The following is a 57,671-nucleotide window of genomic DNA, read 5'->3' as shown; positions in this document are numbered from 1 at the left end:
TCCACCGTCGTGGATTGCGCATGCGCTTGCTCCCAGCCCTGCCCACCCTCGACGAAACGCAGGCGCAAGGCATCGTGTTGTACCACCAACGCCTGCAACGCAGCGGTCAGTGCGGCGACCTGTATCGGCTGGCGCGGGGTGAGCAGCAGCGATTGGTTCCAGTGCTGGCGGGCGGGAATGTCCTGGGCAAAGAACCATCGCTGCACCGGGGTCAGCAGCACCGGGCCTTGGGCCGGGCCTTGCTCGATGGCCAGTGTCGACACTTCACGGGCGGCGGCGGCCAGGCTGCGCAGGGTCTGGTGGCGGAACAGGTCGCTGGGCGCCAGTTGCAAGCCGGCCTGGCGGGCGCGGCTGACCACCTGGATCGAGACGATGGAGTCGCCGCCCAGCTCGAAAAAGTTGTCATCCAGGCCAATCTGCGGCTGGCCAAGAATGTCCTGCCAGATCCCGGCCAGCAGCAATTGCCGAGGCTCCTGTGGTGCGCTGAAGACCTGTACCTTGGCCTCGCCGGCCCGTGGCAAGGCCTTGCGGTCCAGCTTGCCGTTGGGGGTCACGGGGAATTGCGCCAAGGCCATGGTTACCGTCGGCAGCATGTATTGCGGCAGGGTTTCGGCCAGGTGCGCGCGCAGGGTCTGCTCAAACGCACCCTGGTCTTCAGGCATCGTCGCCGGTACCACATAGGCCACCAGCAAGCGGCCATCCTGGGCAATCACCAGCGCTTCCTTGACCTGTGGGTGGCTGAGCAGACGGGCCTCGATTTCCCCCAGCTCAATGCGCAGGCCACGGATCTTCACCTGATGGTCGATACGCCCGACGTACTCGATCACCCCATCGGCGCGATAGCGGGTCAGGTCGCCGGTACGGTACAGGCGCTCGCCGGTGGTGGAAAAAGGATTGGGCACGTACTTTTCGGCGGTCAAGGCTGCCTTGCCCAGATAGCCACGGGTGATCCCGGCGCCGGCCAGGTGCAGCTCGGCAGCGGCCCCGGTAGGTACGGGCTGCAGGTCGGCGTCGAGGAGGTAGGCCTGGGTGTTGCTCAACGGTCGGCCAATACTCGGCTGGCCCAAGGCTTCGCGTGGCGTCCAGGTGGAATAGGTGGTGTCTTCGGACGGGCCATACAGGTCATAGACCTGCTTGATCGACGCCTGCTGGTAGAGGCGGTCCACCAGGGATTGCTTGAGCGGCTCGCCGGCCAGGTTAATGATGCGCACGCTCTCGGGGATCTGCCCGGCGCGCTGCAAGGCATTGATCGCCGACGGCACGGTGTTGATCAGGCGCACCTGGTCGCGGGCCGGCAGGTCGGGCAGTTCCAGGGCATTGCGCGCGAGGATCAGCGAGCCGCCGTTGGCCAGGGTGACGAAGATTTCCCACACCGACAGGTCAAAACACACTGAGGTCGAGGCCAGCACGCCCTGGATATCTTCGCGGCTGTACACCTGCTGCGACCAGTGGATCAGCGCCAGTACGTTGCCATGGGCAATCGCCACGCCTTTGGGCTTGCCGGTGGAGCCGGAGGTGTAGATCACGTAGGCCAGATTATTGGGCGCCACGGCGGTGACCGGTGCTGTCAGCGGATAGCCGGCCAGTTGATCCATCAGCAGCACCCGGGCCTGAGTCTGGGGCAAGTCGGCGAGCAACTCGGCCTCGGTCAGCAGCACCTGGGCGCGACTGTCTTCGAGCATGTAGGCCACGCGGTCGGCGGGGTAATCCGGGTCCAGCGGCACATAGGCGCCGCCGGCCTTGAGCACCCCGAGCAAGGCGACGATCAACGCGTCGGAACGCTGCATGGCCACGCCGACCCGCACTTCAGGGCCCACGCCCAGCTCGATCAGCTGGTGCGCCAGTTGATTGGCCTGGCCGTCCAGCTGGCGATAGCTCAGGGTCTTGGCGCCGCAGGTCAGGGCCAGGGCATCCGGTTGACGCTCGACCTGCTCGGCGATCAGTCGATGGATGCTGCGCTCTTGCGGGTACTCAGAAGCTGTGGCGTTCCAGTCATGGATCTGCTGCTGGTAGTGCGCAGCGTCGAGCATCGGCAGTTCGGCCACGCGCTGCTGCACGTTGTCGACCATGCCAGCGAGCAAGTTGCTCCAGTGGCGGGCCATGCGTTCGATGGTGGCGGGCGTGAACAGGTCGGTGGCGAAGGTCAGTGCGGCCCGCAGGGTGCCGCCCTGCTCCCAGGTGTCGAGGCTCAGGTCGAATTGGGTGGTGCGGCTTTGCCACTCCACCAGGCTCAAGGACAGGCCGGATTCCAGCACCAGCGCCTCAAGATCAGCCACCTGCGGCTGATGGTTGTACAGCACCTGGAACAGCGGCGTGTGGCTCAGGCTGCGCTCCGGCTTGAGGGCTTCGACCAGGCGTTCGAACGGCAGGTCCTGATGGGCCTGGGCGCCGCTGACCACGTCCTTGAGCACTTGCAATAAGTCACTGGCCCGCGCCTGCCCATCGACGTGCGCAGCCATCACTTGAGTATTGACGAACAGGCCGATCAAACCCTCGGTTTCACCGCGATGCCGGTTGGCAATCGGCACGCCCACCCGCAGGTCGGTCTGGCCGGTGTAGCGAAACAGCAGGATCTTGAATGCAGCCAGCAGCACGGTGAACAACGACACATTCTGCTGGCGCGCCAGCAAGCGCGCGCCCTCGGCCAGCGGCGCCGGCACCGCGAACTCATAGCGTTGGCCCTGATGACTGGCCACGGCTGGGCGCGCAAAGTCCAGGGGCAACTCCAGTACCGGGTGCTCATCGCCCAGCTGCTCGCGCCAGTAATCCAGTTGCCGCGCCTGCTCCCCGGCTTCCAGCCAGCGGCGCTGCCACAGGGCATAGTCGCTGTACTGGATCGGCAGGGCCGGCAGTTGCGGCGCCTGGTTGCGCTCAAAGGCGTCATAGCAGCGGATGAACTCGTCGATCAGCACGTTCATCGACCAGCCGTCCGAGACGATGTGATGCAGGGTCAACAGCAACACATGCTCCTGCTCGGCAAGCCTGAGCAATTGCACACGCAGCAGTGGGCCCGTGGCCAGGTCAAAGGGCTGCAGCGATTGTGCGGTAGCGGCGGCCATCACGGCCTGTTCGCGCTCGGCCAGTGGCAAGTTGCCAAGGTCCAATGGCTCAATCGCCAGCGCCGGTTTGCAGGGCACTTGCAACAGGCGCTCATCGGCCTGGCGCTGGAACACCGTGCGCAGGGTTTCATGGCGTGCGACCAGGCTGGCAAACGCCTGCTCGATGGCTGACAGGCTCAAACGGCCCTTGAGGCGCACCGCTCCCGGCAGGTTGTAGGCGGCGCTGGCCGGATCCAGTTGCCAGAGAAACCACATGCGCTGCTGGGCGTAGGACAACGCCTGACGGTCCTCGGACTCGACCTGGGCCGGAATCGGAAAACGCGAAAAATCGATCCCTTCCTTTTGCAGCGCCTGGAGGAACATCTGGCGTTTTTCCAGGGGCAACCCGATAAACCGGCGAGCAAGTTTCAAGGAGTCTTCAGCGTTCATTTCTTGGGATCCGGAGCAATAGGCAGGAAGCACAAAGGCACGTCGTCCCTATAAAACGAATCCAGACAGGAAAAATTAGCGCAGGCGAGTGCAGTCATCGGGCGTTACATCAAACCCGACAGAGGCCCGCGAAGGCGTCCTATCATTGACGGATCAACGCATTTGCAACTACATTTAGTTACACGCAGGGAACGCCGTGTCCAAAAATGAAAAGCTGCTCGCCAAACTGCTCAACCTGCAGATGGCATTTACTTGGCCTGAGCTCGTCACGTTGCTGGGCTGGCTGGGTTATCGACAAATCGAAGGGGCTGGGAGCCGCGTCAAGTTCGACATTGGCGACCCGAGTGCAATGATCACCCTGCACAAGCCCCACCCTGGCAATGAGCTGAAGTACTACATTCGGCGCCAGATCATTGAACAGTTGGAATCAGGAGGCTTGATTCAATGAGCAACCAGTTGAGACACAAAGGCTACATCGGCTCCATAGAAGCCAGCGTCGAGGACAATTGCCTGTTCGGCAAGCTGCTGTTTATCCGCCCGCTGGTCAGCTACGAAGGCCAGACCGTGGCCCAGTTGGAAGCGGCCTTTCGCGAGGCCGTGGAGGATTACCTGGCTACTTGCCAGACCCTGGGCCAGACACCGGAAAAGCCCTGCAAAGGCTCGTTCAATGTGCGGGTCGGCCATGATCTGCACCTGGCCGCGGCCCTGGCGGCGACGCAGAAAAAGGTCACGCTCAACGACCTGACGCGCCAGGCGTTGCACGAGTTCCTGCGCCATCACGGTGCGGACAGTCACCCCGCCCTGGGGTGACTCATCCCAGGCGGCGGTAGCCCAACACCGCGGCCACCAACACCACCGCGCCGGCCACCAGCGCCACCCAGAACCCGCTGGGGGCGCCAGATTGGTCGATCATCCAGCCGGAACTGGCAGCACCGATGGCCACGCCGATGCTCAGGCCCGTGATCAGCCAGGTCATGCCTTCGGTCAGGCGGCTGGGTGGCACGACCCGTTCCACCAGGGCCATGGACACAATCAGCGTCGGCGCAAAAAACAGCCCGGAGACAAACACCGCCAGCGACAGCCCGAGAATGTCCCCCACCCACAACAACGGCAGGGTGGTCAACGCCGTGGCCAGGCCACACAGCAGGAACTGCCGGGGCAACGGCATGTGCAGTTTCAACGCGCCAAAGGCCAACCCCGCCAGGCACGAGCCAATGGCATACACCGACAGCACGATGCTCGCGGCAGCCGGCTGGCCCTGATGCTCGGCAAACGCCACGCTGACCACATCCACCACCCCGACAATGGTGCCCATGGCCATCAGCAGGATCATCAACACCAGCACCGAAGGTTGGGTGATCAGCCAGCGGCCATGCTGCTCAAGCTGTGCATGGACGGCAGGCTCCGTCTGTTTTTGCAGGACGAACGTGCTCACCCCGACCGCCAGCAAGGCCGCCCCCACCAGGGGCCCGGCTTCCGGAAACAGCAGCACACACAACCCCACCGACAGCGGCGGGCCGAGGATAAAACACACCTCGTCGAGCACCGATTCCAGGGCAAAGGCGGTTTGCAAACGCGGCTGGCCGCGATAGATCTCGGTCCAGCGCGCCCGCACCATGGCCGACATGTTGGGCATGCACCCGGCCAGGGCGGCAAAGATAAACAGAGTCCAGTCCGGCGCCTGCAAGCGGGTGCACAGCAATAGCAACAGCAACGCCCCCCCGCCAATCATCGCCGCCACCGGCAAGACACGGCCCTGGCCGTAGCGGTCCACCAGCCGTGAAACCTGCGGCGCGCAAAAGGCCGTGGCCAGGGCAAACGTCGCCGCCACCGCGCCCGCCAGCCCATAGCCGCCGCGAAGCTGCGACAACATGGTGATCAACCCGATACCGGTCATGGAAATCGGCATGCGGGCGAGCATGCCAGCCGATACAAAAGCCCTGGAGCCTGGCGCCTTGAACAGCTCGGCGTAGGGGTTTGCCATGGTGCGTGACCTCTTGCTGGGAGCCCTGGAGCTGGCCATCCGATGAAAGATATACGGTGCGTATGTGACAAATCATGAGTAATATACGCAGCGTATGTCAACCACTCACCTGCAAATAGCGAGCGTTTCCCATGAGCCGAGCCCGCGCCGAGATGATCGAACAAACCCGTGCCCGCCTGCTTGCCAGCGCCCGCCAGGCCTTTGCCGCCCAAGGCTTTGCCAATACCTCGATGGATGATTTCACCGCCCGCGCCGGCCTGACCCGTGGAGCGTTGTACCATCACTTTGGCGACAAAAAAGGCTTATTGGCGGCGGTAGTCGCGCAACTCGACGGCGAGATGGATCAACGTCTACAGCAGATCAGCGCCCAGGCCGAAAACCCCTGGGATGGTTTTTGCGAACGCTGTCGCGCCTATCTGCGCATGGCCCAGGACCCCGAGATCCAGCGCATCGTGCTGCAAGATGCACCGGCAGTACTTGGCGAAAACACCGCAGCCCAGCAGCAATGCATCCAATCATTGCGCGGGCTGCTGGAGGGGTTGATGCACGCCGGGCTGGTTGAACAGGCCCCCAGCCTGGCGCTGGCCCGATTGATCAATGGCAGCCTGGTGGATACGGCGCAATGGATTGCCCATGCCGAACGCCCGGACGAACGCCTGGAGCAAGCGCTGCAAGGCTTGGAGTTGCTGCTGCGGGGGCTGAAACCCAATCGCTGAATTGCTCAACCCGCGACAGCCATCAAGTGCGACGAAGCAGCAACGCCGCCACCGCACACAAGGTCAGCGCCACACACGCCAGGTAGAACGCGTCGCTGTAAGCCATCAAAAATGCCTGGTGCCGCACGCTCTGGTCGAGCAACTCCAGCACTTGCTGCTGCGGCCATTGCTCCTGCAACACGCCGCCGCCCGGCAAATGTTGCTGCAAAGCAGGTTCGAAAATGCTCAGCGACTCACCGATGCGCGCCGAATGCACCTGCTCGCGCACCACCACCAGTTGCGCCAGCAAGGCCGTGCCCACCGCACCGCCCAGGTTGCGCAGCATCGAGAACACCGCCGAGGCCGAACCGGACTGCGCCTTGGCCAGCCCATGCACGGCCAGCACCGACAGCGCCACCATGATCAGCGGCTGGCCAATGCCGCGCACCACGATCGAGGGGATGATCACGTTACTGGCGCTGTCTGCCGACAAATGCGCGCCCATCCAGCAGCCCAAAGCCATGATCGCAAAACCCGAAGCCACGAGGATTTTCGCGCTCAACCACTTCATCAGCCGCGGCAGGAACGGCGCCAGCACCAGTTGCACCAGGCCATAGGCAATCAGGCTGATGCCAATTTCGCTGGCGTTGTAGCCCTGCATCTGGGACAGGTAGTTGGGCACCAGAAATACCAGGCCATACGTACTGGCGCCGAAGATAAACATCGCCACGCTGGCGACGCCAAAGTTGTAGTGCGCCAACAACCGCAGGTTGATAAAACTCTTGCTGCCCCACAATTGCCGGCCGACAAAACCCACCAACCCCACTACCGCCGCCAGGCTCATCCACACAATAAAGGAGGAGCCGAACCAGTCCTTGCGCCCACCCTCCTCCAGCACGATCTGCAATGCCCCCAACCCCAGCACCATGCAGGCGATGCCCAGCCAGTCGCCCTGGCGCAGCAACCCAAGGTTCATCGGCTGGCGATCGATGGACCAGGCCACGGCCGCCAACAGGGCAACGCCGGGAAACAGTTGCAGGTAGAAGATCCAGCGCCACGAATAAACATCAGTCAGCCAGCCACCAATGGACGGCCCCGCAGCCTGGGCCACACTGTTGGCCAGGCTGAACAGCGCCATGCCCAGGGGGATCTTGCTGGCGGGCAACTCAGTGATGATCAACTGGAACGACAACGGAATCAGCACCGCCCCCGCCGCGCCCTGGATGACCCGGATGATGATCATCACCGGCAGGTTAGGCGCCATCGAGCACGCCACCGAGGCCACCAGAAACACCCCGGAGCCCCACAACATCACCCGCCGCAACGAAAACACCTGCACCAGCCAGGCAGTGAGCGGGATCATGATGATTTCCGCCACCAGATAGGCCGTGGAAATCCACGAACCCTCCTCGAACGTAGCCCCCAGGGCCCCTTCGATTTCCGGCAGGGCGGCGCTGGTGACATGCACGTTCATGCCGGCCATGAAACACCCGAACAAGCCACCGATCACCGCGACCCAGGCGCGAAACGATACGTTCGAGGTGCGTGCATCAGCCTCCATGGGAACCGTCCTGCTGGCTGGCCGGACGGGTGTCCACCGTGGCGATCACCGACATTCCCGGCAAGATGACGGGCGCATTCGCCGCGTCGGTCACCAGGCGGATCTTCACCGCAAAGCGCTGCACGATCTTGGTGAAATTGCCGGTGGCGTTGTCCGGCGGCAACAAGGCAAACACCGCGCCGGAACCGGGCGCGATGCTTTCCACCTGGCCGCGCCAGTGCTGGCCGGAAAAACTGTCCACCGCGATATCCACCGATTGCCCCGGCGCCATGTGTTGCAACTGGGTTTCCTTGTAGTTGGCGATCACATAGGCCTGCTCCACCGGCACCACCGCCAGCAACGGCAGGCCCGGCATCACGTACTGCTGGCGACGCACCTTGCGCTGGCCCACGACCCCATCGAACGGCGCGCGGATCGCCGTGTCATTCAAGGCGTTGCGGGCCAGGGCCAGTTTGGCCTGGGCCTCGCCCACCCGGGCCTGGGATTGGGCAATCCGCGCCTGGGCCTGTTGGCGGCGCGCCTGCAACACCTGGCACTGGGCCTGCTGCCGGGCCACTTGGGCACGGGCCTCGGTCACTGCCGCCAGCGCCTTGGCCTGGCCGGCACTGGCGGTTTCCAGGCGCTCACGGGTAGCAATCTGCTGGTCCACCAGGTCGCGATAACGCAGGAAGTCCAGGCGCGCACGATGAGCCTCGGCCTCGCTGCTGCTCAACGCAGCCTGAGCCTGGACGATGCGTTGCTGCTGCTCGCCCAGGCGTGCGTCCAGGGTATGCAGGCTGGACTGGCGCGCCGTCGCCGCAGCCCGGGCTTGCTGCAACTTGGCCTCGGTGCTGTGCAACTGTTCGATAAAGTCGCGGTCATCCAGGCGTACCAGCACATCCCCGGCCTTGACCGGCTGATTGTCCTCCACCAACACCTGGGCCACGTAGCCGGCGATGCGTGGGCTGATTGCCACCCAATCGGCGCGCACGTAGGCATCGTCGGTTTCTTCAAGGAATCGCCCCCATTGCCACCAATACCCGGCAAACAGCCCCAGCCCCAACAGCGTCGCCAGGGATGCGCCCGTCAGCAATGCACGGCGATGGCGTTGCATCAAGCTGGGAGTGGATTGCAGGATGGCGGGTTCAACAGCCTGGTTCATGGCGTGGCTCCAAGGGTCGCAAGGGGGATGGGTTGGGGGTGATCGTCACGTTGCCAGCCGCCACCTAGGGCCTGGAACAGGTCGATCTGGCGGTTGATCAAGCGCAGGTCGGCCTGGGCCAGGGTGGCCTGCAGGTTGACCAGGCTGCGCTCGCTGTCCAGCAGTTGCAGGGCATCGAGGGCGCCGGCCCGAAAACTGCGGTTGGCCAGCTCAAACGCCCGCTGGCTGCTGTCCAGCGCGGCTTGCAGGGCCTGGCGGCGTTGCTGTTCGCCCTGATACAGGGCCAGGGCTTGCTCGACCTGTTTCAAGGCATTGAGTACCGTGCCGTCAAAACGCGCCTGGGCCTCGCGCGCCTGGGCCCGGCGCTGGCCCACCTGGGCCTGGGCAACGCCGCGATGGGGAAAGCGCCAGGACAGCAACGGCCCCACGGAATACACCAGCGCCTCACTGTCCCCCAACTTGCCCAGGCTGCTGGCGGAAGACTCCAGCGCGGCACCGAACGTCACCCGCGGATACAAATCTGCGCGCGCGACACCGATGGCCAGCGTGGCCGCTTGCAGTTGGCGCTCGGCACGCCGGATATCGGCACGCCGCTGCACCAGCGCCCAGCCGTCCCCCACCGGCAGCGGCGCCTGCAATTGCGGGGGCCGGGCACAGCTGTTACGGGCCACGTCCTGGGGCGCCACCCCACTGAGCACCGCCAATTCATACAGGGCGGCCTGACGGCGGGCAGTCAATATCGGCAACGGCGCACGGGTTTCTTCCAGCAGGCCATCGAGGCGCGCCAGGTCCAGCGCCGTCGCCGCCCCGGCTTTCTGCAACGTGCGGGTGACTTCTACACTGCGCTCCAACACTTGCACCGAATGACGCTGCACCTGGCGGCTGAACTCATAGACGCAGGCCTGGCCATAGGCGCGGGTGATCTGCGCGGCCACCGTCACCCGCCATTCATCTTCCAGCGCGCGCGCCGCATCCGCATCGGCGCGGGCGGCGGCCAGGCGATAACGCACCTCGCCCCACAGGTCCAGGGTGTAGCTCAGGGCGAATCCGGGCGTATGGCTCCATTGGGCGTCGGCATGTTTACCGCTCGCCTGGGCCAGGGTCTGGTCGTCTCGGCTGCGGCCATAGCCCACGCCGTAGGTCAGCAGGCTCGAGGGTTGGCGCTCGCTGTCGACCTGTTCCAGGCGGGCCAGCAACGCGTCGACATGGGCGGCGGCAGCCTCCAGGTCTTTGTTGTGGCTCAAGGCCTGCTCGACCAGCCGGTCCAATTGCGGGTCGCGGTACAACTGCCACCAGCGCTGGGGCAGCGGCTGGGTGGCCGAGCCACTGGACAATTGCGGCGCCGCCTGGGCTGTCAACTGCGCGGCTGGCTCGTCGGGCAGGCCGCTGCATCCGGCCAGCGCGCCCAGCAGAAGCAGGGTCAGGGATGCCGGGGATCGATGGCTAGTGGGTGGATGAACGACAAGGCTGGGCATCACAAAGCTCGCTGAAGAATGAGCTTTGCAGATTAGGCATGCACCCTGGCGGATTCGCCCGCGCCAGGGCCATGTATCGTCGCCAAATGGACAATTGGGTTACATGAAGCAACATCAGGCCCCGGGACGGAAATGACTCGGCGGATACCCCAGCGAACGACGGAACATCGCGCTGAACGCGCTCGGGCTCTGGTAACCATGCTCCAGCGCCACCTCCAGGATCGAAGCGCCCTGGGCCAGCAGCTTCAGGCTCAGGGCCAGGCGCGCACGCTTGCGCCACTCGCCAAAGCTCATGCCCAGTTCCCGCTGGAAAATCCGGCTCAGGGTGCGCGCGCTCATGTTCAGGGTCTCGGCCCAGGACTCCAGGCTGCTGTCATCGGATGGGTTGCGGATAAACCGGTTACATAGCCGGGCCAAGCGCGCTTCGCCGGGAACCGGCACATGCATGGCCACCACCGGTGCAGCCAGCAGCTCCATGCGGATCAACTCCACCATGGCCTGCAAGCGTGGGCTGTTCTGGCCGGCGATCTGTGTGGCGGCCACGATCAGCTCGCGCAGCAGGGCCGAGACCTCGATCACCTGGCAGGTCCGGCCCAGGCTTGGCTCCACCTCAGGTATCAGGAACAAGGTGCGCATGTGCACCTCGCCGGCCATACGGATCTCGTGGGGCGTCCCGGCGGGCACCCACAACGCATGCCCGGACGGCACCAGCCAACTGCCCTGGGCGGTGCTGACCACCATCACTCCGGTGACCCCGTGAATCAGTTGCGCCTGGGTATGACAATGGGGGTGGACCACTTCGTCGTTGCGGTAGTTGTCGGCATAAGCCTCAAGCCAAGGCCGGTGCGCAGTTGTCATGGGCAGCGTCTCACGTCATCAAGCCGCTGATTCTAACCAAAAGCCCGCTGGCGAAAACGATAGATATAGACAGCCATCGTCGCATTTCAGACAAGCCGCTGAACTTGTGCCGCGCACCATCAGTCAGCTCAATGGACTCCTGAAGAAAGGTTGGGTGGACAATGCGCATCTCGTTGGAACAACAAGTGGCCGTGGTCACCGGGGCCAGCTCCGGCATTGGCGCGGGCGCCGCCAAAGCGTTGGCCGCCGCCGGCGCGGCGGTGGTGGTGAACTACAACAGCCAGGCAGAACCCGCCCAGGCCCTGGCCGCGCAGATCAACCAGGCCGGTGGCCGGGCCCTGGCGATCGGTGCCGACGTGTCCAGGGAGGCCGATGTCGAGCGCCTGTTTGCGCAAACCCTCGACGCCTTCGGCCACCTGGACATCCTGGTGGCCAACTCGGGCCTGCAGAAAGACGCCGCCATCAGCGACATGACCCTTGAGCAATGGAACGCGGTGATTGGCGTCAACCTCACCGGCCAGTTCCTCTGCGCCCGCGCCGCCTTGCGCATTTTCAACCGCCAGGGTGTGCGAGTCGGCGTATCGCGGGCCGCCGGCAAGATCATCCATATGAGTTCGGTGCACCAGTTGATCCCCTGGGCCGGCCACGTCAATTACGCGGCCTCCAAGGGCGGCGTCGAGATGCTGATGCGCAGCCTCGCCCAGGAAGTCAGCCACCAACGGATCCGCATCAACGGCATCGCGCCGGGGGCGATCCGCACGGCCATCAACCGCGCCGCCACCGAGGGCGATGCCGAGCAGCAGTTGCTCAAACTGATCCCCTATGGCCGCGTTGGCGACGTGGAGGATGTGGCCAACGCCGTGGTCTGGCTGGCCAGTGATGCGTCCGACTATGTGGTGGGCAGCACCTTGTTTATCGACGGCGGCATGAGCCTTTATCCGGAGTTCAAAGACAATGGTTGATCTGAAAAACGAAGCGCAAAGCGCCATCGACGCCCACGGCATCATCGGCGACATGCGCAGTGCAGCGCTGATCAACGACCAGGGCAGCATCGATTTTTTCTGCTGGCCGGAATTCGACAGCCCGTCGATCTTCTGCTCACTGCTAGACTCCCCCGCCGCCGGGATCTTCCAGCTCACCCCAGACCTGCCCGAGGCGCGCCGCGAACAAATCTACCTGCCGGACACCAACGTCCTGCAAACCCGCTGGCTGAGCGATGAGGCGGTGGTGGAAATCACCGACCTGCTGAGCATCAGCGACGACGTCGACGACCTGCCCCTGCTGATCCGCCGCGTGCGGGTGGTGAGCGGCAAGGCCACCTTGCATATGCGCTGCGCGGTACGCCATGACTATGCCCGGGCGCCCACCCGGGCTACGGCGGATAAGACCGATGTATGTTTCCAAGCCCCGGGCCTGCCCGGCCTGCGCCTGGCCAGCAGCCTACCGGTACAGATCGAGGACGATGCCGCGGTCGCCTGCTTTACCCTGGACCAGGACCAGGGCGCCGAATTTGTCCTTGGCGGCCTCGACGATGTGCGTGTCGACAGTGGCGGCACCGACCTGTGCCTGCAACGCACCCTGCAGTTCTGGCGCGGCTGGCTGGCGCAGTCCAACTACCGTGGCCGCTGGCGGGAAATGGTCAACCGCTCGGCCCTGGCCCTGAAGCTTTTGACCTCGCGCAAACACGGGGCGATCCTCGCAGCGGCCACCTTCGGCCTGCCCGAAAGCCCCGGCGGCGAGCGCAATTGGGACTACCGCTACACCTGGATCCGCGACGCCTCGTTCACCGTCTATGCCTTTATGCGCCTGGGGTTTGTCCAGGAAGCCAATGACTACATGCGCTGGCTGCGCGGGCGCGTCAGCGACTGCTGCGGGCAGCCGATGAAAATCAATATCCTGTATGGCATCGACGGCCGCCAACAGCTGCCGGAAACCGAGTTGACCCACCTCAACGGCCACGGCGGCGCGCAACCGGTGCGCATTGGCAACGAGGCCTTTGACCAGGTGCAACTGGATATCTTTGGCGAACTGATGGACGCGGTGTACCTGGTCAACAAGTACGGCGAGGCCATCTCCCATGAAGGCTGGAAACACACCCTGGAAGTGGTGGACCAGGTGTGCGAAACCTGGAACCAGAAAGACGTCGGCATCTGGGAGATGCGTGGCGAGCAGCATCACTTCCTGCACTCGCGGCTGATGTGCTGGGTGGCGCTCGACCGGGCGATACGCCTGGCCTCCAAACGCTCGCTGCCGGCCCCGTTCGCCCGCTGGGACCAGACCCGCCAGGCGATTTATGAAGATATCTGGAGCAACTTCTGGAACGCCGAACGCGGGCATTTCGTGCAGCACATCGGCAGCACTGCACTGGATGGGTCGATGCTGTTGATGCCCCTGGTGCGCTTCGTGGCGGCTACCGACCCGCGCTGGCTGTCGACCCTGGAGGCCATCCAGAAAAGCCTGGTGCGCGACGGCATGGTGTACCGCTACCGCAATGACGACAGCCAGATTGACGGCTTGCAAGGCACAGAGGGGGCGTTTACCGCCTGTTCATTCTGGTACGTCGAATGCCTGGCCCGCGCGGGGCAAGTGGAAAAGGCCCACCTGGAGTTCGAGCAACTGCTGCGCTATGCCAACCCGCTGGGGCTGTATGCCGAAGAGTTCGACAGCCAGGCACGGCATCTAGGCAACACGCCCCAGGCCTTGAGCCATTTGGCGCTGATCAGCGCGGCGACGTTTCTGGATCGCAAGTTGAGTGGGGAAAAAACCGTGTGGCAACCTTGAGAATCGAGCAGCGAAGTGAAACCCTTATAGAAGCTATCAGGCAACCTCCACATTGGCTGCACCGACGCCATCGCTGCCTCGCTAAAGCTCGACCGCTCCACCTTTGATCTTTGCTACCTTGAGCAAGCTATCTGCCTGCCCCTCCTGTATTCAAGGAACGAATATGAACCCGCCCCTGGCGCCCGACAATGTTCAGTCGATACCCATGCCAACCGCGCCACACCACAGGGATGTGTTCCCCACCCTGCACACTGAACGTTTGCACCTGCGGGAGTTGACCCCCCACGACGCCCCGGCGCTGTTCGCGATCTATCGCGACGCCGAGGCCATGCCCTGGTTTGGCATTGATCCCATGACCGATGTATCCCAGGCCCACGCCCTGATCGCCACCTTCGCTCAATGGCGGACCCAGGCCAATCCGGGCACGCGCTGGGGTCTGGAATGTGAAGGCAGGTTGATTGGCACCTGTGGGCTGTTCAAATGGAATCGCCAGTGGAACAGCTGCGCCCTGGCCTGCGAGCTGGCACCGGCGGCCAGGGGCAAAGGCTTGATGAACGAGGCCCTGGGCAGCGTGCTCGATTGGGGCTTTGCGCAGATGCAACTGCATCGTGTCGAAGCGCTGGTTCATCCGCGCAACCTGCCGTCCCAGGCGCTGCTGGGGCGCCTGGGTTTTAGCCGCGAAGGCGTGCTGCGCGAGGCCGGGTTTTGGGCGGGGCGTTATCAGGACCTGCACGTGTTTTCGCTGCTGGCCCATGAACACGCAAAGGTTTCGCGCTAAAGTCCAGGCTCCCTGCTGTGACCCTAACGGAGTCCCAATGAGCCCCTCGATCGCGCTGCTGTATATCCGCACTCCCATGCTCGATATCGCCTACGAAGCCCATGGCCCGGCCGACGGCGAAGTGGTGATTCTGCTGCACGGTTTTCCCTATGACCCTCGCGGCTACGATGCCATCGCGCCGGTGTTGGCCGAGGCTGGCTATCGCGTGCTGGTGCCTTACCTGCGCGGCTACGGCCCGACCCGTTTTGCCCACGCCCAGGTAATGCGCTCCGGCCAACAGGCGGCGCTGGCCAAGGACCTGCTGGATTTCATGGACGCCCTGTCCATCGACCAGGCAGCCCTTGCTGGTTATGACTGGGGCGGGCGCGCCGCGTGCATTGTCGCGGCGCTTTGGCCCACGCGCGTACGCTGCCTGGTCACAGGTGATGGCTACAACATTCAGGACATTGCCAAGTCCGTCCAGCCACGCGCGCCGGTCACGGAGCATCGGTTGTGGTACCAGTTCTATTTCCACACCCAACGGGGTGTCGATGGCCTGACCGCCAACCGCGGCGAGCTGTGTGAACTGCTGTGGTCACTCTGGTCGCCCTCCTGGGCCGAGGGGCCGAGCCTTTACCCGCAGACGGCGCCCTCGTTTGATAACCCGGACTTTGTGGAGGTGGTGATCCACTCCTATCGCCATCGTTTCATGTATGCCGAGGGTGATCCGGCGCTGGAAGGGATTGAACAGGCGCTGGTGCAGCCGCCGCCGATTTCGGTGCCAAGCATTTCGCTGTGCGGCGCCGACGACGGTGTCGGCCCGGCTCCCGAGGTGGATGACGACGTGGGCAATTTCAGCGGATTCTATCGACGCCGGGTGCTCGCCGGGGTGGGCCACAATATTCCCCAGGAAGCACCGCAGGCCACCCTCGATGCATTGTTTGAACTGCTGGAGCAGACTCACGCCGGCGCCGCAAACCGCTCGCGATAAAGCTGCGGGGTGATCGACAACGCGCGGATAAAACTGCGGCGCATGGTTTCTTCGCTGCCAAAGCCGCATTGCGCCGCGATGCGCTTGATTGCCACGGTGCTGTCGGCCAGTTGCCGGCGTGCGGTTTCCACGCGGATCAGTTCCACCGCCCGGGCCGGGGTCTGGCCGGTTTCAGCGCGGTAATGGCGTACGAAGCTGCGTTCGCTCATGCCACACGCAGCCGCCAGGGTCGGGATGTTCAAGTTAAGGTGCAGGTGCTCGGCAATCCACGCATGCAATTGGCTGAAGCGGCTGCCGCCCTCTTGCAGGGACAGGGTGACGCTGAACTGCGACTGCCCACCGGGTCGCTTGAGAAACACCACCAGGTGCCGCGCCACTTCCAGGGCCACTGCGCGGCCCAGGTCCTGTTCCACCAGGGCCAGGCACAAATCGATACCGGCCGTGACTCCCGCCGAAGTCCAGAGCGAGCCCTGCTGGATAAAGATCGGGTTGGCCTCGACCCGCAGCCTGGGGTATTTAAGCGCCAGTTCCTCGCAGCGCGTCCAGTGGGTGGCGACACGGCAGCCGTCCAGCAGGCCACTGGCGGCCAACAGGAAGGCACCGGTACACACCGAGGTGATGCGCCGCGACTGCTTGGCTTTTTGCCGCACCCACTCCACCAGTTGCGGATCATCGGCCGCCCCATACACGCCCCAGCCACCAGCGATCACCAGGGTGTCGCAAGGCGTATCGGCGGCAGGCAACGGCTCGGCCACCAGGGCCAGGCCGGCAGAAGTCATCACCGGCTCGGCCTGGGCGGCAACCACGTTGACCGCATAGGGCAACGGCAAACCTTGCTGGCGTGCCAGGTCGTTGGCCGAGGCAAACACTTGCAACGGCCCGGTGACGTCGAGTACCTGCACGTTGGCAAAGGCCAGCACATGGATGATTTTCGGCATGATTGGCGTGATTCGTGGGCTCAATGGCGTATGCGCCAAAGCCTAGGCCACTAGAGTGAAGCCGTCCATCCCCTCTCCTGGAGTTTCACCATGACCTTGCAGATCGGCTTTGTGTTGTTCCCCGGCATCCAGCAACTGGACCTCACCGGCCCCTACGACGTACTGGCGTCATTGCCGGATGTGAAGTTGCACCTGATCTGGAAAGACTTGGCGCCGATCACTTCCAGCAGCGGGTTGGTGCTGTCGCCGACCATCACCTACGACCACTGCCCGGCGCTGGATGTGATCTGCGTACCGGGCGGCTCGGGGGTTGGGCCGCTGATGGAAGATGAGCCGACCCTGGACTTTCTGCGGGCACAATCCCAGACCGCGCGCTATGTGACGTCGGTGTGTACCGGCTCGCTGGTGCTGGGAGCGGCGGGTTTGCTGCGCGGGCGGCGGGCCACCACGCATTGGGCCTATCACGAGATGCTGGCCACTTTGGGCGCGACTGCGGTGCAGGAGCGTGTGGTACGCGACGGCAATCTGTTCACCGGGGGCGGCATCACGGCGGGGATCGACTTTGCCCTGACCCTGGCCGCCGAGCTGTACGGCGAGGCGGCGGCGCAGTTGGTGCAATTGCAGCTTGAATATGCGCCAGCCCCGCCCTTCAATGCCGGCCGCCCGGACACCGCGCCACGGCCGGTGCTGGACGAGGCGAATAAGCGTACCGCTGAATCACGCAAGACCCGGGGCGAAATTGCCGCACGGGCGGCGGCGCGGCTGGGCTGAAGGCCGGACGCTTTTCCCTTGTGGGAGCTGGCTTGCTCGCGAAGACGTCGGCCCAGCAAACATTGATGTTGACTGACCCACTGCTTTCGCGAGCAAGCCCGCTCCCACAGGGGATGTGCGTCGGGGCAGAAGCCTGGGCCACACCACAAATCAAAGGTGAGAGCTGGCTTGCCTGCGATGGCCGTATACCAGCCGCCAAAAATAATGGCTGAACCGCCGCCATCGCGGGCAAGCCCGCTCCCACAGGGGATGTGCGTCGGGGCAGAAGCCTGGGCCACACCACAAATCAAAGGTAGGAGCTGGCTTGCCTGCGATGGCGGTACACCAGCCGCCAAAAATAGTGGCCGAACTGCCGCTATCGCGGGCAAGCCCGCTCCCACAGTGGATGTGCGTCGGGGCAGAAGCCTGGGCCACACCACAAATCAAAGGTAGGAGCTGGCTTGCCTGCGATGGCGGTATACCAGCCGCCAAAAATAATGGCCGAACTGCCGCTATCGCAGGCAAGCCCGCTCCCACAGGGGATGTGCGTCGGGGCAGAAGCTTGGGCCACACCACAAATCAAAGGTGGGAGCTGGCTTGCCTGCGATGGCCGTATACCAGCCGCCAAAAACAATGGCTGAACCGCCGCCATCGCGGGCAAGCCCGCTCCCACAGGGGATGTGCGTCGGGGCAGTAGTTTGGGCCACACCACAAATCAAAGGTAGGAGCTGGCTTGCCTGCGATGGCGGTACACCAGCCGCCAAAAATAGTGGCTGAACCGCCGCTATCGCGAGCAAGCCCGCTCCCACAAGGAGAGGCATCTGCCATTTACAAGCTGCGCGGCATCACCGCCAGGCGCACGGCCAACACCGTCAGCACCGTGGCCAGCCCCCATTTCTGCAGGCCGGCGGTTCTTTTACTACCGGCGAAAAACCGGCTGATCGCCCCGCCAAAAACCCCCAGTACCGCGTGAAATACGCCCGCAATCAGCGTCAGGACCACACCCAACTGCACCAATTGCAGGGCAATGGGGCCGGCTTCGGGTTTGACGAACTGCGGCAGGAACACCATGAAAAACAGCAGCGCCTTGGGGTTGAGCAGGCTGTTGAGCATGGCCCGCATAAACACCCCGCCCAGGCGTACCCGCACAACTTGGGCGGTATCCAGGGACGGCTTTTTCTGCAAGGTCTTGAACGCCAGCCACAGCAGGTAGACCACCCCGGCATAACGAATCAGGTCAAACGCCGGGGGCCAACTAGCCACCAACGCGGTGACACCGGTAGCGGTGAGTGCGGTCAGCAGCAGGTCGGCCACCCCGATCCCCAACCCCGCCGCCACCCCACCGCGCCAGCCATAGCTCACGCCATGACTGATGACAAAGGCCATGTTCGGCCCGGGCGACAGCAGCAACAGCAGCACGGAACCAGAGAAAACCGCCAGGGTTGGGAGATCGATCATGCTCAGCTCATCCGCCAGGGAAAACCGTAGATTAGTCTCACCCCTGGGCCAGATGCCAGCAGCCGCCAGAGAGTTCCTACAGATGCCGGCGCAGCCCGTCAAAAAAGCTTTTCCTGCCCGGCAGGATAATTCCCGCTTTTGTTTCTACACTCCAAAAAGCCATCACTTATTCTCGATTAATCTGAGAATACCGCAAAATATGTCAACAAACCGTCATCACAAGAGTATCTTATGACACTAGACGGCTAGACTCATGGAAAAAGTCAAAACCTTGACGAGAAAATCAAAAGGAGCCATCATTTAGACATTACTTCGCAACAGCCTGCGCCCAGACAGGCAATTGCGCGTTACCCAGTGAAAGCAGTCGTTCGCCTTGCACCACTTATAAAGCAGACCTGCCTTATGGATGAGCAAACGAACAGGGAAGTCCTGGTGGTGTATTGAGGGATGATTTATGCGTGAGAAGTCGTCAGTCGACAGCCTGTTTCTGACTCGTACCGGTTTTGTTGAATTCTTTGTGGTTTTCGTCAAATTAATCCACGGCCTGACGGCAGTCCTGCCGGCGATGATCCTGTTGTTCTACCCGGATCCGGTCGACCCGCAAATGCGTGGCCACTACCTGGGCCTGCTGCTGTTTTTTGCGATCCTGACCATTATTCTGTTCCAGGCCCTGGGGGTGTACTCCGAGGACCTGTTCAGCAACCGCCTGCGTTTTCGCGTGATGTTGGTCGCGTGGATCTCGGCGTTTTGCATCCTGCTGTTCATGTACCAGATCCTGCTGCTGTTCCCGCAGTTGAGCCCGCGCAACCTGATGTTCTGGTTCAGCCTGAGCCTGATCCTGTTTGGCGTGGAACGCATCCTGATGCTGCGCCTGTATCGCAACCTGATGAAGAACGGCAAGTTCCTGCAGCGCACGGTGATCCTCGGCTTTACCGACACCGCCATCCATGTGGCCGAACACCTGTCGCGCAACAGTGACATCCGCTCCGGCCTGATCGGTTTTATCGACGACCGCACCGAACGCATCCCCAAGGAATTGAGCAACCTGCCGTTGCTGGGCAACACCCGCGACCTGGAAAAACTGATCAGGTCCGAACAGGTCAACCAGGTGATGATCACCCTGCCCTGGGCCGCCGAGCAGCGCATCAACGGGCTGGTCAAGCGCCTGCGGCAGATGTCGGTCAACGTCATGCTGGTGCCGGACATGGCCGCCCTGCGCTATGGCCATAACCGCATCACCGATGTCGGCGGCATCCTGATGTTCAACACCTCGCAACTGCCGTTGCGCGGTTGGTCACCCTTTATCAAGCGCTGTGAAGACCTGCTGTTGGCCAGCGCCGGCCTGCTGCTGTTGTCGCCGATCATGGTGGTGACCGCCATTGCCATCAAGCTCGACTCCAAGGGCCCGGTGCTGTTTCGCCAGAAGCGCTACGGCTATAACGACAACCTGATCCGGGTGTTCAAGTTCCGCTCGATGTACGTCGACCAGAGCGATTTCAACGCCGAGTGCCAGACCACCCGCCGCGACCCACGTATCACCCGTGTCGGGCGAATCATTCGCAAGACCAGCATCGACGAGCTGCCGCAACTGTTCAATGTGCTGCTGGGCAATATGTCGATGGTCGGTCCGCGCCCCCATGCCACCGCCACCAAGGCCGCCGGGATTCCGTTCGAGGAAGCCGTCAGCGAGTACAGCTCGCGGCACCGAGTCAAGCCGGGCATCACCGGCTGGGCGCAGATCAATGGCTACCGGGGTGAAACCGACACCCTGTTCAAGATTCAGAAACGGGTCGAATACGACCTGGAGTACATCGCCAAATGGTCGGTGTGGTTTGACCTGTACATCGTTTTCATGACGGTCCCGGCCGTCCTTTCCACCAAGGAAGTCTATTGATGAACACCCTCAACGGATTGATTCCCTGCATCATCTCCGGTGGCTCGGGCACGCGGCTGTGGCCGGTTTCGCGGCAGAACATGCCCAAGCCGTTCATGCGCATGCGCGACGACCAGAGCCTGTTGCAGAAAACTTTCCTGCGCGCCAGCCGCCTGCCGGGGGTCGACAGCGTGCTGACGGTGACCAACCGCGACCTGCTGTTTCGCACCCTCGACGATTACCGCGCAGTCAACACCGCCCACCTGGGCCTGGATTTGCTGCTGGAACCGTTCGGCCGCAACACGGCTGCGGCCATCGCGGTCGCTGCCCTGCATGTGCAGGAGTTTTTCGGCGCCGATGCGCAATTGCTGGTGATGCCGGCCGACCACCTGATCCTCGATGAAAACGCCTTCGCCAAGGCCGTGGCCCAGGCCCGCGAATTGGCCGAAGCGGGTTACCTGGTGACCTTCGGCATCCAGCCCGACCGCCCCGAGACCGGCTTTGGCTATATCGAACAAGGCCCGGCGCTGGCTCAGGGTTTCCGTGTCCAGCGCTTCGTCGAAAAACCCGACCTGGCCACCGCCCAAGGCTACCTCGACGGCGGCAAGCATCTGTGGAATGCCGGGATGTTCTGCTTCAAGGCCGCCACCCTGCTCGAAGAACTGGCGACCCACGCCCCGGCCGTGCTGGACGCAGCCAAGGCGGCGCTGGAACACAGCACCAGCCTGCAGAACAGCAGCAGCCGCCAGCGCGAACTGAACCCGCAGGGCTTTGGCACCGCGCCGGACATCTCCATCGACGTGGCCCTGATGGAGAAATCCGCCCAGGTTGCCGTAGTGCCGTGTGACATCGGCTGGAGCGATATCGGCTCCTGGGAAGCCCTGCGCCAGCTGACCCCCAGCGACGACAACGGCAACCAGATCAATGGCGAAGCGATCCTGCACGACGTGCACAACTGCTATATCGACTCGCCCAAGCGCGTATTGGGCGCGGTCGGGGTGCGTGACCTGATCATCGTCGACACCCCCGACGCCCTTCTGATTGCCGACGCCAACCGCAGCCAGGATGTGCGCCATATCGTTGCCGAACTCAAGCGCCAGAATCATCCCGCGTTCAGCCTGCACCGCACCGTCACCCGGCCCTGGGGCACGTACACGGTGCTGGAGGAAAGCACGCGCTTCAAGATCAAGCGCATCGTGGTCAAGCCCAAGGGCTCGCTGTCGTTGCAAATGCACCATCACCGCAGCGAACACTGGGTAGTGGTCAGCGGCGCGGCAATGATCACCAATGGCGAGCGCGAGATCCTGCTCAACATGAACGAGTCCACCTATATTCCCGCCGGGCACAAACACCGCCTGACCAACCCCGGCATCATCGACCTGGTGATGATCGAGGTGCAGAGCGGCGAATACCTGGGCGAAGACGACATTGTGCGCTTCGATGACATCTACGGCCGTGCGCCCGCGAGCGAGCCCAAGCCCTGATGCGTACGTCCCTGATCATCCCGACCCGCAACGCCGCCGGCCACCTCGACCGGCTGCTGCCGGCGCTGCGCATGCAGACCCTGCAACCCGACGCAATGCTGGTAGTGGACAGCGCCTCGAGCGATGACACGGTGGCGCGCTTTCGCGAGTTTGGCGCGCGTGTCGAAGTGATCGCCGCCCGCGACTTCAACCACGGCGGCACCCGGCGCTGGGCCAGCGAGCACGTGGGTGGCGATGCGCTGATCGTGATGACCCAGGATGCGATCCCGGCCGAGCCCGAGACCTTCGCCAACCTGCTCGCCGAGCTGCAACAGGACCCACTCAACGGCGTCGCCTATGGCCGGCAGCTGCCGCACCCCGGTGCGGGAGTACTGGGCGCGCAGTCGCGGCACTTCAACTACCCGGCCCACAGCCGCAGCAAAAGCCTGGCCGATGCGCCGCAGTTGGGGATCAAGACCTGCTTTAGCTCCGACTCGTTTTCCGTGTACCGGCGCAGCGCCCTAGAGGCCGTGGGCGGCTTTCCTGCCGATGTGATCGGCAGCGAAGACGCCTACGTCGCCGCGCGCCTGCTGCTGGCGGGCTGGAAGGTGCAGTACGCCGCCAGCGCCCGGGTTTATCACTCCCACGATTACCGACTCATGGATGAATTTCACCGCTACTTCGACATTGGTGTGTTCTACGGCCGCGAGCCGTGGATTCGCCAGGCGTTTGGCGACGCCGGCGGTGAAGGTAAACGCTATGTACTGGCCGAATTACGTGCCTTGCGCGAGGCCAACGCCTTGCACCGCGCCCCCGAAGTGGTGGTGCGCAGTGCCTTTAAATTGCTGGGCTATCGCCTCGGCCACCTTGAACGCTACCTGCCCAAATCGCTCAAGCAGCGCCTGGGCATGTTTTCCACCTACTGGACTTGAGCCGTCATGAAGACTACCAACCGACGTTCCCGTCTTACCCTGTTCAGCCTGTTGAGTGCCTCGATCTGGCTGGCTGGTTGTTCGACCCCTGCGCGGGTGCCGCTTCCTGACAACAACACGCTCAAGGCCGGCCACCAGGCGGCGCTGACCTTGGCCGACCTGCCGCCCCCGCAGGTGCTGATCCAGAGTGGCGACCTGTTGCGCATCGTGCGTGATGCCCAGGAGCCGGCGGCGGCCGACGACATGACGGTATTTGTCGTGCGCCCCGACGGCGTGATCTCCATCCCCAACATCGGTCGAGTCAAGGCGGCATTGCGCACGCCGGAAGACCTGGGCAAGGAAATCACCGACAAGTACAAGCGCATCTACCGTGAACCGGCAGTGACGGTAAACATCGCCAGCGCCCCGAGCAACAAGGTGTTTATCGGCGGTGCGGTGCCGAACCCGGCGTTTTTCGACCTGGCGGGTAATGTCAGTGTGGAGCAGGCCTTGCTCAGCTCCGGCGGCGTGCTGGCCTCGGCGGACGCCTCCAACGTGGCCCTGATGCGTACCGGCCCGGATGGCAAGTACAAGACCTACTTCATCAGCTTGAACAGCATGCTGACCGATCCCAATCACCCTCGGGTGGCCCTGCAACGTGGAGACCTGATCTACGTGCCGCAGTCGGGCATCGGCGCCACCGTGGAAGCGGTGGACATGTACTTCACCCGCCTGTTCCCGATCAACAAGGGCATTGGTGTGGGCTTGAACTACGACCTCAACGACAGTGGCGTGAAGAACAGCGGCAACACCATCTACAACAACCCAGTCATCAACGCAGGCCAATGATTATGGACCAGGCTTCGTATCACTCGAACCGACTGTTCCCGTCTGGCGTACACCACATATTCAATGGAGTGATCCTGTGATCGAAATCCGCTCTCTACGCGACCTTTTGCGGCTGTTTTTCATCTTCCGCCGCGAATTCAAACTGGCCGTGATCACCACGATTGTGGTGGCCGTGTTGGGTGCCTTCCTGTTGCCGGCTCGCTACGAGTCCGACGCGCGCTTGCTGGTCAAGCCAGGACGGGACAACACCACGTTGCCGATCGAAGCCGCCAACCGCCAGACGCTGATTGCGCCCAGCACCCAGCACGACCCGATCGTCGATGAGGAGAAGATGCTCACCGGCCGGCCCATCGTGCATATCGTTGCCGAGCGCTACCTGGCAATGACGTCCGAGCCGCCACAGGGCTTCTGGAAAGTCACCAAGTTCTACGTCAAGAAAGCCGCCGGTGAAGTACTGGATGCGGTGCGCAGCGTCCTGCAATTCGTCGGCCTGGCCGAGAAGCAAAGCCCGCTGGAACGCCTGGCGACCAAGCTGGAGAAGAACTTCGAAGCCGGCCACGAACCGGGCTCCTCGGTGATCGAGATTTCCTTCACCTGGGATGATCCGGTCATCGCGCAGAAAGTCGTCGAGACCTGGGTCGATGCCTACCTCGAAGAACGCGCACGGATTCTTGGGCGCAAGAGCCTGCACACCTTCTATGAAGCCGAGCGCACCAAGGTCGCCACCAATATCCAGGGGCTCAAGGATCAACTGCAGGGCCGCTTGAAGCAGATCGACTCGATCAGCGTAGACGCGCGCCTGAAAAACCTGACCAACCAGATCGACCGCGTCACCGACGCCAAGGTCACCGCGCAAAACCAGATCGCGGGGATCCGCAGCTTCCTGGCCAACGCCAGCCAGCAGATCAAGAACCAGCCAGCGGAAGTGGTGACGGCCCGGGAAACCAGCCTCAACCCGACCCAGCTTGACCTCAAGCGCCAGCTCAATGCCCTGCAAGTGGAACGCGCGCGCCTGCTGCGCACCTACCTGCCGGGCACGCCGCAGGTCAACCAGATCGAGCAGAACATCCGCGACATGCAAGACCTCAGCGCCCAGGAAGCGACACGCCTGGAACGCTCGCAAAACACCGCGCCCAACAGCCTGGTAATCAACGTCAAGCAACAGATCATCGATGCCCAGTTGCAGGAGCGCAAACTGGCCGGGGAAATCGAGAACTACGAGAAGACCCTCGCCGAACTGCGCGCCCAGCGTGACCAGGCGATGACCGATGAACCTGAGCTGAACAAGCTGACCCAGCAACTGCGCACTGCCGAGAAAAGCTACGCGCTGTACTCGGAAAACCTCGAACAGGCGCGCATCGACCACGAGCTGGACAGCAGCCAGATCAGCAACATCGCCCTGATCGAGCACGCCACCCTCAACCCGGCGCGCGTGTTTCCCAAGAGCCTGCTGATTCTGTTGTTCACCATTCCCGCCGGCCTGGCCGTCGGCTTGCTGACCATCTACGTGCTGTACCTGCTGGACCAGCGCATCCACGATGGTGCGCGCTTGCAGGAAGTGTTCGGTGTACCGCTGTGGAGCAGCATTCCCGATGTGCAACACGCGACGCCGGCAGCCCTCACCGCCAGCATCTATCGCCTGTACAGCCTGCTACCCGCCGAGCGCATCGCCAGCGAGGGCTTTGCCCTGGGCCTGACCTCGGCACGGCATGGCGAAGGCGTGAGCTTTATCATCGAGCAACTCAAGCGCCTGCTCGAAGAACGCGGCCACCAGGTCTCGGTCAACGGCACCGAAGCGCCGAAGCCCGGTGAAGTGCTGCTGCTGGACGCCTCGGCCCTGTCCTCCAACCCGCAGGCGTTCCTCACCCTGCGCCGCGCCGAGCAGATTGTGCTGGTGATCGAAGCTCGCACCAGCACCGTGCCGACCATCGAGAACGCCCTGTCGCTGCTGACCACCGCGTTCGGCAAAGTCGACGGGATGATCCTCAACCGCCGCCGTTTTGAAGTGCCGGCCAATGTCCTGGCGCGGATCAACAGCTGGCGCGGTGCGGCCTGATGCGCATTGCGCTGCTGGCGCCGCTGCCGCCGGAGCAGACCGGGATCGCCGACTACGCTGCGCACTTGCGCAGCGCGTTGCGCGACCAGGGCCTGGAGGTGCTGACGCCTCTGGAAGGCTGCCTGGACCTGACGCAACAGTTGCAGCGCCTGCACGCCTTTGACTGGCGCGGCGTGGACCTGGTCCATGCCGAGCTGGGCGGCGGGCGCTTTGCCGAGTTCCAGGCCCTGGATTACTTGCGCCGGGCCCAGCCGCAACTGCCGCTGACCGCCACCGTACACGACCCGGAACGCCTGATCTGGCGCCGGGCCAAGCTGTTTTTCCCGCTGACCCTGCTCGAACGCCTGCCCCACCCGCTGCCCCAGGCCGCGGCGCTGCTCGCCGACCCATTGACCCTATACGAAGAGCGGCGCCTGGCCAAAAGCATGCGTCGCCTGATCACCCTCACGCGCCTGGGGGGCGACTGCCTGCGCCAGCGCATGGGGCTAAGACCTGAGCAAGTGGCAGTGATTGCCCACGGCAACCTGCCTATCGACCCCGTGGCCTTGCCGCCGTTGCAACCGTTGCGCCTGCTGTATTTCGGCTTTATCTACCGGGGCAAGGGCATCGAGGACCTGCTGCAGGCCCTGGCCCGTTCCCTGGCCGCCCACCCGCAATGCCGGGGCCAGGTGCGCCTGACCCTGGCCGGGGGCACCGCGCCGGAAATGACCTTCGACCCGGCCGGCAACTACCTCGATGGCCTGCGCCAACTGATTGCCAGCCTGCAACTGGGCGATGTGGTGGACTGGCAACTGGACCTGCCCTCGGCCGACATTCCCCACACCATCCAGGCCCACCATGTGATGGTGCTGCCGTACCGCGAATCGAAAAAACTCGGTTTCCTGGGGCAGATGCGCGGCACCAGCGGCGCGCTGTCCTGGGCCAACGCCTGCGGGCGCGGGGTGATTACCTCCAATGCCCGCGCCTTCGCCGAAGAAGTCGCCGGGGGCAATGGCATCACCTATCAACAGGGTGATATCGCCTCGTTGAGCGATGCCCTGAATCGCCTGATCCTCGACCCGCAACAGGCCCGCCAGTGGGCCGACCACGCTGCCGAGATCGGCCGGCAGCGCCAGTGGGCCAGCACCGCCCAACGCTTTGCCGAGATGTTCCAGGCCGCAGTCAAGGAGCCTTTGTGATGAACACTTCGTCTACTCGCCGGATGTGGCGCTACCTGCCACTGGTCATTGCAATGGCCGTGGGCGGCGCACTGCTGCTCAGTGAAAAGGTCGACGCGGAGCCCGTGAACCTGGCGCCCCAGCGCACTGTGGAGTGGCGCGAGTTCTTGGGGGTGAACGCGCATTTCCTGTGGTTCAAGCCCGAGCAGTACCAGAAGCAGATTCGCCAATACCAGAAGCTGGGGCTGGACTGGGTGCGCGTCGACCTGCACTGGGACCGCCTGGAGCCCAAGGAAGAAGATTATCAACTGAGCACTTTCGACGAACTGGACCGCACCCTGACGGCCGAGAAGATCCGCTCGGTGTTCTACCTGGTGGGGTCGGCGCCGTTCATCACCACCGCTCCCAAAGGCGCAGAATTCCAGGACCAATACCGCCCGCGGGATGCCAGCGTGTATGCCCTGCGCCTGGCCCTGTTGGCCAAGCGCTACCCGAACATCAACGCCTGGCAGGTGTGGAACGAACAGAACCTGCCGAACAACTGGCGCCCGCAAGTGAATGCCGAGGAATACGCGCGCTTGCTGCTGGCCAGTCACCAGGCCCTGAATATCGCCGCACCAGACAAGATCCAGGTGATGGGCGGCATGGCCTACTACAGCCAGATGCCGCCGCGTGGCAAGACCCTGATGTTCGAAGCCCTCGGCGCGCTGGGCGTACAAACCCTGGGCATGGTCGCGGCGTATCACCCGTACTCGATGACCCCGGAAACCGACGAACCGGGCAAGAACGAAGTACTGCTGCGCGGCGACCAACTCAACGCCGTGCTGCACGGTGCCGGGGTCAAGGATGTGTGGGCCACCGAGTGGGGCTGGTCCAGCTATGCCGGGCCCAAGGAGATGCAGGACCTGATCGGCGTCGACGGCCAGGCCGATTTCACCTTGCGCCGCCTGGCGTTGATGGCGTCCCAGGACTACCAGAAGATTTTCCTGTTTGCCCTGTCCGACCTGGATGAACGGGCCTCCGTGCGTGACCAGCACTACGGCCTGCTGGATCTCAACGGCGAACCCAAGCCGGTCTACAGCGCCCTCGCCCGCTTCCTCGAGATCACCGGGCCGACGCTCAAGCCTGGGGTCACCCCCGCGCTTGCAGACATACCCAAGACTTTTTACAGCGTGGCCTGGACCCGCGAAGACGGCAAACACCTGTTGATGTACTGGAGCGCGCAAGGCACCAGCATCACCTTGCCCAACGTACAGCACGCCGAGCTGCTGGACCCGCTGACCGGCGCCCGGCAGACCCTTAACGATTACAACGGCATTCGCCCCGTGGTGAAACCGTCGTTGCAGATATTGGTGTGGTAGCACGCCCAGGCATGGAGAGCTGCACGTGAGAATCCTGTGGATTGTGCCCTATCTGCCGTGGCCGATGACCAGCGGCGGCAAGACCCGGCAGTACCATTTGCTGCGCACCTTGAGTGAGCGCGGGCATCGCATCACTTTGCTGGTGCAATCGAAAACCCCGGCCGACGCCGCCGTGCACGCCGCCCTTGAGCCTTTGCTCGAACGCCTGATCGTGGTGCCGCGCCGACCGCTGAAACACCCCATGACCCTGCTCGCCGGGGTATTTGCGCCCTGGCCGCTGCTGACCACGGTCAACGGCCTGTCGCCGGTGTTGCAGGCGCGCTTTCGCGAACTGCTGGACGAAACCTGGGATGTGATCCAGGTCGAGCACAGCTACAGCCTGCAACCGTACTTCACGCTCTTGCAGCAGCAAGCGCGGGATTTTGTGCTCACCGAGCACAACCTGGAATCGAGCCTGGGCGGCGCCACCTATGACCGCTTTCCGAAATGGGCCGCACCGTTCGTGCGCTACGACCAATGGCGTTGCCAGCAGTGGGAACGCAAGGCGTTTGATGCTGCCTGCCATGTGGTGGCCGTGACCCAGGCCGATGCCCAGGCCATCGGCCAACTGACCGCTACACCGGTGAGCGTGGTGGTCAACGGGGTCGACAGCCGGGCCTTCAGCGATGTCAGCGCCGACCCGCAGAGCCAGCGCCTGTTGTTTGTCGGCAACTACGAATACGCGCCGAACCTCGACGCAGTGCAGTGGTTGCTCGACGACATCTTCCCCCGGGTCTGGTTGCAATGCCCCAACGCCCGCCTGGCGGTGGCCGGCTTCGGCTTGCCCGAACACTGGCGCGAGCGCTGGCCGGACGAACGTATTGAGTGGCAGGGTTTTGTCCCCGACCTGACGGCCTTGCAACGCCGCTGTGCAGGTTTTGTCGCCGCGCTGCGCCATGGTGGCGGCTCCAAGCTCAAAGTGCTGGAAGCGATGGCCGCCGGCCTGCCGCTGGTGAGTACCGCCCAGGGCGTGTCCGGGCTGGCGGTCGAGGCCCAGGCACACTACCTGGCCGGCGAAAGTGCCGAGGCCCTGGCCGATGGGATTGTGCGCCTGCTGGACGAACCGGCACTGGCCAGCCAACTGGCGGATGCCGCGCGGGATTACGCGCGCAACTATCACGACTGGGCGGTCGCCGGTAACGAACTGGAGCAGATCTACCGCACCTTGCCAACCCATCAGGAGCCCCAAGCATGCGCGTAGCCCTGGATTACCGCCCCGCCACGGTCGCACCTTCGTCGGGCATTGCCCGCCAGGTGCTGGCCCTGGAGCAAGCCTTGCGCGCACGGGACAACACTGAAGTGGTGCTGTTTACCGAGGCGCCCCTGGATCATCCCCAGCGCGCCACCGCGGTGTGCCCGGCGTGGGCCAGCCCCCTGGAAGGCCTGCAACGGCCCCAGGTACGACTGCGCTTTGAGCGCGGTTTTTTGCCCAGGGAAATCCACCAACAGCGGATCGACCTGTACATCGCCACGGCCAACATGGGCCTGCCCCTGTGCCGCAAACCCGCCGGCACCCGCTATGTGCTGGTGCTGCACGACCTGTTTCAACTGACCCACCGCAACTTCCATCGCTCCCGCCTCAAGGCCCTGGCCTACCGCCTGATCGACGGCGCGTCGATTGCCTGGTCGGTGTGGCAGGCGGACCGGGTGTGGTGCCCGTCGCAGTTCTCGTGCGATGAAGCCGCGCGCCTGTTTCCCTGGGCGCGGGCCAAGTTCCGCGTGTTGAATAACCTGGTGCCGGAGTTCACCGATGCACCCGAGCCGCTGCCCGCAGGCATTCCGGCGCGCTACTGGCTGGTGGTGGGCACCCGCGAGCCACGCAAGAACATGGCGTTTTTCCTGGAGCAATGGCAAGCCAGCCGCGCCCAGGACCCGAGCGTGCCGGACCTGGTGCTGGTCGGCCACGCCAGCGATGTGCCGGCGGCCCTCGGCGAGTTGCCTGGCCTGCATTGGCGCAACGGGCTGTCCGATGGCCAGTTGCAGGCGCTCTACCGGCATGCCGCGTACCTGTGGCAGCCTTCCTATGCCGAAGGGTTTGGCTTGCCGGTGGTGGAAGCGCTGAGTGTCGGCACACAGGTTGCGGTGGCCCGTGGTTCGGCCCTGGATGAAGTGGCGCCACCCACGGCGCCGCGCTTTGCACCCGACGACGCCTTGCAACTGCAAACATTGATGGTGTCACTGGCTGCACCTGGGGCCACGGTCGACCCCCAATTGCAACGCACATGGGCCCGGCAATTTGCCGAACCGGCCTATCGCCTGCGCCTGGATAAACTGCTCAAGGAATTGAACCGCTAATGCTGCCAGGAAAACTCGTTAGTCTGCTCCTGGGCCTGGTCTTCGGGGGCTTGCTGTTGGCACTGCCGCCGATGAAGGTCTTCATGATCGTGGTCGGCGTGGGCGTGGCGCTGACCCTGATCCGCAAACCGTTGTGGGGCTTGCTGATCTTTGCTGTCTTGGCCACCAGTATTCCCTACACCACCCTGCAACTGGGGATCCGCACCACCATCAGCGAAGCGGTGCTGGGCCTGACCTGGGCCGGGGTGTTCTGGCAATCGTTTATCGGCAAGACCCGTGGTTTCATGGTCTGGCGCCCAACGGAGCGGGCGTTGATGTGGCTGATGCTGTTCAGCACCATCCCGTTTATCTGGGGCATGCTCATCATCCACGCCGAGGGCAACGGCCCGGTGAACTGGGTGCGCTGGCTGATGAACCTGTCGCTGCTGTTTATCGTGCCGCTGCTGCTGCGTACCGATGCCGACCGCGACAAAGTGGTGGTCGCCCTGCTGCTGGGCAACCTGGCGATGCTGTCGCTGTCGATCTTCATGTTCCTCAAGACGCGCAACGCGATGTCGATGATCGATATTCTCACCGACCTCAAATACGCCCACCCCGAGGCGGTGAAGGACATCTTCTCGGCCAACTACAAGCGCATGGCCTCGCCTTGGGTCCACCCGAACCTGACCGGTGGCGTGCTGGTGCTGTTTATCCCGCTGGCGCTGTTCTACGGCTGGACCCGCACCGGCTGGCGCCGCGCCCTGGGCCTGGCAGTGGCGGTACTGGGTTGCGCCGGCCTGCTGTTGAGTATCTCCCGGGGCGCGATTGTGGCCCTGGCGCTGATCCTGATCTGGCTGACCTACAAGCGCGTGCCTCACAGCGGGCGGATCATCGGCATCGGCGTGGCCTTTGTGATCGCCCTGGTGCTGTTCTATCCGCCATTGCAGGACCGCTTGATGACGATGTTCTCGACCACCAACGCCAGTACCGAGATCCGCTTCGACGAGTACGCCGGGTTCCCCGATGTCATGGCCAAGTACCCGCTGGGCATCGGCTTCAAGATCGACCCACCGGTGCCGGGCAGCAACCTGCTGGGGATTTCCAACCTGTGGCTGAACTTCATCTACAAGATCGGCGTTCCGGGGATGCTGTTGTTCATCGCCATCACCGTATTGTGGTGGCGCGAAGTGCGACCGCTGGGCATGGTGCGCAAGGTCACCGCCGACAACGCCCTGTGGCTGGGCTGCGTATGCGGTGTGCTGGCGGCGCTGCTGACGGGGATTTTCGACCACTACTTCAGCTTCACCTTCGTATTGATCGCGCTGTTCTGGCTGTTGATGGGCATCAGCCTGCAACAGGTGCGCCTGAGCCCGACCATTACCGCTCCTGTTTGCGTACCAAAGGATGACCGACCATGAAACATCGCACTATTCACTCCCCCGACCTGCGTGACCGCCTGCCCGCCCTGGCCAGCGAACTCGGCGTGAGCCTGCAAGACCTGCAGGACGGCCTGGCCTGGTGCCTGGCCAACGAGGTGGTTTTTGAAGAGGGCGAAGGCGAGAACAAGCGCTTCTGGATGACGTCCTTCGATGTGGAGCCGACCATCGAGCATCCGGTGGCACGTCGGCTGTTCCATCGCATGAAACAGGACATTCCGGCACAGTTTCTGCCGATCTATGGCAAGAACTGGCCGACCCTCAAGGACCGCTGGCGCAGCGCCTGGGACATGGCCTACAACATCCTGATCAACAAGATCCCCAGTCACCACATCCGTATCGGCTGGCTGCGCCTGGGCGGCGCGAAAATCGGCAAGGGTTCGAGCCTGTGGCGCAACACCGAGGTGCTGGGCATCCACAACCTGAGAGTCGGCGACGACACGGTGATCGGCTGGCATTGCCAGGTGGATGCACGCTCTGGCCTGGTGATCGGCAACCATGTGGCGATTGCCTCCCATGTGCTGATCATCGCCGGCAGCCATGACTTGCAGGCACCGGAGTTCTGGTCGATTTCCGGGGCAATTTATATCGACGACTATGTGTGGATCGGCAGCCGTGCGCTGATCGGTTTTGGCACCCATCTGTGCGAAGGCTCGGTGGTGACTGCCAATACCGTGGTGGCGAAAACCGTCGCGCCGTACAAAATTGTCGGCGGCACCGGTGCCAAAGTCATGGGCGAACGCGTTCGCGGGCTGAACTACAAGGTGGGTGGCAAGGGCCTGTTCACCCTGTTCCACTGATGTTCGGCAGCACCCTGTGGCTGACCCTGGCGACGCTGGCCGGGCTGGTGGCCGGCTTTGCCCGGGAATGGCTGCTGGTGGCCGCCTGGGGTGCGGGCAGCCGCAGCGACGGGTTCCTGGTGGCGGTGTTTTTGCCCGAGGCGCTGCGCATGACCCTGGCCGCCGGCTTGCTCGCCGCCGCTGCCCTGCCCCTCTATCAACAGCGTGATGCGCAACGCCAGCAAGCCTGGCTGGCCAGCCTGTCGCCGCGCCTGCTCGGCGTCGGCCTGGGCCTGTTCGCCCTGCTGGCACTCGGCGCGCCACTGTGGGTACGGCTGATCGGCCCGGGGCTGGACGCCGCCGCCCACGACCAGGCTGCCGCCAATCTGCGCTGGCTGGCCGCCTGTGCGCCGGGCTTGGTGATGCATGGCCTGTTCAGTATTCCGTTGCAGGCGCGCCAGCGCTTTGTGCTGCCGGGGCTGGGCTCGCTGCTGTTCAACCTGCCGCCGGTGCTGTACCTGTTTATCCGCGGCACGGCCAGCGACAGCGCGGAACTGGCGATGTGTTTTTTTGCCGGCAGCGTATTGATGTGCCTGCCGCTGCTGGCGCCGGTCTGGTCATTCGGCTGGCGCCCCTGGCAGGTCCGGGGCGATGCCCTGGCCGGCCGCGAACTGCTGGGGCGTATCGGCCCGCTGTTGGCGAGCAATGTCGCCAGCCAGGGCCTGGCGTTGCTCGAACGGTTGATCGCCAGCTACCTGGGCGAAGGCGCGGTGACCTGGGTCAACCTGGCGCGCAAGCTGATCAACCTGCCGCTGATCGCGCTGATGAGCCTTAACCAGGTATTGCTGGGGATGATGAGCGGTGAACAAGGCCAACAACGCCTGGCACTCCTGCGCCGTGGCCTGGACGCCGCCACCTTGCTGAGCCTGCCCGCCGCCCTCGGCCTGATTGGCGCAAGCCCAGTGCTGATTCACCTGCTGATGCCCGCGCAAAGCGCCGACGGCCCGCTACCCGCCCTGCTCGCCTGGTTCGCTACGCCCCTGGTATTCGGCGCCTGGAACGCCATGCTCGCGCGCTATGCCTACGCCAGCGGCGACACGCGCCTGCCGCTCAACTGTGAACTGCTGGGCAGCCTGGTCAATGCCGGCCTGCTGGTCTTGCTGCCGTACTTCTTCGGCCTGCCAGGTATTGCCTTGGCGGCCTTGGGTGGGGTGATCGTCACCAACCTGCTGCTGATGCAACGCCAACACCTGCTCGGGCAACTGAGCTGGCCGTTGCAGTGGGGCTTGAGTGTGGTGTTGCTGGGAGTCGCGGCACTGGTGCTGCACCCGCTGCATAACGATGGCTGGCAGCTGGGGTTGAGTACCTTGGCGGGCATCGTGGTATTGACAGGGTTGGGACTGTGGTTCAAGCCGTGGAAGGCGTGAGCTGCGAGGGCGGTGTGTCAGCTAGCGGAAATGGCGCCTGAACTACCGCTATCGCGGGCAAGCCCGCTCCTACAAGGGATCTCAGTTGGGCTTAGGATTTTTGCCACACCGCAGTTCAAATGTAGGAGCTGGCTTGCCTGCGATCGCGGTGTATCAGCTAGCGGAAATGGTGCCTGAACTACCGCTATCGCGGACAAGCCCGCTCCTACAAGGGATCTCAGTTGGGCATAGAATTTTTGCCACACCGCAGTTCAAATGTAGGAGCTGGCTTGCCTGCGATGGCGGTGTGTCAGCTAGCGGAAATGGTGCCTGAACTACCGCTATCGCGGGCAAGCCCGCTCCTACTGGGCGCTCTGTTGGGCTTAGGATTTTTGCCACACCGCAGTTCAAATGTGGGAGCTGGCTTGCCTGCGATGGCGGTGTGTCAACTCGCGGAAATGGTGCCTGGACTACCGCTATCGCGGGCAAGCCCGCTCCTACAGAGGATCTCTGTTGGGCATAGGATTTTTGCCACACCGCAGATCAAATGTAGGAGCTGGCTTGCCTGCGATGGCGGTGTGTCAGCTAGTGGAAATGGTGCCTGAACTACCGCTATCGCGGGCAAGCCCGCTCCTACAAGGGATCTCAGTTGGGCTTAGGATTTTTGCCACACCGCAGTTCAAATGTAGGAGCTGGCTTGCCTGCGATGGCGGTGTATCAGCTAGCAGAAATGGTGCCTGAACCACCGCTATCGCGGGCAAGCCCGCTCCTACAAGGGATCTCTGTTGGGCATAGGATTTGTGCCACACCACAAATCAAATGTAGGAGCTGGCTTGCCTGCGATGGCGGTGTGTCAGCTGGCAGAAATGGTGCCTGAACCAGCTCCCACAGGGGGTCATGGGTGGGTCTAGAAATCGTATTTGACGCTGGTCATCAGGTTGCGCGGTGCGCCGTACATCCCGTGGTTGCCGGCATAGCTGAAGTACTCGCGGTCAAACAGGTTGTTGAGGTTGACCGAGGTGCTCAACTGCGGTGTCACGTCATAGCGCAGTAGCAGGTTGGTGATGGCGTAGCTGCCCTGGCTGAACGTGTGCAGGTCTTCACCGACTTTGCTCTGCCAGTTCACCCCGCCCCCCACGGTCACTTTGTTCAACGCGCCCGGCAGGCGGTAGGTGGTGAAGGTCTTCAGGCTCTGGCGGGGCAAGGTGGTGACGATGCGTTTGTCGTCGGCATCGGTACTGACCGCATAGGCATAGCCCGCAGAGGCTTGCCAGCCTTCCGCCAATTGACCGTTGAGTTCCAGCTCGACGCCCTCGGTGGTGGTGCCCTTCTCGTTGCGGTAGGTGTTGCCGCCCGGGGTGTCGATCCAGATCGCCAGGTTGTCCTGCTCCAGCTTGAACAGCGCCAGGCTGGTGTTCAACTGCTCGTCGAAGAAGCTGCCCTTCAAGCCAAGCTCATAGCCCTTGCCTTCCATAGGTTCCAGGGCCTTGTTGTTGATATCGCGCACCCAACTGGCCTGGGGATTGAAGATCTTGGTGTAGCTGGCGTAGGCCGACCAGTTGTCGGTCAGGTCGTAGACCACACCGGCGTAGGGAATGTACACGCCGGTCTCCGATTCATCGGTGCGGGTGGCGACGCCGCCATAGGGGCTGTCTGCGGTTTCGCGCTTCCAGTCGATGACCCGGCTGCCGAGGATCACGCTCAGGTCGTCGGTCATGCGCAGGCGCGTGCTCAGGTAGGCGGCGTACTGGCTTTCATCCACCGAGGATTTGCCGGTCACCGGGAAGTCCGGCTTGGTCGAGTGCCCGTCCCAGTTGAACAGGTTGTCGATGGCGCCCGCCGGGGAACCGGAATACGCGTAGTCCCAGCCGCCATGGCTGGGCACGTTTTCCTTGTACTTGGACAGGGTCACGCCGGCGATCAACTCGTGCTCGCGGCCCAGCAGGCTGAACGGGCCGGTGGCGTACAGGTCGAGGTTGTCCTGGCGCGGCGTACCGGAGAAGCGCACCGGCAACTGCGTGGTGCCGCTGCCATCGCTGTTGAGGCTGCCATTGACGTAGTTGAACACCTCATCGAACTTGTTTTGCGAATGGGTGAACTCGGCCTTGGCGCTCCAGCCACTGTCGAACTTCTGTTCGATGGAGGTAAAGAAACTGGTCTGTTCATGGTCGTTATAGGACCAGGCCGGTGCGGTATTCAGGGAACGGCTGAGGTTGCTGCGCGAACCGTCGGTAAAGCGCGTGGGCAAACCGGAACGCGCCGGGGCATCCACGTCGGTACGCAGGTAGCTGAAACCCAGGGTCAGCAAGGTGTCTTCGCTCAAGTCGAATTCCGTGATGCCGTACAGCAACTGGGTTTGCTGCTTGTAGCGGTCGACCCAGGCATGTTCGCTCTTGTAGTCGGCCACCAGGCGCCCGCGCACATTGCCGGTTTCGGTCAGCGGGCCGGACACGTCCAGGCCACTGCCGTAGCGGTCCCAGTTGCCCGCTTCAGCGGTGACGCTGGCCCGCGCCTCGGCCGTCGGGCGCTTGCGGATCAGGTTGATGGTGGCCGAGGGGTTGCCCATGCCGCTGATCAAACCGGTGGCGCCGCGCACCACTTCCACCCGGTCGTACATCGCCATGCTCTGGGTGTAGTTGTCCATGCGCGTGACGGTGGGCACGCCGTCGATTTCGAAGTTCTGGATCTGGAAACCCCGGGAGAAATAGCTATCGCTTTCCGAACCCAGGCCATCACGCAATACGATGATGCCGGGGGTGGCATCCAGGGTATCGGACAGGTTGGTCAGGCGCTGGTCATCCAGGCGCTGGCGGGTCATGACGGTCAGCGATTGCGGGGTTTCCCTGGGCGTCAGGTTCAGGCGCGTGGAGCTGCTGGACGACTGCGTGGTGTAGGAACCGGTGCCTTCGGTGGTCGACCCCGGCGCCTTGCCGGAGATCGACACGGTGCCCAGTTGCAATGCGCCGTCGGTAGGCCGGGGCTCCAGGGAGTAGTTATCGCCACTGCCACGCACGGCTTGCAGCGAGCTGTTGCTGAGCAGGATCGCCAGGCCGCTGTCGAGGTCATGCCGCCCTTGCAGGCCCGGGCTGGTCTGCCCTTGCGTGAGGGCGGCCGGATAGGACAGCAGGATCTGCGTGGCCTGGCCAAACTGGTTCAACGCGCCGGCCAGTGAGCCTGGGGCGATATCGAATTCCTGCTGTGACGCGGCCATTGCCCAGGCCGGCGCCAGCAACAACGGCGCAGCCACGCCGAAGCTGGCGATGCCACGGACGACGGCCACGGCCAGTGATTTTTTCAGTGTTGCCCGGATGGTGCGTTGCGGGTGCATGCCCTGTTCCCCAGATAAGTGAGTGTCTGGGGATATAAGTCTCGTGAGATTGGGAAACGGACCACAGGCATGCAAAATAAATTCATACCTGTGCCCGACGCGGTTTCAGCGTGACCCAGTACCGCGTGAAATGCTGCACATCCAGCTTGAGGGTCTGTTGCAGCGCCACCAGAATGCGGTCGGTGTCGGCCAGTGGATAGGTGCCAGACACGCGCAGTTCGCGCACGCTCGGATCACAGTCCAGATGCCCGCGCCGGTAGCGGCTCAATTCATTGAGGAAGTCTTCCAGGCGCAGGCCGTCGGCGACGATCATGCCGCGGCTCCAGGCCAGTTCGCCGGCGCGCTGGGAGCGCCGCGCCAGCAGGGTCTGCGGGTCAAAGCTGATGATTTCGCCGGGCGACAGGCTCAGGTTGCGCGCTGGAATCTGCGCCGCCAGTGGCTGCTGGTCGGCCCCCAACTGAGTAAAACCATCGCGCTGGCGCACGCTGAAGCGCCCGCCCGTGGCGTGGGTCAGGCCTTCGGCGGTTTTCACCCACAGCGGGCGGCTGTCCAGCGGGTTGGGCAACACCAGGATCTCCCCGCGCAACAGGTGGATCTGGCGCTGGTCGGGGCCGTAGTTCACATCGACAGCGGTGTCGGTGTTGAGCTGGATTTGGCTGTTGTCTGCCAGGTCGATGCGCCATTGCTCACCGACCGAGGTGCTGAAATCGCTGGTCCAGGGTTGCAGCAGGCCGGCGTCCCGGGCGGTCCATGCCACACTGCCGGCGGCCAGCAACAGGGCCAGATTTTTCAGCACCCGGCGCCGGGACATCGCCGGCAACAGGGTGGCGCTGACCAGCGCCTGGTGCGCCGGGTCGCGCACCTCGTGCATACGCTGGAAAAATCGCTGGGAATACTGCCATGCCTGCTCGTTGAGCGGGTCCTGCTGGCGCCACGCCAGCCATTGCGCGCGGGTCTGTTCGGTGACATCCGGCGCCTGTAACTCCAACTGCCAGTGCATGGCCTGCTCGGCGGCGTCCAGGGTCAGGGGCGAGGGATTCATGGGCGCTGGCTGTCGAGCACAATGCACTGCGCACCGGCCTTGACGATGTAGCGCTTGACCGTGGTGATGCTGGTGCCCAGGCGCTCGGCAATCTCGCCGTGGCTCAAGCCGTCGAGCTGCGACCAGAGGAAGGCCTGGCGCACCGGCAATGCCAGGCGGCTGAGCACTTCGTCGAGAGCCATCAGGGTTTCCAGGAGTAGCCATTGCGTCTCGGCGCTGGGGGCGACCTCTTCGGGCAACAGCGCCAGGGCTTGCAGGTAGGCCTTTTCCAGCTTCTGCCGACGAAAGTGATTGGACAACACGCTCTGTGCGACCTTCGCCAGAAAGCTGCGAGGCGCCTGGACTTCCAGGGGTTGGTTCTTGGCCAGCAGGCGCAGGAATGTATCCTGGGCCAGGTCGGCGGCGCTCTGCGAGCAGTTCAGGCGACGCCACAGCCAGTGCTGCAGCCAGCGGTGTTGCTGCTGATACAGGGTGGCCAGGTCAGTAGGGCTTGTCGCAGGGTTCGGGGGCATGGAGGGTGCGCGCAGAAGGTAGGCCGTAAATGATAACGGTTATCATATGCTTCATGGCGCAATGCCTGCAAGTGGCATACAGCTTGTAGGGTTCGCTGGCACCTCCCCTGTAGGCGCCAGCGAGGAGCATCAATCTTCCAGTGGTTGCGGCGCGTGCTTGCCAGGCTTGGCTTTGGCGCCAGGTTTGCCCGCTGCCGGGGCGGCGGGTTCCGGCTCGGCGGGGGCGGCGGCTTCTTTTTCTGCCATGGGCATCTTGTCGACAGCCGCAAAGAACTCTGCAAGGTCAAGGGTATCGGGGGGCACGGTCTTTTCGACTTTCTTCTCGCCGTCCTTGCCCACCAGGATCACTTTGGTGCCGGCACTGGCGCCAAGCTTCAGGGCGCGGATCAGCGCGTTGGTGTCCTGGGCGCCGAGGTCCTTGCCGTCACGCTGGCCGACGGTGCCGATGCTCGTGTAGTTCACGGTGTAGAGCACCATGTTGCGCTCGGTGAACTTCTGTTTGTTCTCAGGCTGTTCAAGGTCTTTCTTGAGCTGGACCTGAGTCGGGTCGATGGAGCTGGGTGCAATCACGATCAGCGGGCGGAATTTGCCTTGATCCTGTTCCAGCGGGCCTCGGTTATCCGCAGCCAACAACGGCCCCGTAAACGCCATCAAGGTAGCCAGGGTCAGCGACCGGACGAGCATGCGTACCTCCTTCCAATTCCATGCAGAGTTTTTGAGTTTCATGTCTGCGACAGTCAATTTCAAGGATGATTCCTACGCGACTATCAGAAAGAGTAGGCCAGGACGCCCGCGACGCAAGGGCTTGAGGCGCTTCGGGGCTCATTGTTTCTTCTGATTGCCAAGGCTCACTGCCCGGGCCAATCCGGCCAGTGCCAGGCGAACACCGGGGCCACCTGCGGGTCGGCATCCACCTGCGCCAGGGCCTGGGCGCACGCGGGGTGGGAGTGTTGCAGGACGTCGCGCGCACCCTCCCAGCGGGACACGGCCGCCGCCATGATGCCCAAGGCATTGGGCAGGCCCTGCGGGGTAAAAAGTTGCCCGGCAAATTGCTCGGCAAACAACTGCCAGGTGCGGTGCAGTTTCTGCTGGGTACCTGCGATCAGTTGCGCCTGTACCGCCTCGTCGGCGTCGTCGAGAAAGCGCTGGGGGTAGTCGATGATGGTGATTGCCGAGTAGCAGTTGGCGGCGATATACACCAGGCCGCGAATGATCTGCGCGCGGTTGCCGGACAGCAATCCGCTGGCCGGATACGCCAGGCCCAGGTGGATCAGGATCGCCGCGCTCTCCGTCAACACGCTGCCGTCGGGCAGTTGCAGGGTGGGGATTTGCCGCAGCGGGTTGATCTGCCCGAGGGCCTCCATCCCCGCCGCATCGCCCCAGGGGCTGGCATCGACCTGCTGCCACGGCACGCCGCAACGTTGCAAGGCGATTTCGACGATGCATGAGCCAGAGCTTTGCGTACCGTAGAGTGTGTACATGGGCCTTCCTCCTGGAGATTCAGCGTCCAGAGTGAAACGTGTTCCAGGGGTTAAAACAAGCCCATCTGACCACCGACCAGGGTGCTGAAATCATCATCGACAAACGGCAGGATCGCATCGGCCACCGGCTGCAATTGCCGGGTGACGTAGTGGTCGTAGTCAATCGGCGCCTGGCGTACTTCCAGGGGCTCGGGGCCGTTGACGGTGATCACGTAGCGAATCCAGCCACCGTTCTGGTACTGGCGCGGGCGGCCCTGGCGGTCGTTGTATTCATCCGCCAGGCGCGCAGCCCGTACATGGGGCGGCACGTTGCGTTCGTAGTCGCCCAGTTGCCGGCGCAGGCGCTTGCGGTAGATCAGCAGCTCATCGAACTCGCCGCTGAGGGTGCGGCGCACGTAGTCACGCACGTAATCCTGGTGGGGCTGGCGATGGAAGATGCGCTGGTACAGCTCCTGCTGGAACTGGCGGGCCAGGGGCGACCAGTCGCTGCGCACGGTTTCCAGGCCTTTGTAGATCATTTCTTCACTGCCATCGGCGCGGGTCACAAGGCCTGCATAGCGCTTCTTGCTGCCCTCTTCCGCACCGCGGATGGTCGGCATCAGGAAGCGGCTGAAGTGGGTTTCGTATTGCAGTTCGAGGGCGCTTTGCAGGCCGAATTCGCTGTGCAGGCGCTCGCGCCACCATTGGTTGACGTGTTGCACCAGGTCCTGGCCGATGCGCGCGGCGTCCTCCTGGGAATGGGCACTGCCGAGCCAGACAAAGGTGGAGTCGGTGTCGCCATAGATCACCTCATAACCCTGGGCTTCGACCAGTTCGCGGGTCTGGCGCATGATCTGGTGGCCGCGCAGGGTGATCGACGACGCCAGCCGCGTGTCGAAGAACCGACAGCCGCTGGAGCCGAGCACGCCGTAGAAGGCATTCATGATGATCTTCAGGGCCTGGGACAACGGCGCGTTGTGCTCGCGCTTGGCCACTTCGCGGCCTTCGGAGACCCGCGCCACAATGGCCGGCAGGCAATGCCGGGTGCGGGAAAAGCGCGCGCCGCGAAAGCCTTCCACCGACTCGCTGTCGTCAGGATGGCGCAGGCCTTCGATCAGGCCCACGGGGTCGATCAGGAAGCTGCGAATGATCGACGGATAAAGGCTTTTGTAGTCCAGCACCAGCACCGACTCGTACAGCCCCGGCCGCGAGTCCATGACAAAACCGCCGGGGCTGGCCTGGGGCGGTTTGTCCCCCAGGTTGGGCGCGACAAAGCCCTGGCGATGCATCAGCGGCATGTACAAATGGGTGAACGCCGCCACCGAACCACCGTTGCGATCTGCAGGCAGGCCGGTGACGCTGGCCCGCTCCAGAAGGAACTTGAGCAACTCGGTTTTCTCGAAAATCCGCGTCACCAACTCGCAGTCCTTGAGGTTGTAGCGCGCCAGGGCGGGCTTGTCCTCGGCGAACATGCGGTTGATCTCGTCCATGCGCTGATACGGCGTTGCGATCGACTTGCCTTCGCCCAGCAGGGTCTGGGCGACGTTTTCCAGGCTGAATGACTCAAAAGTCCAGGTCGCCGAGCGCAAGGCCTCGATGCCATCGATGATCAACCGCCCGGCAGCGGCGGCGAAGAAATGGTGGCGACTGCCGTGCTCGCGCCAGGCCATAGCCTCGCCGCCACGGCCAAGCAGCAATGGCACGTTAAGGCGTTGGGCATGCTCGTGGAGGACCCGCAGGTCGAACTGCACCAGGTTCCAGCCGATGATCGCGTCGGGGTCGTATTGCGCCAGCCACTGGTTGAGGCGCTCCAGCAGTTGGGCGCGGCTGTCGCAGTATTCGAGCTTGAAATCCACCGCGCAGGTTTTGTTCGGCGGGCCGAGCATATACACCTGGCGCTCGCCGCAGCCTTCCAGAGCGATGGAATACAGCTCGCCGCGCGCGGTGGTTTCGATATCCAGCGACACCAGCTTCAACGCCGGGCGGTAGTCGGGCGCGGGCTTCATCTGCGCCTCCAGCAACATCCCGCCCTCGCCGGGCGTGCCGCCAAATGCCACCGGTGCGGTGATGAAGCGCTCCATCATATAGCGCTCGGGCGGGCGCACATCGCCTTCGTAGACATCCACGCCGGCCTGGCGCAGGCGTTTTTCCAGGTCCATCGCCTGGCGATGCTGGCGGGTGTAGAGGCCCAGGACCGGGCGATGGTGGAAGTCACACAGTTGCAGCGGGCGCAGTTCCACGTCGCGCTCGCCCTTGAGCACCCGTTGCGCGTGCTCGCGATGGGCCAGCGGAATAAACATCACCGAAGGCTGCACCGGTAGACGGATATACCGCGGCCCCTGGTCGGTCGCCAGCCAGAAGCTGACCTGCGTGCCCGCCGGGGTGTCGTGCCAATGCCGGGTCAGGACAAAACCCTGCTGTAAATCCACCTTGCCGCACCTCAGGAATCGCTTTCAGGGCGCGATTCTACTCGGCATCCGCCATCAGGCCTTAATAGAAATTTTTTGCCCTTCAGAAAAGTCATACATCACAAATCAGTTTGTGAAATATCATTTAGCATTTATTATCATTTGCACCGGAGTCGTATTCGCGCAGCGAGGAAGCGCAACGTTGTTGCCCCCTTCCTCACATTGACGCTTCGCCGTCCGGATCGACCATGCCCACTTGTACCCGACTCGCCGTGCCGTTTCGCCCGACCCTGCTCGCCCTGTGCTGCTCCCTGAGCTTTGCTGTCCACAGCGCCCCCCAACAAACCCCGCAGGATGCGAGCAATGGCCAGGCCCTGGAACTGGGGGCAACCAGCATCAGCGCCGAATCCATCATCCCCGGCGCCCTGCCCCCGGTGTACGCCGGCGGCCAGGTCGCACGCGGCGGGCAGTTGGGGGTCTTGGGCAACCAGGACATCATGGACGTGCCGTTCAGCATGGCCTCCTACACCGAACAACTGATTCGCGACCAACAGGCCGAGACGGTGGGCGATGTACTGCTCAACGACTCGTCCGTGCGCCAGGCCTCGGGTTACGCCAACCAGTCGCAATTGTTCGTGATTCGTGGCCTGCCACTGAATGGCGACGACATTTCCTACAACGGTCTGTACGGCATCCTGCCCAGGCAGATCATGTCCACCGACGCCCTGGAACGGGTGGAAGTGTTCAAGGGCCCCAACGCCTTTATCAACGGGGTAACGCCCTCCGGCTCCGGTATCGGCGGCGGCGTGAACCTGCAACCCAAGCGCGCCGACGACGTGCCGCTGCGCCGCTTCAGCACCGATATCAGTAGCGAAGGCCGGATTGGCCAGCACCTGGATCTCGGCCAGCGTTTTGGCGAAGACAATCGTTTTGGGGCGCGGGTGAACCTGTCCCAGCGTGAAGGCGATACCGCCACCGACAATGAGAACCAGCGCTCCAAGCTGTTTGCCGTCGGCCTGGATTACCGTGGTGATGCATTGCGCCTGTCGGGGGATTTCGCGTATCAGAAGCAGCGCGTCAATGGCGGGCGCAACTCGGTGTTCCTCGGCCCCCTGGTGACCCACGTACCCGACGCCCCTTCCGCCGACACCAACTACGCGCCGCGCTGGAGCGCAACCAATATTGAAGACACCCTGGGCATGCTGCGCGCCGAGTACGACCTGAACGACAACTGGACCGCCTACGCGGCGGGCGGTGCCAAGCATACCCGGGAGATGGGCCGGTATTCCTCGGTGACCGTCAACGACAACCTGGGCAATGCCCAGACCAGCGCCTCGACCATCGCCCACGAAGAAGACAACAGCAGCGCCATGGCCGGCTTGAAGGGCAATTTCCAGACCGGGCCGGTGAGCCACCGCCTGAATTTCGGCCTGGCCGGGATCTGGACCGAGGCGCGCAACGCCTATGTGTTCGACAGCGCCAAGACCAGCACCAATATCTACCACCCGGTAACCGGCGCCGAACCGCGCCTGAACAGCCCGCGCAATACCCCTGGCACCGACTTCAGCGACCCGACCATCACCGCCAAGACCTTCATGCGCAGCGCGGCGGTGTCCGACACCGTTGGTTTTATCGATGATCGCTTGTTGGTCACCCTGGGCCTGCGCCATCAGCAAATGGTGGTGCAGGGCTACAACTATATGAGCGGCAGCCGCACGGCCAACTACGATCAGTCGATCACCACACCGGTGTACGGCATTGTGTTCAAGCCTTGGGAGCATGTGTCGCTGTATGCCAATCGGATTGAAGGTTTGGCCAAGGGGCCTGTTTCGCCGGTTAACTCCTCTGGGCGTACGGTGATTGGCGGTGGCCAGGCGTTCGCGCCGGCACGCTCCAAGCAGATCGAGGCCGGGGTCAAGGTTGACATGGGCACCTACGGCGCGACCCTGGGCGTGTATCGCATCGAGCAGCCCGGCGCCGGCTACACCCAGATCATCGATGCCACCACTGCACGCTTCGTGCGTGAAGGCGAGCAAATCAACAAAGGCGTAGAGCTCAACGTATTCGGCGAACCGCTGGCCGGCCTGCGCTTGCTCGGCGGTGCGACGGTGATGAAAACCGAGCTCAAGGGCACCCAGAACGGCGCCAACGACGGCAACCGCGCGATTGGCGTGCCGTCGTTCCAGCTCAATGCCGGTGTGGAATGGGATGTGCCTGGCCTGCAAGGCGTGACCCTCAGCGGGCGCATGTTGCGTACCGGCGGGCAGTACGTGGATGCCTCCAACAACCTCAGCCTGCCGGCCTGGAACCGCTTTGACCTGGGCGCACGCTACAACTTCAAAGTGGACCAGCGCAGCGTCACCCTGGGGCTGAACGTGGACAATGTGGCCAATACCAAATACTGGGAGTCGGCAATGGGCGGCTACCTGACCCAGGGCGACCCACGGGTGGCCAAGCTGTCGGCGAGCATCGAGTTCTAACCGGCACTTTACTCAAGGCAGCAAAGTTTAAAGCTGGGAGCTGTCGAGCCCCGGCGAGGCTGCGATGGCGGTGGGTCAGTCACCATCAATGCTGGCAATGCCGCCGCCATCGCAGCCTCGCCAGGGCTCGACAGCTCCCACAAGGGATCGGCGGCGCCTCCAACGTTGTATCAGACGATTGGACAGTCCTGTCCCAACTGCGTAGTTTTCACAGACCGCGCACAAGGACTCTGGCATGGCCCCCGATCTCACCTCCATCGAGCTGTTCCTCAAGACGGTCAAGCTCGGCAGCCTGTCCCGGGCGGCCGAGCAGTCGCACCTCTCGCTGTCAGCGGCGAGCCGGCGCCTGTCGTTGCTCGAGCAGCATTTCAAGGTCGCCCTGTTGCACCGCTCCTCCACTGGCGTCTCGCCCACGGCGGCCGGCGAGGTGTTGGCCGAGCATGGGTTGGCGATTTTGCGCGCAGTGGATGTGATGCACGCTGACCTCGCGGACTACGCCAAGGGCGCCACCGGCCGCGTGTGCCTGTATGCCAACAGTTCGGCGATGAGCCAGCAACTGCCCCGCCAACTGACCCAGTGGAACGCTCTGCACCCCGGCATCCGCCTGGATATCCGCGAAGAGCGCAGCCGCGAAATCCTGCAGGCGGTGCGCGATGGCGTGGCCGATGTGGGCATCGTCACCACCCAGCCGGGCGGCGAGGACTTGCGCTTTGCCCCGTACTGCCAGGACCGCCTGTGCCTGCTGGTGCCCGATGATCATCCGTTCAAGATGCGCCATGCGCGCTTTGCCGATTTGCTGGGCTATGACTTTGTGGGCCTAGAGGATAACGCCGCCATCACCGCGCTGATCACCGAAGCCGCCGCCGCGATTGGCATGCCGCTGCGTCTGCGGGTGCAGGTACGCAGCTTTGAAGCGGTGTGCCGGCTGATTGCCGCCGGGCAAGGGGTTGGCGTGTTGCCCCAGGGCGCGGTGCAGATCTTTCGCAAGGAGATGGCCTTGCGCTTTATCGAAATCGACGACCCTTGGGCCGATCGCCAGATGTACCTTTGCATGCGCCAGCAACAGCCGTCTCCGACGAGCCTGGCGTTATTCGACTACCTGGTTGCCTGCCACTGCGACTGATCACTGGCCTTCGATTTTTGCGAAGGCCGCTTCCGTAATCAGCAATTCCCCCACCGTTGCACCTGTGCCAAGAATGTCCCCGCCTCACTGACAACAACAAAAACAGGAGACACGGCGTGTCCAATTCCACGACCAGCACCCGCCATCGTATTGCGGTGATTCCCGGCGACGGTATCGGCCGCGAGGTGGTGCCCGAAGGCCTGCGCGTACTGGAGGCCGTCAGCCGGCGCTTCGGGATTGCCTTTGAGTTCGATCACTTTGCCTGGTGCAGCGAGCACTACCTGGCCCACGGCACCATGATGCCGGACGACTGGGCCGAGCAGATCGGCAGCCATGATGCGATCTTCTTCGGCGCCGTGGGTGCCCCGGACATCATCGCCGACCATACGGCGGTGTGGGAGTCACTGCTCAAGATCCGCCGCCAGTTCGACCAGTACGTCAACATCCGCCCGGTACGCCTGATGCCCGGCGTGCCCTGCCCGCTTGCCGGCCGTGTGCCGGGGGATATCGACTTTATCGTGGTGCGCGAAAACACCGAGGGCGAGTACTCCAGCGTCGGCGGGCGGATGTGGGAAGGCACGCCGCGCGAGATCGCGGTGCAGGAGTCGATCTTCTCCCGCGAAGGCGTGGACCGGGTGGTGGACTACGCCTTCAAACTCGCCCAGCAGCGACCACGCAAGCACCTCGTGGCCGCCACCAAATCCAACGGCATTTCCATCACCATGCCGTTCTGGGACGAGCGGGTGAACCTGATCGCCCAGCGCTACCCGGACGTCAAGAGCGCCAAATTCCACATCGACATACTGTGCGCACACTTTGTGCAGCACCCGGACTGGTTCGATGTGGTGGTGGCCTCCAACCTGTTTGGCGACATCCTCTCCGACCTCGGCCCGGCCTGCACCGGCACCATCGGCATTGCCCCCTCGGCCAACCTCAACCCCGAGCGGCGCTACCCGTCGCTGTTCGAGCCGGTACACGGTTCGGCGCCGGACATTGCCGGGCTGGGCGTGGCCAACCCCATCGGGCAGATCTGGTCGGCTGCGTTGATGATCGAGCACCTGGGCAATGGCGACCCGCTGTACCAGCAGGCCGCAGCAGCGATTGTCTCGGCCATCGAAACGGTGCTTGCGCAAGGCCCGCGCACCCGGGAAATGGGCGGCAGCGCCAGTACGATCGAAGTGGGCGTGGCCATCGCCGAATGCATCGCCGGGAACAGGAGCTGAACATGATCAACGCACATTACATCGCCAACCAATGGCAAGCCTCGACGTCCCTGGAAGACATCCCGGTGATCGATCCCAGCAGCGGCGAAACCTACTCCAGCATCGCCCGGGGCACCGCTGCCGATGTGGACGCCGCCGTCCGCGCCGCGCGCCTGGCCGTAGGCGAAACCTTCGATGGCCCGTGGGGCACGTTGTCGGCCCTGGAGCGCAGCCGCCTGCTGGCCAGGCTTGGCGCGGCGGTGCTGGAGCATCACGAAGAACTGGCGCAGATCGAGGCGCGGGACACTGGCAAGGCGCTGAAAGTCGCGCGGGCCGATGCCACCGCCCTCGCCCGTTATTTCGAGTACTACGCTGGCGCGGCCGACAAGTTGCACGGCGAGACCCTGCCTTATCAGAACGGCTACACGGTGCTGACGGTGCGCGAGCCCCATGGGGTAACCGGGCATATCATCCCGTGGAACTACCCGATGCAGATCTTCGGCCGCAGCGTCGGTGCGTCCCTGGCGGCGGGCAACGCCTGTGTGGTCAAGCCGGCCGAGGATGCCAGCCTGTCGTTGCTGCGCCTGGCGCAGATTGCCGCCGAAGTGGGCTTCCCGGCCGGTGCGATCAATGTGGTGACCGGCTATGGCTACGAGGCTGGCGCGGCGTTGTGCAGCCACCCGGGTATCGATCACATCTCGTTTACCGGTTCCACCCTGACCGGCACGGCGGTGTCCAAGGCCGCCGCTGAACGGCACTGCCCGGTGACCCTGGAACTGGGCGGGAAATCACCGCAGCTGGTATTCGCCGATGCCGACCTGGAGCAAGCCTTGCCGGTGCTGGTCAACGCCATTGTGCAGAACTGCGGGCAGACCTGTTCGGCGGGCAGCCGGCTGCTGGTGGAGCGCAGCATTTATGAGGCGCTGGTGGAGCAACTCAGCCAGCGTTTTCGCGAACTGCGCACCGGGCCTTCGGCGCTGGACCTGGACATGGGCCCACTGATCAACCAGAAGCAGCAACGCCAGGTACGTGAGTTCGTGCGCGAGGCCGAACAGGCCGGCATCACGGTGGCCGCGCGCGGCCAGGTGGTGGCCGAGGCCGGCAGTGGTGGTTACTTCCAGGAAGCGGTGCTGTTTCGCGACGTGCCGCCCGACAGCCGCCTGGCCCGGGAGGAAGTCTTCGGCCCGGTGTTGGCCGTGATGCCTTTCGACGAGGAAGCCGAGGCGATCCGCCTGGCCAACGGCACCGAGTTCGGCCTGGTCGCCGGCGTATGGACCCGCGACGGCGCACGGCAAATGCGCCTGGCGCGCAAGCTGCGCTGTGGCCAGGTATTTATCAATAACTACGGGGCCGGCGGCGGGGTTGAACTGCCCTTCGGCGGCGTCAAGGCCAGCGGTTATGGCCGGGAAAAAGGCTTCGAGGCCCTGCTGGGCTTTACCACCTTGAAGACCATTGCGATCAAACACGGCTAAGCCATTACAACAACAAGAAAGGAGCACACTCCATGCGTCTAGCAAACAAAGTTGCCATCGTCACTGGTGCCGGTTCCGGCTTTGGTGAAGGGATCGCCAAGACCTTCGCCCAACAGGGTGCGCGGGTTATCGTCGCCGACATGAACGCCACCGGCGGCCAGCGGGTGGTCAATGAGATCGCCGCCACCGGCGGCCATGCCCATTTCGTCGAGGTCAATGTGGCCAACGACGAAAGCGTGGGCGCGCTGCTGCGCGCGACCCTGGAGCAATTCGGCGGGCTGGATATCGTCATCAACAACGCCGGCACCACCCACCGCAACCGGCCAATGCTGGAGGTGGACGAGGCCGAGTTCGACCGGGTGTTTGCGGTCAACGTCAAAAGCATCTACCTCAGCGCCAGGCATTTTGTGCCGCACTTTCGCGGCCAGGGCGCCGGCGTGTTCGTCAATATTGCCTCGACCGCCGCGATCCGCCCACGCCCGGGACTGGTCTGGTATAACGGCAGCAAGGGCGCGGTGGTGGTCATGAGCAAGACCATGGCGGCGGAGCTGGGGCCGGACAATATCCGCGTCAATTGCGTGAACCCGGTGGTCGGCGCAACCGCGTTGCTCAGTGAGTTCATGGGCGTGCCGGACACCCCGCAAAACCGTCAGAAGTTCATGGCAACCATCCCCCTGGGACGTTTTTCCACCCCGCAAGACGTGGCCAATGCCTGCCTGTACCTGGCCTCGGACGAAGCGGCCTTTATCACCGGCACCTGCCTTGAAGTCGACGGTGGGCGCTGCGTGTAACTCAACGACCAAAGGGATCGGAGTCGATATGTGCGACTTACATAACAAGAACGAACCGAGCACCAAGCAGCTACTCGAAGGCCTGCCAAAGAACTGGGGTAAATGGGGACCGGACGATGAAGTCGGCGCCCTCAATTACCTGACCGAAACCGAAGTGCTGCGCGGCGTGGCCGCGGTGCGCCAGGGCAAGACCTTCACCCTGCAAGTGCAGATCGGCCATCCGGGCGGCGACCCGATGTGGCCCGCGCGCAACCCGTCGATGCGCTTCAACACCCTGGATCACAGCCACTACCACTTCGGCAAGCAACCCGAAATGACCGGCGGCGCGGCGTATTGCGACGATGTGATCTTCATGCAGCTGCAAGGCTCGACCCAGTACGACGCCCTCGGGCATGCCTGGTACGACAATCAACTGTGGAACGGCTACGACGCCATGAGCACCGTCGGCGGCATGGCCAAGGCCAGTGTGCTGGCGATTGCCGAGCGCGGCGTGGTCGGGCGCGCGGTGCTGATCGACATGGCCCGCCATCGCGGCAAGAAATACCTGGGCCGTGGCGAAACCTTCAACCACCTGGACTTGCTGGCCGCCGCCAAGGCCCAGGGCGTGACCATCGAAAAGCGCGACATCCTGATCATCCGTACCGGCTCCATGGGCGCCTTCTACGAGTATGGCAAGACCGAGTTTTTCAAGGACCTGGTGGAGCCCGGCCTGACCTACAGCCGGGAACTGGTGGAGTGGTTCCACGCCATGGAAATCCCCAACCTGGTGACCGATACCATCGCTAACGAAGTGATCACCGATCCGGTGTCGGGGGTGCAGATTCCGTTGCATTGCGCGCTGATGCGCAACCTCGGCATCGCCTTTACCGAGATCGTGCTGCTGGAGGATCTGGCCGCCGATTGTGCCGACGACGGCCAGTGGAAGTTCCTCTACACCGCCGCGCCGTTGAAGATTGTCGGTGGCAGCGGCGCGCCGGTGAACCCGGTGGTGATCAAGTAGCTCACCAATCGTAGGACACGGCCAGGGACGCAGTGCGCTCCTGGCCGTAATAGCAACCAAAGGAGTAGTTGCAGGACGAGACGTACTCGCGGTCAAACAGGTTCTGCACGTTGAGGCTGGCTTCGGCACCCTTGAATGTGGGGCTGACGCGGCTCAGGTCGTAGCTGATGGTGGCGTCAAAGACCACGAACGACGGGGTCTTGAAGGTGTTGGCCGAGTCGCCGTACTTCTTCCCGGTATACCGCGCACCACCGCCTACGGTCAGGCCGGCCAGGGTATCGCCGGCAAAGTGGTAGTCGGCCCAGGTACTGGCGCTCCAAGGCGCCTGCGCCTCGCTGCGGTTACCCTCTTCGCCGTAGTTGCTCTTGGTATAGATCACGTCCAGGTACGACAGCGCACTGATCAACTCCACCTGGCCAAACCGGGCCTTGCCTTCAAATTCCACGCCCCGCGAGCGCACTTCGCCTTCCTGCAACTGGTATTCGCGATAGACCAGATCGCCGGTCAGGACGTTTTTCTGTTTGATCTGGAACACCGACAAGGTCAGCAGCGACTGGTCGTTGGGCTGGTATTTGAGGCCCGCCTCATACTGCTCGCCTTCCACCGGTTTATAGGCGCCGCCGCCACGCTCCGGGGCCAGCCGGCCGACGCTGGGCAGAAACGACTCGGCATAACTGACGTAGGGCGCCAGGCCGAAGTCGGTGAGGTAAGTCAGGCCGACGCGACGCGTGAGTTGCTTGTCTTTCTGCGACACCGTGCTGTGGTCCAGCAGGTCGCGATTGATCACTTCGGCCCAGTCTTCACGCAGGCCCATGGTGAGGATGAAACGGTCGAACTTGATCTGGTCCTGGGCATACAGGCCGGTCTGCTTGACCGTGTTGTTCCACTTGGTGGTCAGTTGCGGCTGGCCAAAGGTGTGGTAGTTGGACGGTTTGTAGAGGTCGATGATTTCTGCGCCGGAGAGGTTGTAGCCCTGATATTTACGGGTGAACTCGCGGTGATCGAAGCCCACCAGCAAGGTGTGTTCCAGGGCACCGGTGGCGAACTTGGCCTGCAGGTTGTTATCGAGGGTGTAGGCGCTGTTGTGTTGGCGCCAGTCGAGCTTGGTGCGGCTGGCGCGGGTGTCATCGGTGCTGCCATCGGGCAGTTCGACGAAGCGGTTCAGGTAGAAACCTTTGTAGCGGTCGTTGACGTCGGTAAACCGTGCGGTCTGGCGATATTCCAGGTTGTCGTTGAAGGCATGGGAGAAGTCATAGCCCAGCACATACTGATCGCGAATGTAGTTGTTCCAGTCGGAGTCGCCGAGGAAGGTGTCGCGGTCGATGTGCTGGCCCTTGGAGTTGCGGTACAGGGTGCCAATGGCCGGTAACGCCTGGTAGTCGGCCAGGGATTTGTCACGCTGGATCTGCGCATAGATCGTCAGGGCAGTGTCATCCGTGGGCGCCCAGGTCAGGCTGGGGGCCAGCAAGGTGCGGCTGTCGGTGGCATGGTCGACCATCTCGTTACCGTCGCGGACCAGGCCGATCAGGCGGTAGCTCAAGGTTTTTGCCTCATCGAGGGGGCCGCTGAAATCCAGGGCGCCATTGACCCGGTCGTAACTGCCCAGGCCAAACTTGACCTGGTGCCGGGCCTCAGTGGTGGGCCGCTTGGACACCAGGTTGATCATGCCGCCCGGCTGGTTCTGCCCGAACAGCACTGAGGCCGGGCCCTTGAGCACTTCAATGCGTTCCAGGGTGTAGGGATCGATCTGCGGCGCGCCACCGAGGCTGCCGGCGTAAGGCAGATAGGCGCCATCGAGATACAACAAGGTGGGCGCGAAGCCACGGCTGGTCAGCTCGTCGGCGATGGTGTTGCGATCGGTATAGCCGTTGGTATCGACGCCTGGGGTGTAGCGCAAGGACTGGGTCAGGTTGCGTGCGCCCTGGACCTTGACCTGGTCGGCGGTGACCACGTTGACGGTCTGCGGGATTTCCAGGATCGGTGTATCGGTCTTGGTGGCCGTGGCGCTGCGGGTGGCCACATAGCCATCCACCGGGCCCCAGGCATTTTCTGCTACCAGGCCGGTGACGGTGGTGGCGCCAAGGTTCAAGGCGCCGCCTTCGGGCAGCAGGTACAGGCTCCAGGTGCCATTGTCGGTGACGGTCAGGCCCAGGCCGCTGCCGGCCAGCAAGTGTTGCGCGGCCTGTTCAGGGCTGTATTGGCCCTGCAGCGCCGGCGCGCGGCGGCCTTGCAGCAAGGCCGGGCTGACCGACAGCGTGCGCCCGCTTTCCCGCGACAGCCGGCTCAGGCTATCGCCGAGGTCTGCAGCGGGCAGATTGAAATATTGCTGGGTGCTGGCGGCCGTATCGGCCAGGGCGGCCACGGGGTGGCCGACCACCGCCAGGGTTACGGCCAGGGTCAACAGGCAGGGACGGATCATCAAGGGTGCCATAGGGTGAGGATGCTCATTGTCAGGTTGGCGTTCCCTAACCTTGACTCGCGAGATCGGCGACCCCCTCACGCTCAGTGAAAATAATTCCCATTGTCGGCTCAACGCACGTCTATCAGGGTCAACCAGGGGCCGTAGTGACTGATGCGCAGGGGGAAGGTCTGGGCCAGCGACTCCAGGGTTTGCGCCGGATCATCCAGTGGGTACACGCCATAGACGCGTACTTTTGCGGCTTGCTCACTGACCCGCAACACGCCCCGGCGATACGGCCGCAGGGCGTCGATCAACAGGCCCAGGGGCTCATCACGGATATCCACGCGGCCGTCACGCCAGTCCGCGCGGCTGCGTACCGAGAGCGGTACCGGGCGCACATCGACATCGCTGAACCATGCCGCCTCCCCCGCCTCTACACGGCGCTGGCTGCCGCCGAGCGTGGTGACCTGGACGCTGTGCAACTGCACCGAGGTCAGGCTGCCGGTGGCCTCCTGGCGCACCATGAATTGCGTGCCCAGGGCCTGGACTTCGCCCTGGTCGGTGGCGATCACAAACGGCCGGCGCGGGTCGGCGGCGACGTCCACGAACACTTGGCCCTCACGCAGGCGCACCAAGCGACGGCTGTCACTGAAGTGGATGTCCACCGAACTGCGGGCATTGAGGCTCAGGCGGCTGCCATCGGCCAAGGCGAAAGTCTTGCGCTCACCGGTGGCGGTGTGGCGGTCGGCCCACAGGCCATTGAGCGGTTGGGCGCGGTCAAAGATCGCCGCACCGCTGACACCGAACAACACCAGGGCCAGGCCACCGCGCAGTACCTTGCGCCGCGCTTCGGAATCCGGCGTCGCCAGGGCCTGGGTAACGGCGCGCAATTGGCCGGGGCTACGGGCCTCGACGCGCTGCAAATCAGCAATCGGCTGCTGCAGCAAACTGCCCACACGCTGCCAGGCGACAGTGTGCTGGGGGTTGGCCCGCAGCCAGGCTTCGAAGGCTTGACGCAGCGCGGGGTCGTCAGCCCCGGCCTCCAGGCGTAGCAGCCAATCCACGGCGGCGCGGGTGGTGGCGTCCACCTTGGGGCGGCTCATGTCAGGTCCGCCGACTCGGCCAGGCAATGCAGGAAAGCCCGGCGCAGATCACGCTCTACCGTGGCCAGCGACACGCTCAACTGCTGGGCGATGACGGGCTGCGACAAGCCCTCGAGGCGATTGAGCATAAAGATCTGCCGGACACGCGGCGGTAGGCCATTGAGCAGGCGATCGATGCTTTCCAGCGCTTCGCGCACCAGGGCCAGGTCTTCTTCCGAAGGGGTGTAGGCGTGCGGCAACTGCGCCAGGCTGTCGAGGTAGGTCTGCTCCAACCGTTTGCGTCGCCAGAAGCTGAACAACAAGCGGCGCGCCACGGTGCTGAGAAACGCGCGGGGCTCATCGAGTTGATGGAGCTGGCGCGCATCCAGAATGCGGATAAACGTGTCCTGTGTCAGGTCCGCGGCATCTTGCGGGCACTTGAGCTGACGATACAACCAGGCGCGCAACCAGCGATGGTTGTCGTCATAAAGCGTTGCCAGAAGGACCTTGGGATCGGTAGGAGTAGACACGCGGGCAGCCAAGCACGTTAATGATAATTCATCTCATTATCTGCGCAGGCTGTGGCTAAATGCAATCGCTTATCTACCCAGTGGAACCTCGCTCAAGACGGCTTGACGATACTGGCGCTAGACACGAGGGTCGCCCGATGTCTTGGCCGGCGTGGCGTACTGCGGTTTCAGGTGGCCTTGCTGATCGAGCAACCAGGCATCCATGATCTGGCGCACCACCGGGCCTGCCACCCGGCCGCCCGCCTCGCCGTTTTCAATCATCACTGAAATCACGATCCTGGGGTGTTCAGCCGGGGCGAAGCCGACGAACAATGCGTTGTCGCGGTTGCGCTCGCGAGTCTTCAGGCGGTTGTAGCGCTCGCCCTGCTTGATTGCCACCACCTGCGCGGTACCACTCTTGCCCGCGATCCGATACTGCGCACCGGCGGCCGACGCCCGGGCAATCCCGCGCGGGTCGTGCATCACCATTTGCATGCCGTGGTTGACCTGATCCCAGTCGCGGGGGTTCTTGAGCACGACATTGGGCATCGGGTTCTCGTCCACGGGTGGCACACCGTCGATGGTCTTGGCCAGGTGCGGACGATTCCACACGCCCTTGTTGGCGATCAGCGCGGTGGCCTGGGCCAATTGCAACGGGGTGACCTGCATATAGCCCTGGCCGATGCCGAGGATCACGGTTTCGCCCGGGAACCAGGGCTGGCGCCGGGTGGCACGCTTCCAGGCCTGGGATGGCATCAGGCCGGCCGACTCTTCGAACATGTCCAGGGAGACTTTCTGGCCAAGACCGAATTCGGCCATGTAGTCGTGCAGGCGATCGATCCCCAGCTTGTGGGCCAGGTCGTAGAAGTAGGTGTCGTTGGAACGCATGATGGCGGCGTCCATATCTACCCAGCCATCACCGCTGTGGTTCCAGTTGCGGTACTTGTGATCAAAGTCCGGCAGTTGGTAGTAGCCGGGGTCGAAGACCCGGGTTTGCGCGGTGACCACGCCACTGTCGAGACCGGCGATGGCCACTTCCGGCTTGATCGTCGAGCCTGGCGCATACAGCCCGCGCAACACGCGGTTGAACAAGGGCCGGTCGAGGGAGTCATGGAGCGCGGCATATTCCTTGAAACTAATGCCGGTGACGAACGAGTTGGGGTCAAAGCTGGGTTTGCTGACCATCGCCAGGACTTCGCCGGTTTGCGGGTCGAGGGCTACTACTGACCCGCGACGGTCGCCCAGGGCTTCTTCGGCGGCTTCCTGGAGCTTGATATCCAGGCTCAGGACGATATTTTTGCCGGGAACCGGATCGGTATGTTTGAGCACCCGCAAGACCCGCCCCTGGGCATTGGTCTCGACCTCTTCATAACCCACATGGCCGTGCAACTGCGACTCATAGAAGCGCTCGATGCCGGTTTTACCAATCGATTGCGTGCCACGGTATTCGACCGAATCCAGCTCCTTGGACTCTTTCTCGTTGATGCGCCCCACGTAACCAATGGAATGCGCAAAGTGTGCACCCAGCGGGTAGTGCCGCACGAACTGCGGCTCGACATCCACGCCTGGCAGGCGGAATTCGTTGACGGCCAATATGGCGATCTGTTCTTCAGTCAACTCATAGAACAACGTCACGGGCACGAACGGGTGGCGCGCTTGCTTCAGGGCCTTGTCGAATACAGCGCGGTCTTCGGGGGGCAGGTGCAGCAGAGCGATGATCGAGTCCAGCTCCCCTTTCAGGTCGGTAGCCCGTTCGCGGGTGATGGTCAGGTTGTAACTGGGACGGTTATCGGCCAGAACCACACCGTTACGGTCATAGATCAGGCCGCGGGTCGGGGTGATGGGCAGGACGTGGACACGGTTGTTTTCGGAGATGGTGGAGTGATAGTCGAACTCCACGACTTGCAGGAAATACATGCGGGCGACCAGGGCGCAGGTGATGCCAAGCACCAGTATCGCGCAGGCCAGCAGGCGCTTGTTGACCAGGCGGTGCTCTTTTTCGTGGTCTTTGATCGGTATGGCTTCGGGCATTTCTACAGCATCTCGTTGAATAAGGGTGATGCCGCATCCTGCGGTTGAAAGGCCGTCCCTGAAAAAGCTGCTGCACCTTACCAAAAATACCGAAACACTTTGTATTGAATTGACCGAAGGGTGGTTGGGGGGTGGATAGCAGCGAAGCTGCGGGCTAGTCTTTGCGCGCGCCTTTTCGACCGCCCAAAACAAAACCCCAACTGCTTTCGCAATTGGGGTTTCGGAATTTAATCTTGACGATGACCTACTCTCACATGGGGAAACCCCACACTACCATCGGCGATGCATCGTTTCACTGCTGAGTTCGGGATGGGATCAGGTGGTTCCAATGCTCTATGGTCGTCAAGAA

At 63.4% G+C, this 57,671-nt stretch carries 44 protein-coding genes and 1 rRNA gene (1 of these 45 running past the window's edge); 26 read left to right on the top strand and 19 right to left on the bottom strand.

The window, feature by feature from the left end; genetic code table 11:
* Positions 1-3,488 carry the start of a non-ribosomal peptide synthase/polyketide synthase gene (locus HBO12_RS26410; protein ID WP_170043708.1) on the bottom strand. Its footprint begins 8,809 nt before the window's first position, so the window shows 3,488 of its 12,297 coding nt (coding positions 1-3,488); the start codon lies at positions 3,486-3,488; the stop codon falls past the left edge of the window.
* Positions 3,489-3,684: 196 nt separating this feature from the next.
* Here HBO12_RS26410 and HBO12_RS26405 point away from each other — a divergent pair, with 196 nt between their 5' ends.
* Entirely contained in the window at positions 3,685-3,936 is a 252-nt protein-coding gene (locus HBO12_RS26405; RefSeq protein WP_057439099.1) for a type II toxin-antitoxin system HicA family toxin, read from the top strand.
* Positions 3,933-4,298, top strand: coding sequence for a type II toxin-antitoxin system HicB family antitoxin (locus HBO12_RS26400; protein WP_169954779.1), 366 nt, complete (start codon positions 3,933-3,935; stop codon positions 4,296-4,298). Before HBO12_RS26405 ends, HBO12_RS26400 begins: the two co-directional genes overlap by 4 nt.
* Position 4,299: 1 nt before the next feature.
* On the opposite strand, the gene HBO12_RS26395 is transcribed toward HBO12_RS26400, so the two are convergent.
* Positions 4,300-5,472, bottom strand: coding sequence for an MFS transporter (locus HBO12_RS26395; protein ID WP_169954780.1), 1,173 nt, complete (start codon positions 5,470-5,472; stop codon positions 4,300-4,302).
* Positions 5,473-5,603: 131 nt separating this feature from the next.
* Between HBO12_RS26395 and HBO12_RS26390 the strand changes: the two genes are divergently transcribed.
* A complete protein-coding gene (locus tag HBO12_RS26390; protein ID WP_169954781.1) occupies positions 5,604-6,188 on the top strand; it encodes a TetR/AcrR family transcriptional regulator in 585 nt (194 codons plus the stop codon).
* Between the two features lie 22 nt (positions 6,189-6,210).
* On the opposite strand, the gene HBO12_RS26385 is transcribed toward HBO12_RS26390, so the two are convergent.
* From HBO12_RS26385 to HBO12_RS26370, 4 genes are all read right to left on the bottom strand, one after another.
* The gene (locus HBO12_RS26385) at positions 6,211-7,728 is read right to left on the bottom strand and encodes an MDR family MFS transporter (protein WP_170043707.1); all 1,518 of its coding nucleotides are present in this window, start codon (positions 7,726-7,728) and stop codon (positions 6,211-6,213) included.
* A complete protein-coding gene (locus HBO12_RS26380; RefSeq protein WP_169954783.1) occupies positions 7,718-8,869 on the bottom strand; it encodes an HlyD family secretion protein in 1,152 nt (383 codons plus the stop codon). The genes HBO12_RS26385 and HBO12_RS26380 overlap by 11 nt, the downstream gene beginning before the upstream one ends.
* Positions 8,866-10,344, bottom strand: a complete 1,479-nt coding sequence (locus HBO12_RS26375) for an efflux transporter outer membrane subunit (protein WP_169954784.1) — start codon at positions 10,342-10,344, stop codon at positions 8,866-8,868. The genes HBO12_RS26380 and HBO12_RS26375 overlap by 4 nt, the downstream gene beginning before the upstream one ends.
* 114 nt (positions 10,345-10,458) lie before the next feature.
* A complete protein-coding gene (locus HBO12_RS26370) occupies positions 10,459-11,202 on the bottom strand; it encodes an AraC family transcriptional regulator (protein ID WP_170043706.1) in 744 nt (247 codons plus the stop codon).
* Between the two features lie 161 nt (positions 11,203-11,363).
* Between HBO12_RS26370 and HBO12_RS26365 the strand changes: the two genes are divergently transcribed.
* The 4 genes from HBO12_RS26365 to HBO12_RS26350 all read left to right on the top strand — a co-directional run bounded on the left by HBO12_RS26365 (position 11,364) and on the right by HBO12_RS26350 (position 15,731).
* The gene (locus HBO12_RS26365) at positions 11,364-12,164 is read left to right on the top strand and encodes a glucose 1-dehydrogenase (RefSeq protein ID WP_169954786.1); all 801 of its coding nucleotides are present in this window, start codon (positions 11,364-11,366) and stop codon (positions 12,162-12,164) included.
* Entirely contained in the window at positions 12,157-13,983 is a 1,827-nt protein-coding gene (locus HBO12_RS26360) for a glycoside hydrolase family 15 protein (RefSeq protein ID WP_170043705.1), read from the top strand. The genes HBO12_RS26365 and HBO12_RS26360 overlap by 8 nt, the downstream gene beginning before the upstream one ends.
* A gap of 163 nt (positions 13,984-14,146) precedes the next feature.
* Complete coding sequence (locus HBO12_RS26355; protein ID WP_262377086.1) at positions 14,147-14,761, top strand: GNAT family N-acetyltransferase; 615 nt, start codon at positions 14,147-14,149, stop codon at positions 14,759-14,761.
* Between the two features lie 37 nt (positions 14,762-14,798).
* On the top strand, positions 14,799-15,731 hold the full coding sequence (locus HBO12_RS26350) for an alpha/beta fold hydrolase (RefSeq protein ID WP_170043704.1): 933 nt from the start codon (positions 14,799-14,801) through the stop codon (positions 15,729-15,731).
* Here the strand turns inward: HBO12_RS26350 and HBO12_RS26345 are convergent.
* Positions 15,701-16,669, bottom strand: coding sequence for a GlxA family transcriptional regulator (locus HBO12_RS26345; protein WP_170043703.1), 969 nt, complete (start codon positions 16,667-16,669; stop codon positions 15,701-15,703). The two genes, HBO12_RS26350 and HBO12_RS26345, sit on opposite strands and share 31 nt — an antisense overlap.
* A 90-nt stretch (positions 16,670-16,759) precedes the next feature.
* Here HBO12_RS26345 and inhA point away from each other — a divergent pair, with 90 nt between their 5' ends.
* Positions 16,760-17,440, top strand: coding sequence for an isonitrile hydratase (gene inhA / locus HBO12_RS26340; protein WP_170043702.1), 681 nt, complete (start codon positions 16,760-16,762; stop codon positions 17,438-17,440).
* Between the two features lie 807 nt (positions 17,441-18,247).
* Here the strand turns inward: inhA and HBO12_RS26335 are convergent.
* A complete protein-coding gene (locus HBO12_RS26335) occupies positions 18,248-18,877 on the bottom strand; it encodes a LysE family translocator (RefSeq protein ID WP_170043701.1) in 630 nt (209 codons plus the stop codon).
* Between the two features lie 454 nt (positions 18,878-19,331).
* Here HBO12_RS26335 and HBO12_RS26330 point away from each other — a divergent pair, with 454 nt between their 5' ends.
* The 12 genes from HBO12_RS26330 (at position 19,332) to HBO12_RS26275 (ending at position 34,502) form a co-directional block, all read left to right on the top strand.
* Positions 19,332-20,771 carry an undecaprenyl-phosphate glucose phosphotransferase gene (locus tag HBO12_RS26330; protein WP_170043700.1) on the top strand — a complete coding sequence of 480 codons (1,440 nt, stop codon included), beginning with the start codon at positions 19,332-19,334 and terminating at the stop codon, positions 20,769-20,771.
* On the top strand, positions 20,771-22,234 hold the full coding sequence (locus HBO12_RS26325; RefSeq protein ID WP_170043699.1) for a mannose-1-phosphate guanylyltransferase/mannose-6-phosphate isomerase: 1,464 nt from the start codon (positions 20,771-20,773) through the stop codon (positions 22,232-22,234). The genes HBO12_RS26330 and HBO12_RS26325 overlap by 1 nt, the downstream gene beginning before the upstream one ends.
* On the top strand, positions 22,234-23,145 hold the full coding sequence (locus HBO12_RS26320) for a glycosyltransferase family 2 protein (protein ID WP_170043698.1): 912 nt from the start codon (positions 22,234-22,236) through the stop codon (positions 23,143-23,145). Before HBO12_RS26325 ends, HBO12_RS26320 begins: the two co-directional genes overlap by 1 nt.
* Before the next feature lie 6 nt (positions 23,146-23,151).
* A complete protein-coding gene (locus tag HBO12_RS26315) occupies positions 23,152-23,973 on the top strand; it encodes a polysaccharide biosynthesis/export family protein (protein WP_170043697.1) in 822 nt (273 codons plus the stop codon).
* Positions 23,974-24,049: 76 nt separating this feature from the next.
* Positions 24,050-26,029 (top strand): exopolysaccharide transport family protein, encoded by a 1,980-nt coding sequence (locus HBO12_RS26310; protein ID WP_170043696.1) that lies wholly within the window; start codon positions 24,050-24,052, stop codon positions 26,027-26,029.
* Entirely contained in the window at positions 26,029-27,207 is a 1,179-nt protein-coding gene (locus tag HBO12_RS26305; RefSeq protein ID WP_170043695.1) for a glycosyltransferase, read from the top strand. The genes HBO12_RS26310 and HBO12_RS26305 overlap by 1 nt, the downstream gene beginning before the upstream one ends.
* Entirely contained in the window at positions 27,207-28,547 is a 1,341-nt protein-coding gene (locus HBO12_RS26300) for a glycoside hydrolase 5 family protein (protein ID WP_170043694.1), read from the top strand. Before HBO12_RS26305 ends, HBO12_RS26300 begins: the two co-directional genes overlap by 1 nt.
* 25 nt (positions 28,548-28,572) lie before the next feature.
* On the top strand, positions 28,573-29,787 hold the full coding sequence (locus tag HBO12_RS26295; RefSeq protein WP_170043693.1) for a glycosyltransferase: 1,215 nt from the start codon (positions 28,573-28,575) through the stop codon (positions 29,785-29,787).
* Positions 29,778-30,881 carry a glycosyltransferase family 4 protein gene (locus tag HBO12_RS26290; RefSeq protein ID WP_170043692.1) on the top strand — a complete coding sequence of 368 codons (1,104 nt, stop codon included), beginning with the start codon at positions 29,778-29,780 and terminating at the stop codon, positions 30,879-30,881. Before HBO12_RS26295 ends, HBO12_RS26290 begins: the two co-directional genes overlap by 10 nt.
* Positions 30,881-32,278, top strand: coding sequence for an O-antigen ligase family protein (locus tag HBO12_RS26285; RefSeq protein ID WP_170043691.1), 1,398 nt, complete (start codon positions 30,881-30,883; stop codon positions 32,276-32,278). The genes HBO12_RS26290 and HBO12_RS26285 overlap by 1 nt, the downstream gene beginning before the upstream one ends.
* Positions 32,275-33,096 carry an acyltransferase gene (locus HBO12_RS26280; protein ID WP_170043690.1) on the top strand — a complete coding sequence of 274 codons (822 nt, stop codon included), beginning with the start codon at positions 32,275-32,277 and terminating at the stop codon, positions 33,094-33,096. The genes HBO12_RS26285 and HBO12_RS26280 overlap by 4 nt, the downstream gene beginning before the upstream one ends.
* On the top strand, positions 33,096-34,502 hold the full coding sequence (locus HBO12_RS26275; RefSeq protein WP_170043689.1) for a lipid II flippase MurJ: 1,407 nt from the start codon (positions 33,096-33,098) through the stop codon (positions 34,500-34,502). Before HBO12_RS26280 ends, HBO12_RS26275 begins: the two co-directional genes overlap by 1 nt.
* Positions 34,503-35,388: 886 nt before the next feature.
* Here the strand turns inward: HBO12_RS26275 and HBO12_RS26270 are convergent.
* From HBO12_RS26270 to HBO12_RS26245, 6 genes are all read right to left on the bottom strand, one after another.
* A complete protein-coding gene (locus tag HBO12_RS26270; protein ID WP_170043688.1) occupies positions 35,389-37,809 on the bottom strand; it encodes a TonB-dependent siderophore receptor in 2,421 nt (806 codons plus the stop codon).
* 82 nt (positions 37,810-37,891) lie between these two features.
* On the bottom strand, positions 37,892-38,851 hold the full coding sequence (locus tag HBO12_RS26265) for a FecR domain-containing protein (protein ID WP_170043687.1): 960 nt from the start codon (positions 38,849-38,851) through the stop codon (positions 37,892-37,894).
* Complete coding sequence (locus HBO12_RS26260) at positions 38,848-39,363, bottom strand: sigma-70 family RNA polymerase sigma factor (protein WP_169954793.1); 516 nt, start codon at positions 39,361-39,363, stop codon at positions 38,848-38,850. Before HBO12_RS26260 ends, HBO12_RS26265 begins: the two co-directional genes overlap by 4 nt.
* A 129-nt stretch (positions 39,364-39,492) precedes the next feature.
* Positions 39,493-40,047: a DUF4174 domain-containing protein gene (locus HBO12_RS26255; RefSeq protein ID WP_032862995.1), complete on the bottom strand. Its 555-nt coding sequence runs from the start codon at positions 40,045-40,047 to the stop codon at positions 39,493-39,495.
* Between the two features lie 164 nt (positions 40,048-40,211).
* On the bottom strand, positions 40,212-40,844 hold the full coding sequence (locus tag HBO12_RS26250; RefSeq protein WP_169954794.1) for a glutathione S-transferase N-terminal domain-containing protein: 633 nt from the start codon (positions 40,842-40,844) through the stop codon (positions 40,212-40,214).
* Positions 40,845-40,894: 50 nt separating this feature from the next.
* Complete coding sequence (locus HBO12_RS26245) at positions 40,895-43,252, bottom strand: DNA polymerase II (RefSeq protein ID WP_170043686.1); 2,358 nt, start codon at positions 43,250-43,252, stop codon at positions 40,895-40,897.
* Positions 43,253-43,479: 227 nt separating this feature from the next.
* Between HBO12_RS26245 and HBO12_RS26240 the strand changes: the two genes are divergently transcribed.
* The 6 genes from HBO12_RS26240 to HBO12_RS26215 all read left to right on the top strand — a co-directional run bounded on the left by HBO12_RS26240 (position 43,480) and on the right by HBO12_RS26215 (position 51,299).
* Positions 43,480-45,711: a TonB-dependent receptor gene (locus HBO12_RS26240; RefSeq protein WP_170043685.1), complete on the top strand. Its 2,232-nt coding sequence runs from the start codon at positions 43,480-43,482 to the stop codon at positions 45,709-45,711.
* A 235-nt stretch (positions 45,712-45,946) separates the two neighbouring features.
* Positions 45,947-46,834: a LysR family transcriptional regulator gene (locus HBO12_RS26235; RefSeq protein ID WP_169957327.1), complete on the top strand. Its 888-nt coding sequence runs from the start codon at positions 45,947-45,949 to the stop codon at positions 46,832-46,834.
* A gap of 116 nt (positions 46,835-46,950) precedes the next feature.
* Positions 46,951-48,057: a tartrate dehydrogenase gene (locus HBO12_RS26230; RefSeq protein WP_169957325.1), complete on the top strand. Its 1,107-nt coding sequence runs from the start codon at positions 46,951-46,953 to the stop codon at positions 48,055-48,057.
* Between the two features lie 2 nt (positions 48,058-48,059).
* Positions 48,060-49,508 carry an aldehyde dehydrogenase family protein gene (locus tag HBO12_RS26225; protein WP_170043684.1) on the top strand — a complete coding sequence of 483 codons (1,449 nt, stop codon included), beginning with the start codon at positions 48,060-48,062 and terminating at the stop codon, positions 49,506-49,508.
* A gap of 32 nt (positions 49,509-49,540) precedes the next feature.
* Positions 49,541-50,299 (top strand): SDR family oxidoreductase, encoded by a 759-nt coding sequence (locus HBO12_RS26220; protein WP_169957322.1) that lies wholly within the window; start codon positions 49,541-49,543, stop codon positions 50,297-50,299.
* 28 nt (positions 50,300-50,327) lie between these two features.
* The gene (locus HBO12_RS26215) at positions 50,328-51,299 is read left to right on the top strand and encodes a cyclase family protein (protein ID WP_169957320.1); all 972 of its coding nucleotides are present in this window, start codon (positions 50,328-50,330) and stop codon (positions 51,297-51,299) included.
* Between the two features lies 1 nt (position 51,300).
* Here HBO12_RS26215 and HBO12_RS26210 read toward each other — a convergent pair whose 3' ends face one another.
* From HBO12_RS26210 to rrf, 5 genes are all read right to left on the bottom strand, one after another.
* The gene (locus HBO12_RS26210; protein ID WP_262377084.1) at positions 51,301-53,718 is read right to left on the bottom strand and encodes a TonB-dependent siderophore receptor; all 2,418 of its coding nucleotides are present in this window, start codon (positions 53,716-53,718) and stop codon (positions 51,301-51,303) included.
* A 110-nt stretch (positions 53,719-53,828) separates the two neighbouring features.
* Positions 53,829-54,803 (bottom strand): FecR family protein, encoded by a 975-nt coding sequence (locus HBO12_RS26205; RefSeq protein ID WP_170043682.1) that lies wholly within the window; start codon positions 54,801-54,803, stop codon positions 53,829-53,831.
* Complete coding sequence (locus HBO12_RS26200; protein ID WP_057439140.1) at positions 54,800-55,312, bottom strand: sigma-70 family RNA polymerase sigma factor; 513 nt, start codon at positions 55,310-55,312, stop codon at positions 54,800-54,802. The genes HBO12_RS26205 and HBO12_RS26200 overlap by 4 nt, the downstream gene beginning before the upstream one ends.
* A gap of 117 nt (positions 55,313-55,429) precedes the next feature.
* Positions 55,430-57,322 carry a penicillin-binding protein 2 gene (gene mrdA / locus HBO12_RS26195; protein ID WP_169957315.1) on the bottom strand — a complete coding sequence of 631 codons (1,893 nt, stop codon included), beginning with the start codon at positions 57,320-57,322 and terminating at the stop codon, positions 55,430-55,432.
* Between the two features lie 231 nt (positions 57,323-57,553).
* Positions 57,554-57,669 (bottom strand): 5S ribosomal RNA (gene rrf, locus HBO12_RS26190).
* Positions 57,670-57,671 lie beyond the last annotated feature (2 nt).

It is taken from the genome of Pseudomonas sp. WS 5059 (genome assembly GCF_012985525.1).
Classification (GTDB): Bacteria; Pseudomonadota; Gammaproteobacteria; order Pseudomonadales; family Pseudomonadaceae; genus Aquipseudomonas.
This window is presented reverse-complemented; position numbering and strand designations above follow the sequence as displayed.

Excerpts from the sequence above, each read along its gene's own strand:
- HBO12_RS26360 (WP_170043705.1), top strand. The coding sequence starts at position 12,157 with ATGGTTGATCTGAAAAACGAAGCGCAAAGCGCCATCGACGCCCACGGC.
- HBO12_RS26240 (WP_170043685.1), top strand. The coding sequence starts at position 43,480 with ATGCCCACTTGTACCCGACTCGCCGTGCCGTTTCGCCCGACCCTGCTC.
- HBO12_RS26255 (WP_032862995.1), bottom strand. The coding sequence starts at position 40,047 with ATGCTCGTCCGGTCGCTGACCCTGGCTACCTTGATGGCGTTTACGGGG.
- HBO12_RS26400 (WP_169954779.1), top strand. The coding sequence starts at position 3,933 with ATGAGCAACCAGTTGAGACACAAAGGCTACATCGGCTCCATAGAAGCC.
- HBO12_RS26385 (WP_170043707.1), bottom strand. The coding sequence starts at position 7,728 with ATGGAGGCTGATGCACGCACCTCGAACGTATCGTTTCGCGCCTGGGTC.
- HBO12_RS26320 (WP_170043698.1), top strand. The coding sequence starts at position 22,234 with ATGCGTACGTCCCTGATCATCCCGACCCGCAACGCCGCCGGCCACCTC.
- HBO12_RS26335 (WP_170043701.1), bottom strand. The coding sequence starts at position 18,877 with ATGATCGATCTCCCAACCCTGGCGGTTTTCTCTGGTTCCGTGCTGCTG.
- HBO12_RS26290 (WP_170043692.1), top strand. The coding sequence starts at position 29,778 with ATGCGCGTAGCCCTGGATTACCGCCCCGCCACGGTCGCACCTTCGTCG.
- inhA (WP_170043702.1), top strand. The coding sequence starts at position 16,760 with ATGACCTTGCAGATCGGCTTTGTGTTGTTCCCCGGCATCCAGCAACTG.
- HBO12_RS26265 (WP_170043687.1), bottom strand. The coding sequence starts at position 38,851 with ATGAATCCCTCGCCCCTGACCCTGGACGCCGCCGAGCAGGCCATGCAC.
- HBO12_RS26225 (WP_170043684.1), top strand. The coding sequence starts at position 48,060 with ATGATCAACGCACATTACATCGCCAACCAATGGCAAGCCTCGACGTCC.
- HBO12_RS26250 (WP_169954794.1), bottom strand. The coding sequence starts at position 40,844 with ATGTACACACTCTACGGTACGCAAAGCTCTGGCTCATGCATCGTCGAA.
- HBO12_RS26305 (WP_170043695.1), top strand. The coding sequence starts at position 26,029 with ATGCGCATTGCGCTGCTGGCGCCGCTGCCGCCGGAGCAGACCGGGATC.
- HBO12_RS26215 (WP_169957320.1), top strand. The coding sequence starts at position 50,328 with ATGTGCGACTTACATAACAAGAACGAACCGAGCACCAAGCAGCTACTC.
- HBO12_RS26285 (WP_170043691.1), top strand. The coding sequence starts at position 30,881 with ATGCTGCCAGGAAAACTCGTTAGTCTGCTCCTGGGCCTGGTCTTCGGG.
- HBO12_RS26365 (WP_169954786.1), top strand. The coding sequence starts at position 11,364 with ATGCGCATCTCGTTGGAACAACAAGTGGCCGTGGTCACCGGGGCCAGC.
- HBO12_RS26205 (WP_170043682.1), bottom strand. The coding sequence starts at position 54,803 with ATGAGCCGCCCCAAGGTGGACGCCACCACCCGCGCCGCCGTGGATTGG.
- HBO12_RS26315 (WP_170043697.1), top strand. The coding sequence starts at position 23,152 with ATGAAGACTACCAACCGACGTTCCCGTCTTACCCTGTTCAGCCTGTTG.
- HBO12_RS26220 (WP_169957322.1), top strand. The coding sequence starts at position 49,541 with ATGCGTCTAGCAAACAAAGTTGCCATCGTCACTGGTGCCGGTTCCGGC.
- HBO12_RS26325 (WP_170043699.1), top strand. The coding sequence starts at position 20,771 with ATGAACACCCTCAACGGATTGATTCCCTGCATCATCTCCGGTGGCTCG.
- HBO12_RS26270 (WP_170043688.1), bottom strand. The coding sequence starts at position 37,809 with ATGCACCCGCAACGCACCATCCGGGCAACACTGAAAAAATCACTGGCC.
- mrdA (WP_169957315.1), bottom strand. The coding sequence starts at position 57,322 with ATGCCCGAAGCCATACCGATCAAAGACCACGAAAAAGAGCACCGCCTG.
- HBO12_RS26280 (WP_170043690.1), top strand. The coding sequence starts at position 32,275 with ATGAAACATCGCACTATTCACTCCCCCGACCTGCGTGACCGCCTGCCC.
- HBO12_RS26260 (WP_169954793.1), bottom strand. The coding sequence starts at position 39,363 with ATGCCCCCGAACCCTGCGACAAGCCCTACTGACCTGGCCACCCTGTAT.
- HBO12_RS26380 (WP_169954783.1), bottom strand. The coding sequence starts at position 8,869 with ATGAACCAGGCTGTTGAACCCGCCATCCTGCAATCCACTCCCAGCTTG.
- HBO12_RS26300 (WP_170043694.1), top strand. The coding sequence starts at position 27,207 with ATGAACACTTCGTCTACTCGCCGGATGTGGCGCTACCTGCCACTGGTC.
- HBO12_RS26350 (WP_170043704.1), top strand. The coding sequence starts at position 14,799 with ATGAGCCCCTCGATCGCGCTGCTGTATATCCGCACTCCCATGCTCGAT.
- HBO12_RS26355 (WP_262377086.1), top strand. The coding sequence starts at position 14,147 with ATGAACCCGCCCCTGGCGCCCGACAATGTTCAGTCGATACCCATGCCA.
- HBO12_RS26375 (WP_169954784.1), bottom strand. The coding sequence starts at position 10,344 with ATGCCCAGCCTTGTCGTTCATCCACCCACTAGCCATCGATCCCCGGCA.
- HBO12_RS26345 (WP_170043703.1), bottom strand. The coding sequence starts at position 16,669 with ATGCCGAAAATCATCCATGTGCTGGCCTTTGCCAACGTGCAGGTACTC.
- HBO12_RS26210 (WP_262377084.1), bottom strand. The coding sequence starts at position 53,718 with ATGATCCGTCCCTGCCTGTTGACCCTGGCCGTAACCCTGGCGGTGGTC.
- HBO12_RS26390 (WP_169954781.1), top strand. The coding sequence starts at position 5,604 with ATGAGCCGAGCCCGCGCCGAGATGATCGAACAAACCCGTGCCCGCCTG.
- HBO12_RS26370 (WP_170043706.1), bottom strand. The coding sequence starts at position 11,202 with ATGACAACTGCGCACCGGCCTTGGCTTGAGGCTTATGCCGACAACTAC.
- HBO12_RS26395 (WP_169954780.1), bottom strand. The coding sequence starts at position 5,472 with ATGGCAAACCCCTACGCCGAGCTGTTCAAGGCGCCAGGCTCCAGGGCT.
- HBO12_RS26330 (WP_170043700.1), top strand. The coding sequence starts at position 19,332 with ATGCGTGAGAAGTCGTCAGTCGACAGCCTGTTTCTGACTCGTACCGGT.
- HBO12_RS26235 (WP_169957327.1), top strand. The coding sequence starts at position 45,947 with ATGGCCCCCGATCTCACCTCCATCGAGCTGTTCCTCAAGACGGTCAAG.
- HBO12_RS26275 (WP_170043689.1), top strand. The coding sequence starts at position 33,096 with ATGTTCGGCAGCACCCTGTGGCTGACCCTGGCGACGCTGGCCGGGCTG.